Origin of the sequence: Gordonia soli NBRC 108243 (assembly GCF_000334455.1) — a bacterium.
GTDB classification, from domain to species: Bacteria; Actinomycetota; Actinomycetes; order Mycobacteriales; family Mycobacteriaceae; genus Gordonia; species Gordonia soli.
This window is the reverse complement of the sequence record NZ_BANX01000025.1, coordinates 1-57,671: the sequence shown is the minus strand read 5'-3', so window position 1 is coordinate 57,671 and position 57,671 is coordinate 1. Positions and strand designations below refer to the sequence as shown.

Annotated in this window: 49 protein-coding genes, 1 tRNA gene and 1 other RNA gene (1 of these 51 running past the window's edge); 29 read left to right on the top strand and 22 right to left on the bottom strand. The window is 67.3% G+C overall.

Annotated elements, in window-relative coordinates; all coding sequences use genetic code 11:
* On the bottom strand, positions 1–844 hold the 5' portion of the coding sequence (gene glnA, locus GS4_RS16525) for a type I glutamate--ammonia ligase (RefSeq protein ID WP_040510828.1). Its footprint begins 497 nt before the window's first position; the window shows 844 of its 1,341 coding nt (coding positions 1–844); it begins with the start codon at positions 842–844; its stop codon lies off the left edge, out of view.
* Positions 845–928: 84 nt separating this feature from the next.
* Positions 929–2,623 carry an alpha/beta hydrolase gene (locus GS4_RS16520; protein ID WP_007622587.1) on the bottom strand — a complete coding sequence of 565 codons (1,695 nt, stop codon included), beginning with the start codon at positions 2,621–2,623 and terminating at the stop codon, positions 929–931.
* 141 nt (positions 2,624–2,764) lie between these two features.
* Between GS4_RS16520 and panB the strand changes: the two genes are divergently transcribed.
* The 7 genes from panB to GS4_RS16485 all read left to right on the top strand — a co-directional run bounded on the left by panB (position 2,765) and on the right by GS4_RS16485 (position 11,952).
* Positions 2,765–3,619, top strand: a complete 855-nt coding sequence (gene panB / locus GS4_RS16515) for a 3-methyl-2-oxobutanoate hydroxymethyltransferase (protein WP_007622586.1) — start codon at positions 2,765–2,767, stop codon at positions 3,617–3,619.
* Between the two features lie 228 nt (positions 3,620–3,847).
* Positions 3,848–4,801 (top strand): prolyl aminopeptidase, encoded by a 954-nt coding sequence (pip, locus tag GS4_RS16510; RefSeq protein WP_007622585.1) that lies wholly within the window; start codon positions 3,848–3,850, stop codon positions 4,799–4,801.
* Positions 4,802–4,903: 102 nt separating this feature from the next.
* Positions 4,904–6,400: a CYTH and CHAD domain-containing protein gene (locus GS4_RS16505; protein ID WP_007622584.1), complete on the top strand. Its 1,497-nt coding sequence runs from the start codon at positions 4,904–4,906 to the stop codon at positions 6,398–6,400.
* Positions 6,401–6,568: 168 nt separating this feature from the next.
* Positions 6,569–7,093 carry a TetR/AcrR family transcriptional regulator gene (locus GS4_RS16500; RefSeq protein ID WP_007622578.1) on the top strand — a complete coding sequence of 175 codons (525 nt, stop codon included), beginning with the start codon at positions 6,569–6,571 and terminating at the stop codon, positions 7,091–7,093.
* A gap of 95 nt (positions 7,094–7,188) precedes the next feature.
* Positions 7,189–8,778: a GMC family oxidoreductase gene (locus GS4_RS16495; protein ID WP_040510826.1), complete on the top strand. Its 1,590-nt coding sequence runs from the start codon at positions 7,189–7,191 to the stop codon at positions 8,776–8,778.
* A 315-nt stretch (positions 8,779–9,093) separates the two neighbouring features.
* Complete coding sequence (locus GS4_RS16490) at positions 9,094–10,200, top strand: GDSL-type esterase/lipase family protein (protein WP_245555716.1); 1,107 nt, start codon at positions 9,094–9,096, stop codon at positions 10,198–10,200.
* 1,335 nt (positions 10,201–11,535) lie between these two features.
* Complete coding sequence (locus GS4_RS16485; protein WP_007622573.1) at positions 11,536–11,952, top strand: GlcG/HbpS family heme-binding protein; 417 nt, start codon at positions 11,536–11,538, stop codon at positions 11,950–11,952.
* A gap of 205 nt (positions 11,953–12,157) precedes the next feature.
* Here the strand turns inward: GS4_RS16485 and GS4_RS16480 are convergent, their stop codons facing one another.
* A complete protein-coding gene (locus tag GS4_RS16480; protein WP_007622570.1) occupies positions 12,158–13,453 on the bottom strand; it encodes a cytochrome P450 in 1,296 nt (431 codons plus the stop codon).
* A gap of 9 nt (positions 13,454–13,462) precedes the next feature.
* Positions 13,463–13,828, bottom strand: a complete 366-nt coding sequence (locus GS4_RS16475) for a hypothetical protein (RefSeq protein WP_007622569.1) — start codon at positions 13,826–13,828, stop codon at positions 13,463–13,465.
* Positions 13,829–14,079: 251 nt separating this feature from the next.
* Here GS4_RS16475 and GS4_RS16470 point away from each other — a divergent pair, with 251 nt between their 5' ends.
* Positions 14,080–14,304: a hypothetical protein gene (locus GS4_RS16470; RefSeq protein WP_007622562.1), complete on the top strand. Its 225-nt coding sequence runs from the start codon at positions 14,080–14,082 to the stop codon at positions 14,302–14,304.
* Between the two features lie 70 nt (positions 14,305–14,374).
* Positions 14,375–14,965 (top strand): TetR/AcrR family transcriptional regulator, encoded by a 591-nt coding sequence (locus tag GS4_RS16465; RefSeq protein WP_040510858.1) that lies wholly within the window; start codon positions 14,375–14,377, stop codon positions 14,963–14,965.
* Positions 14,966–15,202: 237 nt separating this feature from the next.
* Here the strand turns inward: GS4_RS16465 and GS4_RS16460 are convergent, their stop codons facing one another.
* Complete coding sequence (locus GS4_RS16460) at positions 15,203–16,630, bottom strand: RNB domain-containing ribonuclease (RefSeq protein ID WP_007622560.1); 1,428 nt, start codon at positions 16,628–16,630, stop codon at positions 15,203–15,205.
* Positions 16,631–16,937: 307 nt separating this feature from the next.
* On the opposite strand from GS4_RS16460, the gene GS4_RS16455 reads away from it, so the two are divergent.
* Complete coding sequence (locus GS4_RS16455; protein ID WP_007622559.1) at positions 16,938–18,560, top strand: MFS transporter; 1,623 nt, start codon at positions 16,938–16,940, stop codon at positions 18,558–18,560.
* 12 nt (positions 18,561–18,572) lie between these two features.
* Here the strand turns inward: GS4_RS16455 and rnpB are convergent.
* The 5 genes from rnpB to cobC form a co-directional block, all read right to left on the bottom strand.
* Positions 18,573–18,993: RNase P RNA component class A (gene rnpB, locus GS4_RS24860), an RNA gene on the bottom strand.
* Positions 18,994–19,093: 100 nt separating this feature from the next.
* Positions 19,094–19,837, bottom strand: a complete 744-nt coding sequence (locus GS4_RS16450) for a histidine phosphatase family protein (protein ID WP_007622558.1) — start codon at positions 19,835–19,837, stop codon at positions 19,094–19,096.
* A complete protein-coding gene (locus tag GS4_RS16445) occupies positions 19,838–20,575 on the bottom strand; it encodes a zinc ribbon domain-containing protein (protein WP_007622557.1) in 738 nt (245 codons plus the stop codon). It abuts the gene before it with no gap.
* Between the two features lie 87 nt (positions 20,576–20,662).
* Positions 20,663–21,793 (bottom strand): Nif3-like dinuclear metal center hexameric protein, encoded by a 1,131-nt coding sequence (locus tag GS4_RS16440; RefSeq protein ID WP_007622556.1) that lies wholly within the window; start codon positions 21,791–21,793, stop codon positions 20,663–20,665.
* On the bottom strand, positions 21,790–22,845 hold the full coding sequence (gene cobC / locus GS4_RS16435; protein WP_007622549.1) for an Rv2231c family histidinol phosphate aminotransferase CobC: 1,056 nt from the start codon (positions 22,843–22,845) through the stop codon (positions 21,790–21,792). Before cobC ends, GS4_RS16440 begins: the two co-directional genes overlap by 4 nt.
* 30 nt (positions 22,846–22,875) lie before the next feature.
* Here cobC and GS4_RS16430 point away from each other — a divergent pair, with 30 nt between their 5' ends.
* On the top strand, positions 22,876–23,562 hold the full coding sequence (locus tag GS4_RS16430; RefSeq protein ID WP_007622548.1) for an HAD hydrolase-like protein: 687 nt from the start codon (positions 22,876–22,878) through the stop codon (positions 23,560–23,562).
* On the top strand, positions 23,555–24,034 hold the full coding sequence (locus tag GS4_RS16425; protein ID WP_007622547.1) for a low molecular weight protein-tyrosine-phosphatase: 480 nt from the start codon (positions 23,555–23,557) through the stop codon (positions 24,032–24,034). The genes GS4_RS16430 and GS4_RS16425 overlap by 8 nt, the downstream gene beginning before the upstream one ends.
* A 39-nt stretch (positions 24,035–24,073) precedes the next feature.
* Here GS4_RS16425 and GS4_RS16420 read toward each other — a convergent pair whose 3' ends face one another.
* Positions 24,074–25,084, bottom strand: a complete 1,011-nt coding sequence (locus tag GS4_RS16420; RefSeq protein WP_040510822.1) for a zinc-binding metallopeptidase family protein — start codon at positions 25,082–25,084, stop codon at positions 24,074–24,076.
* 107 nt (positions 25,085–25,191) lie between these two features.
* Here GS4_RS16420 and GS4_RS16415 point away from each other — a divergent pair, with 107 nt between their 5' ends.
* On the top strand, positions 25,192–26,283 hold the full coding sequence (locus tag GS4_RS16415; RefSeq protein ID WP_007622541.1) for an SURF1 family cytochrome oxidase biogenesis protein: 1,092 nt from the start codon (positions 25,192–25,194) through the stop codon (positions 26,281–26,283).
* Here the strand turns inward: GS4_RS16415 and GS4_RS16410 are convergent.
* The gene (locus GS4_RS16410) at positions 26,271–27,215 is read right to left on the bottom strand and encodes a cobalamin biosynthesis protein (protein WP_007622540.1); all 945 of its coding nucleotides are present in this window, start codon (positions 27,213–27,215) and stop codon (positions 26,271–26,273) included. The two genes, GS4_RS16415 and GS4_RS16410, sit on opposite strands and share 13 nt — an antisense overlap.
* Positions 27,216–27,378: 163 nt before the next feature.
* On the opposite strand from GS4_RS16410, the gene GS4_RS16405 reads away from it, so the two are divergent.
* From GS4_RS16405 to GS4_RS16395, 3 genes are all read left to right on the top strand, one after another.
* The gene (locus GS4_RS16405; protein ID WP_007622539.1) at positions 27,379–28,212 is read left to right on the top strand and encodes a spermidine synthase; all 834 of its coding nucleotides are present in this window, start codon (positions 27,379–27,381) and stop codon (positions 28,210–28,212) included.
* Positions 28,213–28,503: 291 nt separating this feature from the next.
* Positions 28,504–30,546 carry a protein kinase domain-containing protein gene (locus tag GS4_RS16400; protein WP_007622538.1) on the top strand — a complete coding sequence of 681 codons (2,043 nt, stop codon included), beginning with the start codon at positions 28,504–28,506 and terminating at the stop codon, positions 30,544–30,546.
* Positions 30,547–30,876: 330 nt separating this feature from the next.
* Complete coding sequence (locus tag GS4_RS16395; RefSeq protein ID WP_007622537.1) at positions 30,877–32,769, top strand: glycoside hydrolase family 15 protein; 1,893 nt, start codon at positions 30,877–30,879, stop codon at positions 32,767–32,769.
* 62 nt (positions 32,770–32,831) lie between these two features.
* Here the strand turns inward: GS4_RS16395 and GS4_RS16390 are convergent, their stop codons facing one another.
* Together GS4_RS16390 and GS4_RS16385 are read right to left on the bottom strand one after the other, a co-directional pair.
* Positions 32,832–34,202 carry a glucose-6-phosphate dehydrogenase gene (locus GS4_RS16390; RefSeq protein WP_007622536.1) on the bottom strand — a complete coding sequence of 457 codons (1,371 nt, stop codon included), beginning with the start codon at positions 34,200–34,202 and terminating at the stop codon, positions 32,832–32,834.
* 74 nt (positions 34,203–34,276) lie between these two features.
* The gene (locus tag GS4_RS16385) at positions 34,277–34,534 is read right to left on the bottom strand and encodes a hypothetical protein (protein WP_007622534.1); all 258 of its coding nucleotides are present in this window, start codon (positions 34,532–34,534) and stop codon (positions 34,277–34,279) included.
* Between the two features lie 318 nt (positions 34,535–34,852).
* Here GS4_RS16385 and GS4_RS16380 point away from each other — a divergent pair, with 318 nt between their 5' ends.
* Positions 34,853–36,073 carry an EAL domain-containing protein gene (locus GS4_RS16380; RefSeq protein WP_007622532.1) on the top strand — a complete coding sequence of 407 codons (1,221 nt, stop codon included), beginning with the start codon at positions 34,853–34,855 and terminating at the stop codon, positions 36,071–36,073.
* A gap of 271 nt (positions 36,074–36,344) precedes the next feature.
* Complete coding sequence (sigK, locus tag GS4_RS16375; RefSeq protein ID WP_007622530.1) at positions 36,345–37,013, top strand: ECF RNA polymerase sigma factor SigK; 669 nt, start codon at positions 36,345–36,347, stop codon at positions 37,011–37,013.
* A 61-nt stretch (positions 37,014–37,074) separates the two neighbouring features.
* On the opposite strand, the gene GS4_RS16370 is transcribed toward sigK, so the two are convergent.
* Together GS4_RS16370 and GS4_RS16365 are read right to left on the bottom strand one after the other, a co-directional pair.
* Positions 37,075–37,893, bottom strand: a complete 819-nt coding sequence (locus GS4_RS16370) for a maleylpyruvate isomerase family mycothiol-dependent enzyme (RefSeq protein ID WP_007622528.1) — start codon at positions 37,891–37,893, stop codon at positions 37,075–37,077.
* A gap of 31 nt (positions 37,894–37,924) precedes the next feature.
* Positions 37,925–39,262, bottom strand: coding sequence for a family 1 glycosylhydrolase (locus GS4_RS16365; protein WP_245555723.1), 1,338 nt, complete (start codon positions 39,260–39,262; stop codon positions 37,925–37,927).
* Positions 39,263–39,362: 100 nt separating this feature from the next.
* Between GS4_RS16365 and GS4_RS16360 the strand changes: the two genes are divergently transcribed.
* On the top strand, positions 39,363–40,328 hold the full coding sequence (locus GS4_RS16360) for a CE1 family esterase (protein WP_245555714.1): 966 nt from the start codon (positions 39,363–39,365) through the stop codon (positions 40,326–40,328).
* 62 nt (positions 40,329–40,390) lie between these two features.
* Positions 40,391–41,272 (top strand): aldo/keto reductase, encoded by an 882-nt coding sequence (locus tag GS4_RS16355; RefSeq protein ID WP_007622524.1) that lies wholly within the window; start codon positions 40,391–40,393, stop codon positions 41,270–41,272.
* 78 nt (positions 41,273–41,350) lie between these two features.
* Here GS4_RS16355 and GS4_RS16350 read toward each other — a convergent pair whose 3' ends face one another.
* On the bottom strand, positions 41,351–42,082 hold the full coding sequence (locus tag GS4_RS16350; RefSeq protein WP_439644626.1) for an ABC transporter permease: 732 nt from the start codon (positions 42,080–42,082) through the stop codon (positions 41,351–41,353).
* A 180-nt stretch (positions 42,083–42,262) separates the two neighbouring features.
* Positions 42,263–43,255, bottom strand: a complete 993-nt coding sequence (locus tag GS4_RS16345) for an ATP-binding cassette domain-containing protein (RefSeq protein ID WP_007622522.1) — start codon at positions 43,253–43,255, stop codon at positions 42,263–42,265.
* A 230-nt stretch (positions 43,256–43,485) separates the two neighbouring features.
* Here GS4_RS16345 and GS4_RS16340 point away from each other — a divergent pair, with 230 nt between their 5' ends.
* The 3 genes from GS4_RS16340 (at position 43,486) to GS4_RS16330 (ending at position 46,526) form a co-directional block, all read left to right on the top strand.
* Positions 43,486–44,472, top strand: coding sequence for a helix-turn-helix transcriptional regulator (locus tag GS4_RS16340; protein ID WP_040510845.1), 987 nt, complete (start codon positions 43,486–43,488; stop codon positions 44,470–44,472).
* A 134-nt stretch (positions 44,473–44,606) separates the two neighbouring features.
* Entirely contained in the window at positions 44,607–45,695 is a 1,089-nt protein-coding gene (locus tag GS4_RS16335; RefSeq protein WP_040510843.1) for an NAD(P)H-binding protein, read from the top strand.
* Positions 45,696–45,740: 45 nt separating this feature from the next.
* Complete coding sequence (locus GS4_RS16330) at positions 45,741–46,526, top strand: CPBP family intramembrane glutamic endopeptidase (protein ID WP_007622519.1); 786 nt, start codon at positions 45,741–45,743, stop codon at positions 46,524–46,526.
* Between the two features lie 81 nt (positions 46,527–46,607).
* Here GS4_RS16330 and GS4_RS16325 read toward each other — a convergent pair.
* The 4 genes from GS4_RS16325 to GS4_RS16310 all read right to left on the bottom strand — a co-directional run bounded on the left by GS4_RS16325 (position 46,608) and on the right by GS4_RS16310 (position 48,532).
* Positions 46,608–46,682 (bottom strand) — tRNA-Val (locus tag GS4_RS16325).
* 104 nt (positions 46,683–46,786) lie between these two features.
* Complete coding sequence (locus GS4_RS16320; RefSeq protein WP_007622517.1) at positions 46,787–47,281, bottom strand: redoxin domain-containing protein; 495 nt, start codon at positions 47,279–47,281, stop codon at positions 46,787–46,789.
* Entirely contained in the window at positions 47,278–47,715 is a 438-nt protein-coding gene (locus GS4_RS16315) for a DUF3052 domain-containing protein (RefSeq protein WP_007622516.1), read from the bottom strand. The genes GS4_RS16320 and GS4_RS16315 overlap by 4 nt, the downstream gene beginning before the upstream one ends.
* A 190-nt stretch (positions 47,716–47,905) precedes the next feature.
* Entirely contained in the window at positions 47,906–48,532 is a 627-nt protein-coding gene (locus GS4_RS16310) for an Rv2240c family protein (protein WP_007622513.1), read from the bottom strand.
* A gap of 368 nt (positions 48,533–48,900) precedes the next feature.
* Here GS4_RS16310 and aceE point away from each other — a divergent pair, with 368 nt between their 5' ends.
* The 6 genes from aceE (at position 48,901) to GS4_RS16280 (ending at position 57,404) form a co-directional block, all read left to right on the top strand.
* A complete protein-coding gene (gene aceE / locus GS4_RS16305; RefSeq protein ID WP_245555721.1) occupies positions 48,901–51,630 on the top strand; it encodes a pyruvate dehydrogenase (acetyl-transferring), homodimeric type in 2,730 nt (909 codons plus the stop codon).
* A gap of 212 nt (positions 51,631–51,842) precedes the next feature.
* Positions 51,843–53,114 (top strand): PucR family transcriptional regulator, encoded by a 1,272-nt coding sequence (locus GS4_RS16300; RefSeq protein WP_007622511.1) that lies wholly within the window; start codon positions 51,843–51,845, stop codon positions 53,112–53,114.
* Positions 53,115–53,308: 194 nt separating this feature from the next.
* Positions 53,309–54,217 (top strand): ACP S-malonyltransferase, encoded by a 909-nt coding sequence (locus tag GS4_RS16295; RefSeq protein ID WP_040510820.1) that lies wholly within the window; start codon positions 53,309–53,311, stop codon positions 54,215–54,217.
* A 130-nt stretch (positions 54,218–54,347) separates the two neighbouring features.
* The gene (gene acpM / locus GS4_RS16290) at positions 54,348–54,656 is read left to right on the top strand and encodes a meromycolate extension acyl carrier protein AcpM (protein WP_007622508.1); all 309 of its coding nucleotides are present in this window, start codon (positions 54,348–54,350) and stop codon (positions 54,654–54,656) included.
* The gene (locus tag GS4_RS16285; protein WP_007622506.1) at positions 54,653–55,918 is read left to right on the top strand and encodes a KasA/KasB family beta-ketoacyl-ACP synthase; all 1,266 of its coding nucleotides are present in this window, start codon (positions 54,653–54,655) and stop codon (positions 55,916–55,918) included. Before acpM ends, GS4_RS16285 begins: the two co-directional genes overlap by 4 nt.
* Positions 55,919–55,952: 34 nt before the next feature.
* Entirely contained in the window at positions 55,953–57,404 is a 1,452-nt protein-coding gene (locus GS4_RS16280) for an acyl-CoA carboxylase subunit beta (protein WP_007622504.1), read from the top strand.
* The last annotated feature ends 267 nt before the right edge of the window (positions 57,405–57,671 follow it).

The following is a 57,671-nucleotide window of genomic DNA, read 5'->3' as shown; positions in this document are numbered from 1 at the left end:
CGTGATGCAGGATGCCGGCGATGAACTTCTTGCCGGTCGTCGACAGTTGCATCGGGTCGTCGGGGTTGTGGAAGGCGTTGGTGTCACCCTCGAACAGGCTCAGGTGCGTGTGCATCGCCGAGCCGGGGTGTTCGCTGAACGGCTTCGGCATGAAGGTCGCCCAGGTGCCCTCGCCGATCGCGACCTCCTTGATGACGTATCGGAAGGTCATCACGTTGTCGGCCATCAGCAATGCGTCGGCGTACCGGAGGTCGATCTCCTGTTGTCCCGGCGCACCCTCGTGATGCGAGAACTCCACCGAGATGCCCATCGACTCCAGTGCGTCGATGGCGTGGCGACGGAAGTTCGGTGCGGAGTCGTGGACTGCCTGATCGAAGTAGCCGCCCGAGTCGGCGGGCACCGGCACGCTGCCGTCCAGGGGCGCCTCCTTGAGGAGGAAGAACTCGATCTCCGGGTGGACGTAGCAACTGAAGCCTTGGTCGGCGGCCTTGTTCAGCTGGCGGCGCAACACGTGTCGGGAGTCGGCCCAGCTGGGGGTACCGTCCGGCATCGCGATGTCGCAGAACATGCGCGCCGAGTGATGGCGGCCGCTGGAGGTGGTCCAGGGCAGGATCTGGAAGGTCGAGGGATCGGGCTTGGCGACGGTGTCGGCCTCGGACACCCGCGAGAAGCCCTCGATCGCGGAGCCGTCGAAGCCGATGCCCTCGGCGAACGCGCCTTCGAGTTCGGCCGGCGCGATCGCCACGGATTTCAGGTATCCCAAGACGTCGGTGAACCACAATCGAACGAATCGGATGTCGCGCTCTTCGAGGGTCCGCAGCACGAATTCCTTTTGGCGATCCATGTCCCGGACATTAGAAGTAGCCTGTTAAATCCGTGTTACATCTGCAATTCGAACTCGATATGCTGCGGCTTTACAGCGCGAATCTCAGCATGTGAGAGCCGCTGGCGGCAGCGTGAGACGGACGACGTAGTCGTTGACGACCCGGTCGACGCAGGCGTCACCGCGCAGCGACGCGGTGTGCCCGGCCCCCTTGACGGTGACCAGCACCGAGTCGGTGGAGCGGGCCAGGTCACGCCCTGTCGCATAGGGCGTGGCGGGGTCGTCGGTGGTGGCGATCATCAGTCCACGCCCGGCGACGGCACCACCGGCCGGGCCGGCGTTCGACGGGTCATTGCCCGGCGGGGCACTGTTCGACCGGGCAGTGTCCGACGGGGCGCTGCTCGACGGGACCGTTGCCGGCGAGCCGGCGCCGGATTCCGGCCAGAAGGCGCAGATGCTCAGCACTCCGCGGCCGGTCCCCCGACCGTCGTCGCGATACGGCGCCGCCCGACGCAGGTCGCCGTCCAGTCGGTCATAGGCTGCACGGTCCGGCAGCCGCGGGTCGTCGGCGCACCGGATCGCGGTGAAGGCGTCCTGGGAGTTGTCGTACCGACCGTCGTCACCCCGCCCCTCGTATCGGTCGGCCAACGCCAGCAGCAGTGTCCCGTCACCGTCGGCCAGGCGTCTCAGCGCGAGTCGGAGCACCGGCCAGAGCGATCGCTGGTACAGCGCGGCACTGGTGGCGGTCTCCGAGTCCGCCTGTGTCAGCACACGTCCCGCACCTGCCGGAACCGGGCGGGTCACCAGGGGGCGCACGAGGCGGTGGTACGCGGCCAAGGCGCCGGCAGGACGATCCGCCAGTGGACAGTCCGGAGCGGTCGCGCAGTCACGGGCGAACGCATCGAACACGCGCTGGAACGCGGCGGCCTGCGCGGTCGATGCGCCGATCGGGTCGGCGTCGGGATCGACCGGACCGTCGGACACGAGAGCCCGCACGCGATCCGGGTGTCGGCGCTGGTACTCCAGTCCGATCCGACTGCCGTAGGAGAACCCCACGTAGGTCAGCCGCTCGTCACCGAGTGCAGCGCGCAGGACCTCCAGGTCGTCGACCACATGGCTCGTCCCGACCGATGTGAGCAGTGCTGCGGGCGTGTGTTCCCGACAGCCGGCGACGACGTCGCGCAGGTGATCCTCGACCCGTGCGACCCCACCCGGTGATCGATCGCCGTAGTCGGTGGCGCGCTCGGCATCACGTTCGGCATCGGTACGACACCGGACCACCGGCTCCGATCGGCCGACGCCCCGTGGGTCGAAGGCGACGACGTCGAACTCGCCGGCGAATGTCTGTCCGGCGAGGTTCTCGGCGTCGCCGATGAGATGATCCACTCCGGACGCTCCGGGACCGCCGGGATTGATCACGACCGAGCCCCGCCGTGTCGGGCCACCCGCGGCCAGTCGAGCGACCGCGACGGAGAACGTCCCGGCCGACGGATCGGACTGCCGCACAGGCACACTCAGCGTGCCGCACTGCAGTCGTCGGGCAATCGCGGGGTCGTCGACGTCGCCGGTGCCCCCGCACGCCTTCCACTCGATCGGGATCACGGGAGCCGCTGTCTGCCGCTCCGTGATCGACGGGCCCGACGTCGCTGCGGGCGACGAGTCGGGGACGGTGGCGCACCCGGCCACCGCGAGCGCGGTGACGAGCGTCGCGCCCGTCACCGACCAGCGTCGGCGACGGAGGGCGAAGCGGTGTCGGCGCACCGCGGGAGCGGCGCCGGTCGGCGGCGGACACCCGGGCATGACCGAATCCTAGTGATCCTCGTCTGTGACCGAAACCACAGGTCACGCCGGCCTGCCGGTAGCCGACCAGTGCCACAATGGACACGTCCGACACCCACCCGGGTACCCGCCATGCGGGACTCGAGGCAGAAAGAGACGACGATGTCCGATTCCTCGGTCTATGGCGCTCTGCGCCCCTCCGCCGATTCCACCGCAAAGCCTCGCCGCATCACGCGCGTGCACCATCTCGCGCAGATGAAGGCAGAGGGCGAGAAGTGGTCGATGCTCACCGCGTACGACTACTCCAGCGCACGCATCTTCGACGATGCCGAGATACCCGTACTCCTGGTCGGCGACTCGGCGGCCAACGTGGTGTACGGCTACGACACGACCATCCCGGTCAGCGTCGACGAACTCATCCCGCTGGCCCGCGCCGTCGTTCGCGGCGCCCCGCACGCTCTGGTCGTGGCCGACCTGCCGTTCGGCGCCTACGAGGCGGGACCGCAGCAGGCCCTGGAGTCCGCCGTGCGCTTCTTCAAGGAGGCCGGCGTCCACGCGATCAAGATCGAGGGCGGCGAGCGCATCGCCGACCAGATCGCGACCCTCACGGCCGCAGGCATCCCGGTGATGGGCCACATCGGCTTCACCCCGCAGAGTGTCAACGGTCTCGGCGGCTTCCGCGTCCAAGGACGTGGCGACGCAGCCGACCAGCTGATCGCCGATGCCATCGCAGTCCAGGAGGCCGGAGCCTTCTCGGTCGTGATGGAGATGGTGCCCGCCGACGTGGCCGCCCAGATCACCCGCAAGCTCACCATCCCGACGGTCGGTATCGGCGCCGGCAACGAGACCGACGCGCAGGTGCTGGTCTGGCAGGACATGGCCGGGTTCACCCACGGCAAGACCGCCAAGTTCGTCAAGCGCTTCGGTGACGTCGGCGGCGAACTGCGCACGGCCGCCGAGCAGTACGCCGACGAGGTGCGCCGCGGGGTCTTCCCCGGCCCCGAACACAGCTACTGATCTCTGCATCACCTGAATCGACCCGACCGGCCTGTCGAAGGCCGGTCGGGTCGCTTCGTCGGTCCCCATGTCCTGTTCGCCCCGCCGGCACTGCCGGTCCACGCTGCCGGTCCACGCCCGCCCACCCGCGCCCGTCCATCCACCCGCGTCCGTCCGTCCACGCTGCCTGTGCACGCGGGCCAACGGTGTCCCACGCAGTTGCACCGCGGGCCGAATAGGGTTGGGGACATGCGGGAGTTCTATCCGGAGATCGAGCCCTACGACCAGGGCCACCTCGACGTCGGCGACGGCCAGCAGATCTACTGGGAGACCTCGGGAGATCCCGACGGCAAACCCGTCGTCTTCGTCCACGGCGGTCCGGGCGGCGGCACCTCCCCCGATCAGCGCCGGTTCTTCGACCCCACGCGATACCGCATCGTGCTCTTCGACCAGCGGGGTTGCGGTCGCTCCCGACCGCACATCGCCGACGGCGCCGACTTGTCGGTGAACACCACCGATCACCTCATCGCCGACATCGAGGCACTCCGAGGGCACCTGGGCGTCGACCGCTGGCAGGTCTTCGGCGGCTCGTGGGGATCCACCCTCGGACTCGCCTATGCCCAAGCCCATCCCGAACGAGTCACCGAACTCGTCCTCCGTGGCATCTTCCTGCTGCGGCGCAGCGAGATCGACTGGTACTACAACGGCGGCGCCGCGCACATCTACCCCGACCTCTGGGAGTCCTATCTGGAACCGATCCCGGTCGGCGAGCGCGACGGCGACCTGGTGGCGGCCTACCATCGCCTGCTGACCTCGGAGGACCCGGAGGTGGCGCAACGCGCCGCGGCGGCGTGGACGGCATGGGAACACAAAACCAGCTACCTGCTCCCCCGCCCCGACGAGGGCGACGCCGGGAACGCACGGTTCGACCTCGCCTTCGCGAGCATCGAGAACCACTACTTCGTCAACCACGGCTTCATCGCCGACGGGCAACTCCTGGCGAACATCGACCGGATCGCCGACATCCCCGGTGTGATCGTGCAGGGACGCTACGACGTGGTGTGTCCGGCACGTAGCGCGTGGGATCTCCACCGGGCCTGGCCCGGTGCCGACCTGCACATCGTCGACGACGCCGGACACGCCTCCTACGAACCCGGGATCCGTCACCGCCTCATCGAGGCCACCGATCGCTTCGCGGGCTGATCGGCGCAGCATCCCTAGAATTGGTCGACCGGCCGACGTCATCCGGCGTCGGCGCCCCCACCCGGCACGATGTCGGGCGACAGCGTGAAAGGCAGGACTTCGGTGCCGGCATCCGAGCAACTCGAGGTGGAGCTCAAGTTCGACGTCGATGCGGGACATCCCGCGCCCGACCTACGGGTGCTCCCCGGGGTCGTCGCGACCTCGGAGCCCGAGACGTTTGCGCTCGACGCCACCTACTTCGACACCGAGAACCTGGACCTCGCGAGCAACCGGGTCACACTGCGGCGCAGGACCGGTGGCACCGACGAGGGATGGCACCTGAAGCGTCCCGCCGGACCGTCGGGTGCCCGACGCGAGACGCAGATCGGCTTCGACACCGCGTCGGCCGATGGCGACGTCCCCGACGAACTCACCCTGCCGGTGCGTGCCCTCATCCGGACGCGCCATCTCATCCCGGTCGCGGCGATCTCCACCTCGCGCACCGTGACCACTCTGTTCGGCGCCGGTCAGCACCCCATCGCGGTCCTCTGCGAGGACCTCGTCACCGCGCGATCGCTACTGCCGAACGGTCGGCACCAGGAGTGGTCGGAGTGGGAGTTCGAACTGGTCGGCGACACCGACAACACCAAGCTGCTCAAGGCTGCGGGCCGGGCCCTGCAGAAGGCGGGTGCACGCGAGGCGTCGAGCGCGTCGAAGCTGGCCCGTGCAATAGGCACGACGCCGGACGTCGTCGCGCCACACCTCGGCAAGCGGCCCACCGCACTGGATCTGGTGATCACCGACATCGCGATCCACCGCAACTCGCTGATCGCCTACGACCCGCTGGTACGCATCGACGCACCCGATGCGGTGCACCAGATGCGGGTCGCCACCCGCCGCCTGCGCAGCATCCTGACCGGATACCCGGGTGTGCTCGACACCGAGCACACCGCGCACATCAACGACGAGCTGAAGCTGCTCGCCAGAATTCTCGGCGACGCACGCGACTCGGAGGTCCAGATCGAGATCGGGGCCAAGCTCCTGCGTGACGAGCCGGCCTCGCCGGATCTGCACGCGGCGTTGATCGATGCCGAGGAGTCGGCGCATGCGCGTGCGATCCGCGCCGCCCAGGCAGCGATGGAGTCGACGCGGTACTTCGCCCTCCTCGACGCCATCGACGAACTCATCGCCGACCCGCTACCGGGTCCGGAGGCAGAGGTGGCGGCGTCGGAGGCGGTCGACAAGGCCATCGCCAAGAGCCGCAAGAAGATCGCCCAGGATCGGGCCGACCTGTCTCGTCTGCGGGAAGGATCGGCGGAGTGGGAGGAACACCTCCACACGATCCGTAAGCGCGCCAAGCAGATGCGCTATCGCGCCGACGCGGCCGACCCGCTGGACAAGAAGAAGTACCGCACCGTCGCGAAGGCCGCCAAGGAGGTCCAGTCCGCTCTCGGCGACTTCAACGACTCACGGATCAACCGCGCGCGGCTGGCCGAGATAGCTGCGACCGGTTCGCTCGGTCCGCAGGACATGTTCGTGCTCGGTCGGATCGACGCACGCCAGGAGTTCGACGGCGAGCGCGCGATCTCGGCCTACCGCTCGGCGGCGCGTCGCCTCTGACTCGCCCTCGACCGGCTTCTGCGCCTCATCGTCACCTGTTTCGGACTTCGCGGGTCATTGATTCACAGCAATCATTGATTCACAGCAATCGATTTCGATCGGTGCGATGAATGTGCGACGTGGGGTGGTGTGCGGGAGGATAGGTGGGTGCGCTCGCGAAGTAGAATTGTGGCAGCGACTCAGGAGCAGATTGCCGAGGCTGGCTTTGACAGTGTCTCGATTGCGGGTGTGGCACAGCGGGCGGGTGTCTCGCGACAGACGGTGTACTCGATCTTTGGTTGTCGCGAGGACTTGGTGTCGGAGGCGGTCGCGGACCTCACGATCACCATCCTGGGTGATTTGCGCGATCACTTGTCGGCCGCAACCACTCTGTCTGAGTACGTGGTGGAGTTGATCGTCGCCAGCCGAACCCTGACCCGGTCCAACCCGGTGGTGTCTCGGGTGTTCGGCAGCACGCTGTCGAATCCTCTCTTCGACGACGGAATGTGGCACCGTGCTCGCGAGGTCACTCGAACATTGATGGCACCCGCCGCGTCACTGGCGCCATCTGTGGACTCAACGGACGAGATAGCGGAAATGGCTTTGCATCTCGGGCTGGCTGTCGTGGTCTTCGACTCCGACAAGAGCGACGAAGAGTTGCGTGAGTTCCTCACCCGCTGGCTGGAACCCGCGATCGAAACATTGACACAGTAGACACCCAGTGTCTAGTTTGTGATGCGTGGCGATCGCCGCGACAGCAATGAGCTGCATCACATTCAATGACTGAGACGACATCCGGGGGTATCGCTGTGTCGATGTATACGCGGCGTTCGTTTTTGGCTGCCAGTGCCGCAGCGGTGGCGACCGTCGGGGTGGGCACGACCACTTCTTCAGCTCGGTCAGCTCCGCGCCGACGTATCCGCATCACGCGCGAGGATCATCGTGTCGTTGTCATCGGCACCGGTTTCGGTGGCGGTGTGGCCGCGCTGCGGCTCGCCCAGGCTGGTGTCGACGTCACAGTCCTCGAGCGGGGTCGGCGCTGGCAGACCGGACCGAACTCGACGACATTCCCCAATGCCACCAATCCCGACAAGCGGATCTTGTGGCACGGGTCCAACCCGCGCCTATTCGGTCGCACAATGATTTTCGACCCCTACGTGGGCCTGCTCGAAGCTGTCATCGGGGCGAACATGACTGCGCTGTGCGCTGCAGGAGTCGGCGGCGGCTCACTGGTCTATCAGGGGATGACCTTGCAGCCAGACGAGGCGGTTTTCAACGCAAACTTTCCTCAGCGTCTGGACTGGCAGCGGATGAACCGCATCCACTACCCTCGCGTGGCTCGGATGCTCCGACTTTCCACAGCCCCAGACGAATTGATTGATTCAGCACCGTATCGGGCGCCACGCGTGTTCGCGCGTCGCGCCCGCGCGGCCGGACTACCCGTCGCGAAGATCCCGATGCCCATCGATTGGAACTACGCGCTGGCCGAGCTACGCGGAAAAATGGCCCCCTCCTACACCGACGGCTCGGGAGCGCTCGGAGTCAACAACGGCGGAAAACACAGTGTCGATGTCACCTACATCGCCGCCGCCGAAGCTACCGGCCGTGCCACCGTGCATACCTTGCACACGGTAACCGGGATCCGCCGCGGCCTGCGGAACACATGGATAGTCTCTGTTGATCGTACCGACCTGACCGGTCGCGTCCTCGAGCACAAGGAACTGACCACCCAAGCGGTGTTCCTCGGCGCCGGCAGCATCAACACCACCAAATTGCTCCTACGCGCCGACGCCCACGACACCATCCAAGATCTGCCCGACAAGCTAGGGCAAGGATGGGGCACCAACGCCGACCGGATCTACACCTGGACCAGTCCTGACGACGACTTCGGCCTCGTCCAGGGAGGCCCAGTGGTGTACGGGAGCAAGAATTGGTCCAACCCGAGTTCGGCGTTCACCGTGATCCAGGCTTCCATGCCTCCCAACCCGATCGGGCCCAAGACCACGATGCTCGTCGGATACGGCGTCAGCCGACGCCGCGGCCATCTCACCTTCGACTCCCGTCTCAACGACGCTGTCTTGCACTGGCCGCACGAAGGTGACTCCGTCATCCAGAACGCCCAGATCGGCCCTACGGTTCGCAAGATCGCCGGCCCGAGCGGAATCCTCATCGACACCAACGGCATCGAGCCATCCACCTGGCACCCGCTCGGTGGGGCTTCTATGGGCACTGTGTGCGATCTCGAAGGCCGTGTGTACGGCCAGCGCGGACTCTACGTTGTCGATGGCGCGCTGATGCCTGGCAACAGCGCCGCTTGCAACCCTTCGATGACCATCGCCGCGGTCGCTGAGCGAGCGCTCGACAACATCGTCGCCCGCGACCTCGGCACCCACTTCTGACTGCGCTATCAGCGGAGGAAACCACCGGCAATGCCCCGCCAACGGCACGACGCAACCCCAGACCCGCGCAGTCGGGCAACGCCTTCCCGGCGACACTTGATACGCGTGCACACACTCGTTCTAGCAACAGTGAGCGTGATGATCGGGTCGGCAGGCGGTGCAACGCCCAGCGCGACTGCGGCGCCACCCCACCCGTCGTGTGCTGATCGGCACTATGTCGGCTCGTGGGCGGCAAGCCCAACTGACGCGTCAGTTCCCATCGACGCCGCTGCAACTGGCAAACTGCCTATCGTAGTGCGAGATCAAACCTTTCGAATGACGATCACCCCTCACCTGAGTGGCGCCACCACACGCGTGCGGTTGTCGAATCGGTTCGGGCAGACCCCGGTCACGTTCGGGCGGGTCACCGTTGCCGCCCTTGAGCCCACCGGCGGACTCCACCCACCCACCCCGGCGCCATTCGAGGGACGGGCAGAAACGACCGTCGCACCCGGACACGAGGTCCTCAGCGATCCGATCGCCTTCCCCGTGACCTCCATGCGACCACTGGTCGTCACCGTCTACGTCGCCGGCACCGCGACAGGACCGACCAAACACTGGAACGCCAACGCCACCACCCGCTACACCGCCCCCGGCAGTGGCGACCACACTCACGATCGCGGCCGGGCAGCCTTCACCTCCACAACCGGCTCGTGGCCGTTCCTCACCGGACTCGAGGTACTCAGTTCACGAACCACTCGCTCATTGGTCGCCTTCGGCGACTCGATCACCGACGGCTTCGTAGGCGCAAACCCGCTCAGCATCCCGGCAGACAGACGCGTCGCAGACACCGACCAGCGCTACCCGGACTTCCTGCAACGGCGCATCAACGATGCCGCAATTCCGGTGTCAGTCGTGAATGCCGGCATCAGTAGCAATCGGATTCTCACCAGCGGCGAACCACTGATGCTAGGCCCCTCAGGCATCGCTCGCTTCACGCGTGACGCGCTCGACCAACCGGGTGTAGCCGCTGTTCTCGTGCAAGAAGGAATCAACGACCTCGGTCTGCCACCTCAATCCGATGCCGCACGCATCATCGCCGGCTACCGGCAGCTGATCACCATGGCACATGACCGCGGACTCGAGATCTGGCTCGGGACGCTACTTCCAGCGTCTGATGCATTGGTCAACGGTGTGCTGGCACCTGCTGCGGAACGTCAACGACAACAGATCAACGCCTGGATCCGATCTCAGCGCGTCGCCGACCGAGTGGTCGACTTCGATCGGTCGTTGCGCGATCCTGAAGCGCCGTCTCGACTCCGACCCAGCTACTCCAGTCCCGATCGCCTACACCCCAACACGACCGGCTACCAAGCAATGGCCAATACTGTCGCCCTCTCCGAACTGAAGCGCCTCACGGCAACAGCAGGCTGCACAAACTGACTTACGACACCCGACCCGACACACCGGACTCCGACGAGCGCACTGGAACTCACCCTCTGCTGACAACGTAGACCATCATCTGTCCAGTCACGGCGATCAATAGTGGCGTGACAAAGCCACACGAGGAATCCTCGGGTCCACGCAAACCCGTTGCGGCAGTCGCTCCAGACGGCGTTGCACATCTCACAAGAGCCAAAGCCTAACCGGCCCAGAGAAATCCGGCCTGCGGTCCAGGGCTGGACCCAGTAGTATGTGCGGCTTCGATGATCGACGGATTGCATGAATTCTTCACTTGACACATGTGCGACCTGATGTAAAGTTCGGCATGTTCTCAGTTGCGCGCCGCGCTTGCGTACCGATGCGCGCCTGAACCACTGATGGCACCACGATCTACGCCCTGGGCAGGCTGGCGCAAAGCTCGAAGAGCGAGCGTCGGCAAGGGTCGGCGGGATGGAGCAACCAAATGGCACGAGCACTTGAGTTCCTTTTGGAGCAGTTACGCAAGGGCGCGCCCGTCGATCAATGCCCGAGGCGGAACCCAGCACTGCTGCAGGAACCGCATGGCAGCAACTGCACATCCTCAGCCACAGGGTCGCCTGATGACGACTAACGCGCCCTTCAGGCTGCAAGACATCACGCACTTTGCGCTATCTCATCGCTGCCGTGACGAACCCTTGCCTGAAGCAGTCCGGCAGCGGTTTGGGTTGACCATGAAGCAGTTTCGAGTCTTGCTGCGGTATCAGTTGACATGTCCTCTACCTGAGATCGACGACCTGACACTGCGCTGGATGCATCGGGAGTGCGAGAAGAATGCCTGACAGCGACGATGGGACCATGCTCCGCCGCACAGGTGAAGCCTGTGAATCGCAACCCCGGTCACTGAGCAACCGTCCCCTGTCGGCAGCACCTCGAATCGGCAGCACCGTTGTGATTTCGGCAGCTGCTGGAAGTGGAACAGGAGTCATCCTGAAGGACCTCGGTGCGGGTATCGCGGACGCCGGATGCCCACAACCGACTCTCCTACGTCAGCGTCGATATGCGGTTCTCCTGGATGATGGACACGTCGCCTTCTTCGACAATGACGACTTCGACCTTGTCGAGTAACAGGTCGCCCGCCACACGGCTGTGGCCTTGGTGCGCCCCATTCGAGAGCATCACAGTCGGGTGAATCCAGCGTTTGGCGCCTACGCCGTCGTCGAAGACGGTGAAACGGCAAATACCACAACCTTTCAACGGTTGCGGTCAAGTCGATTCCATGAGAGTTTACCAAGCACTTGCTTGGTAAACTCTCATGGAATCAGAAATTGAGATCTGTTGCGACAGAGGGGTACCGACATGACGAAGACTGTTACGCTCTCGCAGGCACAGGAAGTCATCGCGGCCGCGCTACACCGCGCCGACGAGATCGATCAGCCCGTCAACGTGGCAGTAGTCGACGCGGGTGGCAATCTTGTCGCCCACGTCCGTCAGGACGACGCTTGGATCGGCAGTATCGACATCTCGATCGACAAGGCGTGGACCGCTCGCGCTTTTGATATCAGCACCGGCGATCTGGCCGAGTACGCACAACCTGACACCCAGTTCTTTGGGATCCAGAACACCAACCGCGGGCGAGTCACGGTGTTTGCCGGGGGGATTCCCCTACGTGACGACGGCCATGTCATCGGCGCAATAGGGGTCAGCGGCGGGTCTGGCGAGCAAGACCAGACGATCGCACAGGCAGGGCTCGAGGCCCTGTCGGCGCATCGGTAGCCCGGCGACGCGTCGTGGACTGACTGTTGGACATTCGGTTGCGTCGCTGCATCATCGGCGGTCCGCGTGACGCCCAGTCCGAGTGAATGGATCGGCGACCAGGGGTGTCGACATTGGCACCGCCCTTGCGACGGAAAGAGATCGGCCGGTGACGATCAGACACTCGCGCTGCGTCGGAGACGCCAAGCGCAGTGAGTCGGCGCGGTCACCGGCGACGGTATGAAACCTCGAGTTCTTTGATCCCGTTGAGCCATCCCGATCGTATGCGTACGGGTTCGGCGACCTTGCTGATGTCGGGGATGGTGTCGGCGATTGCGTTCATCATGATCTCGATTTCCATCTTCGCCAGGTTGGCGCCAATGCAGTAGTGCGCTCCGCTCCCGCCGAATCCGAGATGAGGGTTGGGGTTCCGGCTGATGTCGAAAGTGAAAGGTTCATCGAAGACGCTGCTGTCGTAATTCGCCGAACCGTAGAACAATCCGACACGTTGACCTTCGGCGATACGGACACCGCTGAGCTCGGTATCGCGGGTTGCGGTGCGCTGGAAACAGTTGACCGGAGTTGCCCATCGGACGATCTCGTCGTAGGTCGTCGACGGTCGATCACGCCGGAACAGCTCCCATTGGTCCGGACGGTCGAGAAAGGCATTCATGCCATGAGTGATCGCGTTGCGCGTGGTCTCGTTACCGGCGACCGCCAGCAAGATGACGAAGAATCCGAACTCGGTCTGATCCATCGACTCACCATCGATATCGGCCTGTACCAGTGTGGTGATGATGTCATCTGCAGGGCACCGTGTGCGCTCGTCAGCCATGTTGTAGGCGTAGCCGAGAATCTCGGCGTTCGCCTCCTCCGCACTGATACTCCCCTGATAGTCGGGGTCATCGGTGTTGATTATGATGTTGGACATCTCGAACAGCCGGGGCCGATCGGCCTCCGGAACTCCGATGAGATCGAAGATCGCGTTCAGGGGCAGGTCGATTGCGATATCCTCGACGAAGTTGCCCCCTGTCTTTTCGGCGGCCCGAGAGACGATGTCGCGAGCTACCACCGTCAGATGGTCGTGAAGTTCGCGCACCGCGCGGGGAGTGAACAGTCGTGAGACGACCTTGCGGAGTCGCGTGTGCTCGGGCGGATCATGGTTGATCAGCAGCGCCTTGGTGAGTTCCAGTTCTTCTTCTCCCACCCCGTCCGGCAATCGCATGATGGCCCCCTTGCGATGGGCTGACCACAGCTCGGAGTTCTTGGACACAGCTCGGATGTCTTCGTGTCTGGACACCACCCAGTAGCCGTGGTCGCCGAAGGGGGTCGCCCCGACTGGTTGCTGATTCCACCACACCGGTGCCGTCTCTCGTAGGTACGCGAACTCCTCTGTGGGCAAGCCTGTAGCGAGTACGTCCGGGTTGGTGAAGTCCCAGTCTGCTCCGAACGGGCAACTGCTCTCGAGGATGGACAAAATCCAGCACCTTTCAGTCGGGGAGCAGTGGCGCTGTCGCGCCACGGAGTTGACTCATTGCGTGTCGGGGTCGCGTCTCCGTGACCACTGGCCGAGGTAGCCGGAGGCGTGGTCCTCCATCCGTGATCCGGTGTAGCGCGAGACACCGTCGAACATGCAGCTACGCAGCCGGTCCTCTCCGAACCGGTGCGGGGCGACCACCCGGTTCTCGCGAGGCATCCACAAGATGTCGGGATGCACGCGAGATGTCATCCGTGACAGCCCGTTGGACCAGCGACCCAGCAACGCGGGATGGACGATGAACCCTCGCGAGTCGAGCCACTCGACCAGTGCCGCCCAGGAGAATTCCCAATCGGCCACCCCGTGCACCAACAAATAGTCGTCCGCGAGATGGGGCTGCGAATCGTCATCCGTCGACATCGTCCCCCTTCTCCGTGTGTTCACCCGTTCGAGGGGATGCGGCGATCAAGGACTCCTCCCTCAGGCCTGACCACCACACCCCAAGCGTTGACTTTACAAGTGGACCATTTAATGTCAACCCAGGGCATTGTTTGACGATGCGATCTGAGCAACCGAGGGCGACCTCGCAGACAAACTACGGATGGACATCCATGCGACCAAATGTCCATGAGCGCGGTGTCACCATGCGCCCGAGGGAGGAGTCATCTCGCATGACCGAGGATGATCAAGCCAAGATCGACTTTGTCTGGCGATGGATGACCTTCGGTGGCGCCGGTGCCGACGACATCTTCACCACCTTCGGTCTCCGGCCTCGAGAGTTCTACACCAGGACAGCGGCGATTGCCGGCCAAGCTGCGCGGAGTGCGAGGGGAGACGAGCCGGTGTTGTGGCGCATCGAACACCACTGCACCGTGAACGCTCGCCACTACCCGTGAGCGCCAGCTCTTTACGGCGTACCGCCAGCTATCATGGACGATCCATACTGTTGTGCAGACGGAGGGCGCAGTGCGTACCCACGGTTGGGCCGGAGCCTTGCCCGCAAACGACGACGACGCTCGGCGGCAGATAGTCGAGACGACGGGCGCGCTGCTGGACGAGGGTGCGGATCTCAGCATGATCCAGGTCGCGCGAGCAGTGGGGATCAGTCGCCAGACGCTGTACCGCTACTACCCCAACATCGATTCCCTCCTCCAGGATGCGGCCGATCGCGCGAGCATACAGCTACTCGACGCACTCACGACCTGCGTTGCCGGACTGCATGATCCGGCGGACGCGGTGGTCGAAGCGCTCGCCTTCGTGGTCGATCAGCTCACCACACGTCCGCGATTCACGGCGCTGTTCGGACATTCGGACGCAGACGTCTTCTCGGCGATCACCTCGGATGCGGCCAACGCACGTGCGCGGGACGTCCTTCGCACCTTCGATGTGGATTGGCGACGACACGGTTGGAGCGATGACGATCTCAGCGCTCTCGGTGAGCACGTACTCCGCACCCTCCAATCGTTCGTGCTTGCCCCCGGCTCGCCCGAACGGACGGCCGCACAGTTGCGCGCATATCTTCGTAGATGGGTGGCGCCGGCGGTGAGGGCACACTGAGCGCCTCGACACGTCAGGCGAACGTGACCATTGCAGCACTGGCAGGGACCACACGTTGACGATGCAAGTTCTGGCCCGTCTTCGCCGAATCCCAGATGTGCGGGTCCTGGAGGGACTCGAACGACGTTGTCAACTGGTCAGCGTCAAGTGGTCGGTGCATGCCGGATGTCGCAGGCTGTAGGTCCCGTCCGCCCCCATCACCCCGATGAGTCAAGCGCGCCTCGCGCCTCGATCGCGTCAGGAATCGGCGAGCCGGAAAGCGACCTTGCCCGCGACGGGGTCGACCGACTCCAGGACCACCGACACCGGGACACCCTGGGGAGGGTTCCCGGCGCAGGGGGCGATGACAGCGGGCTCCCCGAGGAATACCTGCGCATCACGCTTGTCGGTGGCCGGACGGACCACGACGGCATCGAACCGCTCCCCGACGCGATCGGCGAGGATCACCGACTCGGCGAGGTCGACGCTGCGTCGGTCCGCGGTGGCGCCGAGGGAGTCGGCCGAACGCAGCACCGCGGGCAGCGTCGGCACGGCGCGGGTCACCCAGTCCGGCACCGCTGCACCCGAGATCACCGCGAGGCAGACCTCGGTGGCGAAGCGGTCACCCAGGCGTCGCAGCGGAGCGGTCACATGGGCGTACACGCCGCCGATCGCAGCATGTCGTAGGCGGTCGGGATCGTCCGGCATCGGCTGACCGTCGACACCGAGCGCCAGATAGTCGGCGCCGCGCAGCAATGCCCCGGCCGCCGACATCACCGCCAGCGTCGTCGGATCATCGTGCGGCAGCCCCGCGAGGAACACACCGACCCCCTGCTCGGCCGGCCAGGTGATGCCCAACCCCGCGACCACCGCTCGCAGGTCTGCCAGCGCCTGCGACGACGCGGGCGGCAGCGTCCGCAGCACCCCGACGCCGGCGTCGGCCATGATCTGGCCCGCGCTCATCCCGGTCAGCAACGACAACTGGGAGTTCCAGGCGTCGGCGGGGGTACGCGGCGCCTGACGGACCGTCCATGCCCCATCTCGGTCGCGGACCACCTCCTGCTCGGGGAGCTCGAGCTCGACCGCCCCCCGCTCGAGACCGACACGCTCCCGCAGGATCCCGAAGTCCGGCAGTGCCGCGATGGATGGGTGCAGCGTCCCGGCGTCGGCGTCCGCACTGACACCGACGTAGTCGAGCCGGGCCACCGACCGTACCCGCGCACGACGCACCCGGACGTCGGTGGGCAGGCCGTCGGCAGAGACGCGGATGGTCCACAACACTGCGGGTCGGATCTGTTCGGGCAGGAGCGATCCCGCCCCCTCCGAGAGTGCACGTGGATGCAGCGGAACCGATCGGTCCGGGAAGTAGATCGTCGCGCCCCGGCGACGGCTCTCCTGGTCCAAGGGTCCCTCGGGTACCACGAGGGCAGCGACATCGGCGATGGCGTAGTCGACGACGAAACCGTCGCCGTCGGTATCGATCCGCACGGCCTGGTCGAGATCCATGGAGGTGGGTGGATCGATGGTCACGAGCGGGATGTCGGTGTGGTCGGCACGGTCGTCGGCGAAGCGATCGACCGGATGCTCGGCCTCGGCGAGCGCGTCGGCACCGTAGTCCTCGGCGATCCCGAGTTCGGTACGGATGGCGTCGAAGTCGAGCGCGGGCGCCGACAGCTTTCTCTGCACGACTTCGACCCTAGGTCGTCTGCCGAGATTCCGCCTCGAGGAGTCGACGGATCGCGCATGGCGCACCGCCCGTCGCACCGTGTGGGCGGGCGGACGCGCCTGGCAACAGCCGTGACGGCTGTCCATCGCCTGATGTCGCGGGTGGATGCACTGACGCAAAGAACCGCGCCGCGTCCGACAACCGGGCTACCGTGCAGATGCGTGACCCGACGCCGGGCGCGGGCGATGTGGTTTCGGCCGCGAGGAATCCGATGGTCGGCGCGGCCGCGCCGGCCACCACCGCTCATCACGACGAGAGGCCCAACCCGTGACGAACATCGGCGCCGCCGCATCCGACATCGAACGTCGGTCATGGCTGCCGATGGTGAGTCTGTTCTTCGCGCAGGTGCTGATGTCGTTCAACGTCGCCGCTCTGCCCGTGTCGATCGGCGGCATGGTCGACGACTTCGACGTCGCGCCGACCACGGTGGGGACCACGATCGTCGTGTACGGACTCGCCGTGGCGGCGCTGGTGATGCTGGGCGGAAAGCTGGGTCGGCGCGTCGGATGGGTGACCATCTTCCGTGCGGTCGTGATCAGCTTCGGCGCATCCGCCGTGCTGATGATCGTCTCCCCCTCGGTGGGCTGGGCCATCGCCGGGCAGGCCCTGGCCGGTGCGTCGGCCGCAGTCATCGTGCCGTCGCTGGTCGCGCTGATAGCCGAGAACTATCACGGAGACCAGCAGGCCACGGCGATCGGCTCACTCGGCTCGGCCCGAGCCATCTCGGGGGTGAGCGCGTTCTTCCTCGGCGGCTCGCTCGGAACCCTCGTCGGGTGGCGTCCGGTCTTCGGGATAGTGGTGGCGCTGGCGGTGATCGTGTTCGCCTTCAGCTTCACGTTGCGATCGGACCGGGGTGACAGGACCGTCGAGATCGATGTCGTCGCCGCGATTTTCATCGGTGCCGCCATCGTCCTGCTCACCCTGGGGTTCAACAACCTCAATTCGTGGGGCGTGTTCTTCGCCGATCCGAAAGCCCCCTTCGATCTTCTCGGGGTGTCGCCGGCGCCGGTCATGATCCTCGCCGGACTGGTTCTCGGGCAGACCTTCGTGCTGTGGACACGCCAACGGGTTCGCGCGGACAGGGTGCCTCTGGTCGACCTCACCGTGCTGGGCAGCTCACGCGAGCGGGCCGCGGTGTACGCGATGTTCGTCGTCGTGGCTCTCGAGGCGGCGCTGAACTTCACCGTGCCCCTCTATGTGCAGATCGTCCAGGGGCGAACAGCTTTCGACACCGCACTGGCGATGATGCCGTTCAACCTCACCGTCTTCGTCACCGCGATGCTCGTCGTCCGGTTCTACAAGCGATACAGTCCGCGGGTCATCGGCACGTTCTCGTTCGTGCTCACGACCACCGCCTTGACCTGGCTCGCATATGTGGTCAACAACAACTGGGAGACGTTGCCGACCATCCTGGGACTCATCGTGTTCGGCATCGGGCAGGGGGCGCTGGTCACCTTGGTCTTCAACGTCCTCGTCACCGCCGCGCCCACCAGAGCAGCGGGTGATGTCGGCTCGATCCGCGGCACCACACAGAATCTGGCGTCGGCGGTGGGTACAGCCGTCGTCGGAGCGCTGCTGGTCACGATCCTGGGGTTCACGGTCGCGTCGGCGGTGACCGCCCATCCTCGCATTCCCGACTCCCTGATCGACCAGGTCGATCTGGACAACGTCAACTTCGTCAGCAACGATGCCCTGCGGGAAACACTCGCGCGCACCGACGCCAGCCCGGAACAGGTGGACGCCGCAGTCGAGATCAACGAAGACGTACGACTCCGCACCCTGCAGTTCGGGCTGCTGTTCCTCGCAGGTGTCAGCGCGACAGCCATCATCCCGGCGACTCGATTGCCGAACTATCGCCGGAACGAGATCCCGGATCCATCCGAGATCTGATCGGACGTGGGGCGAACGAGCCGGCGTGTAAGCCGGATCCTGTACCGGTCTCAGAGACCGGTGGCGACCATCCATCTGGACACACCGTCACCGGGTGCCTCGAGCGGCCCACCCGCGGGCTCGGACGAGCAGTCCTCGATCACCCGCGCACCCGGACCCGATCCTCGAGGGATCGCGAGTCCGGGCTTTGGCCTTGCTCCGGGTGGGGTTTACCTAGCCGGCCCGGTCACCCGAACCGCTGGTGCGCTCTTACCGCACCGTTTCACCCTTACCGTCGGCGAACCGACGGCGGTCTGTTCTCTGTGGCACTGTCCCGCGGGTCACCCCGGGTTGCCGTTGACAACCACCCTGCTCTACGGAGTCCGGACTTTCCTCGGTCCGCGGCGTACCGGCGACCGGCCGTTCCGCGTACCGCGGCCGCCCGGCCGACTCGTTCGCTCGATCAGGATAGCCGGGGGTCGACGGATTTCGACAAACATCGACGCCCACGGCCGATCGCCGCTGCGCACCCGCCGACCGCCGAGGTCGGCTAGTCAGCGCAGGTGCGAGGTGTCGTTCACGAGGCGAACGACCGAACCACCGTCGGGGTAGAACTCCGCCACCGAGACCGAGGCGAGATCCAGATGCAGCCGGAAGAGGATCTCCGGCCCCGACTGCAGAGCCTCACGAAGCAAGAGTTTGATGGGCGTGACATGCGATACGACCACCACCACCTGGCCCGGATACTGCCGCAGCAGTCTGTGTTTCACACGTTCGACGCGATGTCCGACGTCAGCGAAGCTCTCTCCGTCCGGCGCGGGCACCGTGATGTCGGCCAACCATCGCGGGTGCAGTTGCGGGTCCCGACCGGCAGCCTCGGTGAAGGTCAGGCCCTCCCAGGCACCGAAGTCGGTCTCGGTCAGATCCTCGTCGACCGTGACGGGGACGTCGATCTGCTGGGCGATCGCCTCGGCTGTCGCACGGGCCCGGCTCAGCGGCGAGGACACGATCGCGGAGATCGGGTCCCGGTCGGCTCCGATCTCGGCGAGAACTCGGCGCGCGGCGCCGGCCGCCTGTCCACGCCCGACCTCGGTGAGATCCGGGTTGCCCCGACCGGAGTAGCGCCGGTCGACCGACAGTGGGGTCTGACCGTGTCGGACCAGGATCAGGCGGGTCGGAGCCGCACGCTGTCCCTGCCAGGTCGGTGTCGTCCCGCGCGCAGCCGGGGTCGTCCCGACACCATCGGAAGCACCGGCCGCCGGCCGGTCGCCGGTCACGATCCGCGGGGCGTCGGCCATCTACAGACCCGACTCCGAGGTGCGCACCAGCACAGCACCGCATTCTTCACAGCGGATCACCTCGGACGGGTCCGCCGCCGCGATCCCGGCGATGGTGCCACGGTCCAGTTCCATCCGGCACGCGCCACACCGTCGCGCACGCAGGAGCCCGGCACCGACCTTGCCTGCCGATCGCTGTCGGTCATAGATCGCGAGCAGTTCCGGGTCGACCTCGCTGACGATGCTCGCCCGCCGGGTGTCGGCGACTGCGCGGTCCTCGTCGAGGGTCGCCAACGCAGCGGCCCGCCGCTCCTGGACCGACGCGAGGTCGGTGCCGAGTTGGTCGACGGTGGCCGCCGCCCGCTGCTCCTCGCCTGAGAGCGCCTCCTGCTGTTCCATGATCGACAGCAGTTCGTCCTCGAGGATCCCCCGACGACGGGCGAGCCCGGTGAGCTCGTGTTGCAACTCCGACAGCGCTTTGGCGGCCAAGCCACCGGCGGTCAGCAACTGCGAGTCGCGGGCCTCCCGGGAGCTCATCCCGTTCACCTCGCCCTCGATCCGCTTGTACTCGCGACCCAGGTCCTCGGCAGCGATCTCGGCCCGCACCAGGTCATCTCGGGCAACCTCGACCTTGCGGTCGATCTCGGCGATCTCGGCGTCTTCGGGCAGATGGGTACGGCTGTGATCGAGTCGGGTGATCTGGGCATCGACCTCGGCCAGATCCAGCAGCACGCGCTGCCGTCCCGAATCCACTCTCATCCCTGGCTCCATTCGTCGGATTGCCCCCATACGCTACGCGGCACCCGACCACTGCCTGCGCGCGCCTGATCGGCGATCTCGCATGACTCATGGACGCGCGTGGACGGTGAACGGATCGGTCGGCGCAGCATGGACGTCGACGGTCAGACCCAGGTGATCGGTCAGCAGGGTCGCCGCCTGCCGGCACCACGGGAACTCGGTCGCCCAGTGTCCGGCGTCGACGAGAACCGGTCCCCCCGCACGCCGACTCTCGTCGACCGGGTGGTGCCGGAGATCGCCGGTGAGATAGAGATCGGCGCCGCCTGCGGTGGCGGCATCGATGAGCGAGTCGCCTGCGCCGCCGCACACCGCGACGGTCCGGATCGGCAGATCCGGGTCGCCCGCCGCACGGACTCCCCAGGGGCTCTGCAACTGTTCCTGTGCCAGCTCGGTGAACTCACGGACCGTGGTCGGCGTGTGCAGCGTCCCGATCCGGCCGAGACCCACGTCGCTCGCGATGTCGGCGAGTTCGAGGACGTCGAACGCCGGCTCCTCGTAGGGATGGGCGGCACGCAGTGCGGTCAGCACCGCACTGCGAAGTCGGCGGGCCGCGACCATCTCGACGCGGGATTCGTCCACGCGAGCGCGCACCCCGATCTCCCCGATGGCAGGGTTCGCGGCATCGAGGGCCTCGAACTGCCCGGTCCCGACGACCGACCACGCGCAGTCCCGATACTCCCCGATCGCACCGGCGCCCGCCGCGAACATCGCCTCACTCACCTGCTCGGCGTTGCCCTCCGGCACCATCACGACCCATTTGTCGATCGGCGCGGCGGGGATGGGTGCCAGCGGCGAGGTGTCGGTGATGCCGAGGAGGTCGGCGAGCGCGTCGGAGACGCCCGGTCGCGCACTGTCGGCATTGGTGTGGGCGGTGAACAGCGCTGCACCAGAGCGGATCAGACGATGCAGGATGTGCCCCTTGGGGGTCGACGCGGCCACCGTGTCCACACCGCGCAGGAGCAACGGGTGATGCGCGACCACCAGTTCCGCGCGGGCGGAGATCGCGGCGTCGACAACCTCTTCGGTGACATCGACGCAGACGACCGCGCGGGTCACCGGGTCGGCCGGATCCCCGCAGACCAGGCCCACGGAGTCCCAGGACTCGGCCAGTGCCGGTGGGTAGACCTGGTCGAGCGTGCCGATCACATCGGCGAGCGCAACGGCGGTGGTGTCACTCATCGGACGATCTCCTTCCGAACCTGGGCGAGGGCGTCGAGCAGGTCACCTACGGTGTGGCGGTCCCGCACCGCGAGTCGCAGATGATCGCCGCCGAGTCCGACGAAGTTGGCCGCGCTGCGGACGGCGAAACCGCGGGCGCGCAACCGCTCCCGCACGTGGAGACCGTCGGGTTCCTCGATCAACACGAACGGCGCCGACGGGGCCACCGCGATCCGGATCCCGGCGTCGGTGAGGGCGGCCACCATCGCGGCGCGCTGGTCCGACACGATCTGCGCCTGCGCACGGACATACGACTGCCCGGCGTCGCCGAGGCAGATCTGCAGGGCGACCAGCGCGAGAGTGCCCAGCGGCCAGTGCCGCCGCCCGGCCGACAGCCGGGCGATGACCTCGGACGAGGCCAGCAGATAACCCACCCGGAGTCCGGCGAGCCCGAAGGTCTTGGTGACGCTGCGGATCACGACGACGTCGTCGAGCGGGGTCCCGGCCAACGACTCGGGCTCCGCCGAGCCGGTCCGCGTGTCGACGGTCAGATCCGCGAACGCCTCGTCCACCACGATGATCCGCCCCGGCCTGCGGAGGGCCTCGATGCTCGCCCGCGGATGAAGCACCGACGTCGGGTTGGTCGGGTTGCCGACCACGACGAGGTCGGCGTCCTCGGGGACGGCGGCGGCCTCGAGACGCCACGGCGCATCGAGGACCACCTGCGTGATCGGGACACCCGCTCCGCGGAGTGCGATCTCGGGCTCGGTGAAGGATGGTTGGATCAGCGCAGCGGACTTCGGCGCGAGGCGCGCCAGGAGCTCGAAACCCTCTGCGGCCCCGGCGAGCAGGAGTACCTCGTCGCGACGCCGACCGTGGATGGCCGCGATCGCGTCGACAGCGGCCTCCTCGTCGGCCGCCGCGGGGTACCGATGGAGGTCGGTCAGCCGGGCGGCCAGCGCGTCGACGACGAACGACGGCGGCCGATCGCGCACGTTGACCGCGAAATCGACCATCCCGTCGGCGGCGTCACGGTCACCGTGACGATCCAGCGCGAACAGCCCCGATGTCATACCCCAAGAGCCTACGTGCACGATGGATCCGTGACCCCGACCCCGGATCCGGCTGCCGTCTCGACCACTCTGCTCGTCGATCTCGACGGCACCATCACCGACAGCTTCGCCGGTATCGCCGCCAGCTTCCGGCACGCGCTGGCAGAGGTCGGTGCGCCTGCGCCGGCCGATGACGTGGTCGTCGGCATCGCCGGTCCGCCCATGATCGACACGCTGCGCGCGATCGGCCTGGACCCCGCGACCGCCGACCGCGCGATGGCGGCCTACCGCGAGCGCTACACCTCGGTGGGGTGGCTGGAGAACGCCGTGTTCGACGGCATGGGAGGCGTTCTGGCCGACCTGGCCGCGAGTGGTCGGCGACTGGCCGTCGCGACGTCGAAGAACGAGGCGACGGCGATCCGTATCCTCGAGCACTTCGGGCTCGCCGACCACTTCGAGGTCATCGCCGGAGCGAGTGATGACGGTACCCGCCGTAGAAAATGGCAGGTCATCGACAGTGCGCTCGAGCGGCTCGGCATCGCTGTCGACCCTGAGACCGGCACGCCGGAGGCTCCGGTGGTCATGATCGGTGACCGATCACACGATGTGGAGGGTGCCGCACGCTTCGGTATCCCAGCGATTGTCGTGGGTTGGGGTTACGCTCTCGATGGGGAGGCCGACGCGGCGAATTGGACCGTCGGAAATACTGCACATCTGCGCGAGGTACTCGATGTCTGAGGAACTGAACGTCTGTTTTGTCTGTACCGGAAACATCTGTCGATCACCGATGGCCCAGAACATCTTCCGGGCGGCGATCGACGATGCCGGTCTGAGCGGGGCGGTGGTGGTGTCCAGCTGTGGCACCAGCGGCTGGCATGTCGGCGAACCGGCCGACAACCGGGCTCGCACCGAACTGCTCGCACACGGGTACCCGGACGGGCACGTGGCCGAGCAGTTGTCACCACCACATTTCGATGCCGATCTGCTGGTGGCGATGGATGCCGGGCACGTCAAGGAGCTCGAACGGAAGCGCCTGGGCGACAAGGTGCGCCTGCTGCGCAGCTTCGACCCGCAGGCCGATCCCGACGATCTCGATCTGGTCGACCCGTATTACGGGACACCGAACGACTTCGTCCGGACCCGGGAGCAGATCGAGGCCGCGGTACCCGGACTGCTGGCCTGGGTGCACGCCACGCTCGCCGACGACTGAGTCGCCGAGGCCGGGTCCGCTCGTCCGTAGCCCGTCAGCTCATGTCCGGTCCGCAGGGCGGACCAGATTGTGGACGAAACGGATCTTCTCCAGGACCGCAGCCGGGAGCACGAATGGATAGAGGTCGGGCTGCCCCATGGACCGATTGATCTGGTTGAGCGACCACGTCAGCGGCAGCCACCAGTCGACGAGCTGGTCGAAACCCACGTCGCCGGGCAGATCGCGGTCGAGCGTCGCCCCCGACGGGGCGAGGGCGAACGCCGCGGCGGTGTCGAGAGTGTCTCGGATGTGCAGGTAGTGGGCAAACGTCTCGGCGAAGTCCTCGGCCGGATGCATCGTCGCGTAGGACGATACGAAGCGTTTGCGCCATCCGTCGGGCGCGCCCTCTGAGTAGTGGCGGTCGAGCGCCGCCTGGTAGTCGTCGGCGGGGTCACCGAACAGCTCGACGAAGCCCGGTCGGTGGGCATCGTCGATGAGTGCGAGCTGGTAGTAGTGGCCGATCTCGTGGCGGAAGTGTCCCAGCAGCGTCCGGTACGGCTCCGACAACTCCACCCGCATCTGCTCGCGGTGGACGTCGTCGCCCTCGGCCAGATCCAGGGTGATCAGCCCACTCGCATGACCGGTCACCACGTGCTGCCCCGCCGACGAGAGCAGGTCGAACGCGAGACCGGTCTGCGGATCGGCTTCCCGGTCGACGATGGGCAGGCCCAGTTCGTCGAGCTCGAGGACCAACCTGCGTTTGGCCTTCTCGGCGGCGCCGAACGCCACCAGCGCATCGGTGTCGGAGTCGGCGGGCCGCGTGCGCGTCAGACGGCACGACGCGCACAGCGTCGGCGAACCGGTCCACGAGACCAGCCAGTTGCATTTGGCCACCGATGTGTTGGCGCATCGCTCCAGGAGTTCACCGTCGACGACCACGCGGCCGGCGTCGTCCAGCGAATAGATCGTGCGGGTCGGCAGCCAGAAGCCGAGATCGCTGCGGCAGTGCAGGCAGAGGCTGTTCTCGAAGGAGAGCCGCTGGCCACACGTACGGCAGTGGAAATCTCGCATGGCGCAGACGCTACCGAGTGTCGGAGAGGTCGGCGCGGGCAGCACCGGTCGAGTCGTCTGTGCAGCGTGTCGGCGGTCACCTGTCGACGCCTGGGTACCGTGGAGGGGTGCGCGCGCTACGGACCGTCCTGCGCCCCGGGTGGATCGCCCTGGGGGTCGTGGTCGTGGCGTTCGCTGCGCTCTGCTTCTCCATCCTCGCTCCGTGGCAGTTGGGCAAGAACTCGTCGACCGAGCACCGCAACCAGCTGATCAAGGATGCGGTGGGGACGGCGGCGGTCCCCCTCGACCAGGTCACCCGCACCGGTGCGGCCTTCGACCCGGCGACCGAATGGCGCGAGGTCACGGTGACCGGTCGCTATCTGCCCGACGACCAGGTGCTCGTCCGACTCAGGTCGGTCGAGGACCAACCGGCCGTCGAGGTGCTCGTCCCCTTCGCGGTGAACGGCAGCGACCGGATGGTGCTCGTGGATCGCGGATATGTGCGTCCGCAGCAGGGATCGACGACGCCTGCCGTTCCGACGGCCCCGTCCGACGAGGTGACCATCACCGCGCGCATCCGTGCCGGCGAAGGCACCAGCCCGGGCCGCGGTGCACACAGCGAGGACGGGGTGCGTGCGGTCTACACGATCGACCCCGGCGTGGTCGGGACGATGGTCGGGAGCCGACTCGACCCGTACTACCTCCAACTGGCAGCCGATCAGCCCGGTTCCCTCGGCACCATCGGGCTCCCCCAACTCGACTCCGGGCCCTACCTGTCGTATGGGTTGCAGTGGCTCGCGTTCGGCATCATGGCGCCGCTCGGCGCCTGCTACTTCGTGTACTCCGAGTTCCGGCAACGCCGCCGGCGTGATCCCGTCGATGACCACGGGCTCGCCGCTGGATCAGACGAAGATGGCCCGACTGAATCCGATGGACTGACGGCGTCCGATGAAGCGACGGGGTCCGAGAACACGGAAGGGTCCGAGAAGACTCCGGCGGGAGTCGGGCCGGACGGATCGCGTCGGGCCGGGGCATCGCCTGAACCCGCCACCGCGCACCCGACGACCGCGCTGTCGCGGCGCCGACGCCTACGCAGTGACCTGCAGGCAGCGGGAACCGATTCGAGCGCGCACAGTCGCGGTCAGATCGGCGCCGGACCGGCCACGCAGGGATCGCCGGCGGCGGTCCGCGACAAGCTCAGCAAGCGTTACGGCAACTGAGGTCCACCGCGCCGCAGGGCGATGGCGAGCAGTGCGGCGACCACACCGCCGGCGACCTGCACACGCCGTGACAGGGCGACCGCGGCACGCAGATCCGCAGGACCCGGGGAACCTCCGTCGCCCATCGGCGGACGGTCCTCGACGCCGTGCCGGTAGACCGTCCGACCACCCAACCGGAGCCCGAGCGCGCCCGCGAAGGACGCCTCCACGACGCCGGCGTTGGGACTCGGATGTGCGGGGGCGTCGCGTCGCCACGCAGCCAACGACGCCTGGCTCCGCTCCCCCAGCGTGACGGCCAGGAGGGCGGTCAGCCGAGCCGGCACCACGTTCGCGAGATCGTCGAGTCGCGCCGCGGCCCAGCCGAATCGGCGGTACCGATCGTTGCGGTATCCGACCATCGCGTCGAGTGTGTTGACCGTGCGGTATCCGACCAGTCCCGGCAGGCCGAGGACCGCCCCCCACCACAGCGGTCCGATGGTGGCGTCTGAGGTGTTCTCCGCGATCGACTCGACTGCTGCTCGGCAGATCCCGTCGGCGTCGAGGGAATCGGGATCGCGCCCGCACAGGCTCGGTATGAGTGCCCGGGCAGCATCGACGTCGTCGCGGTCGAGCGTATCGGCGATGGCCAGACCGACCCTCGCGAGGGAGGTTCCGCCGACGACCGACCAGGTGGCGGCCGCGATCGGAATCCACCCGGGTCGGATCAGAGCCGTCGCAGCCGTGGCGATCCCCACCGACGCTGCCGTGTGTGCGACCCCGGCGACGACCGAATCCCGATACCACCGTCGTTCCAGCGCGCCGGCCGCCATGCCGAGACCGGCCACCGGGTGGAGACGGCGAGGATCGGCGAGCAGGCGGTCGGCGAGCAGCCCGAGGAGAAGACCCGACGCGAGTTCGGGAGCCGGGGTTCGTCGACCACCGGTGGGTAGCACCCGAGATCGTCGGGTCCGAGACCGTCGGGGCCCAGGACGTCGCACTCCGGTCTGTCGGGCCCCAGATTGTCGGGCCCCATGGCGTGGCGCCGCAGCACGTCGGGTTCGCACGGTCACGGGCACCGGGTGATCGTATCGGTGCGGCGTTCCTAGACTTGTCTCGATGCCCCGCCAGAACGCCGAGCCCGTCGCCGGCACCTATGAGATCGACACCGGTAGCTGCGAACTCCACCCCGATCCGGTCGCCGGCGGCTGGCTGCTGACCATCAACGGCGCACAGAGTTCGCACATCGATCCCGATCACCCCCTCGACCTCGAGTTCGAGTACATGCGGCAGATGGCTGCCGTCATCGCCGACATCTTCGGCGAGGATGCGCGCCCGCTCGGGACCGATCCACTCGACGCCGACCTCCGAGTACTCCACCTGGGCGCTGCCGCATGCGCGCTGCCGCGGTATCTCGCGCACCGCTTCCCGTCCGCCAGACAGGTCGCGGTCGAGGTCGACTCGGCTCTCGCGACACTGGTCCGGGACTGGTTCGACCTGCCGCGTGCGCCTCGCCTGCGGATTCGGGTCGGCGATGCCCGGGAGGTCGTGGAGTCGCTCACCGACAGTTCACGAGACGTGATCGTGCGTGATGCGTTCGCCGGTTCCTTCACGCCCGACCACCTGACGACGACCGGTTTCGTCCGCGCCGTCCGTCGGGTGCTGCGGTCCGACGGCGTCTACCTGGCGAACTGTGGCGACACGCGTGACCTGCGTCGGGTGCGAGCGGAGGCGGCCACCATCCGCGAGGTCTTCGGCCATCTGTCACTGATCGCGGACCCGTCGATGCTCAAGGGACGGCGCACCGGCAATGTCGTGTTGGTCGGGACCGATCGCGCGTGGGAGCCTTCGGCGGCCCTGGCCCGCACGCTGCTCGGCGATCCGCTGCCCTCGCGTGTCGTCTCCGGACGCGCCGCGGCCGAGTTCGCCTCCGCCGCTCCGATCCTCGACTGACCCGTACCGCGGGACCGGAGTCGGCGACTGCGGGCATCGGGCCGGCCGCCGCGCGTCGGCGACACCGCTGTGTCATACGTTCAGATGACATCAAATTCTGTTGAGTGAATCCCACTCTGCGGACAGCGAAGCAGATTCGTACAGATGTTCGGTCTCCACGGGCCGGCGTCGGACGATCGGACCACGGGGAGGCGACGGGGATCGGACACGTCGAATAGGCTGACCCCATCGTTTCGCCGCGCGACGTGGGCACTCGCAGCGGCGCAGGAGCGCAGAGGATCAGGGGACATCGTGACCGGACAGTCGTCGAGGACCGGAACGACCCTCGGCCCGTACCGCATCGGCGCACTCCTGGGCCGGGGCGGGATGGGGGAGGTCTACGAGGCCTACGACAGCAAGAAGGACCGTACGGTCGCACTGAAGCTGCTCCCCCCGCAGCTATCCGACAACGACGACTTCCGCGAGCGGTTCCTGCGCGAGTCGCGCACCGCCGCCCGTCTGAGCGAACCGCACATCATCCCGATCCACGACTTCGGTGAGATCGACGGTCTGCTCTACATCGACATGCGGATGGTCACCGGTCGAGATCTGCGGGCGGAGTTGGCGAAAGGGCCGCTGGCACCATCGCGAGCCGTCCAGATCCTCACCCAGATCGCCAGCGCGCTCGATTCCGCCCACGCCAGCGGACTGGTGCATCGCGACGTCAAACCCGACAACATCCTGATAGACGAGAACGACTTCGCCTACCTCGTCGACTTCGGGATCGCGCACGGCGCAACCGAGACCCGGCTGACCGTCGCGGGGTCGGCGCTGGGCTCACTCGCCTACATGGCACCCGAGCGATTCGGGGACCAGCCTGCGGGGCCGGTGTCGGACGTCTACTCACTCGCGTGCGTGCTCTACGAGACTCTCACGGGCGCACAGCCGTTCGCGACGACGAGCATGCAGGGCCTGATGACCGCCCACATCACCGCCCCGCCACCGACGACCGGCACCGCATTCGACGCGGTCATCGCCCGCGGCATGGCCAAGGACCCGGCGCATCGGTTCGGGAGCGCTCGCGAGTTCGCGCAGGCGGCCTCTGTCGCACTGTCCACACCCGGTCCCCGACCGAGCCAGTTCCCGCCCGGGCGTCCCGGGTCGGGCGCGCCGGTGCCGCCGCCGTACTCCGGTTCGGGGGCGACGATCGTCGGTCCAGCCGGACATCCCGGACCGAGTTCCTCCGGCCCGACGTCCTCGGGACCGACTCTTCCCTCGCCGGCGGTCGGCCGTTCTCCCGCAGCGGGTTCGGTCTCCGGCCCCACGGTGAGCGGGCCGGCCACATTCGGTCCGACGACGTCGGGCCCCGCAGGCCCGACGGTCTCGGGTCCGGCAGTCGTGCCCTCCGGGCCGGTCGGACCGGGAACCCCGCCGTCCTACGGTCACGGTGGCGGATTCGGCACCCCACCCCCACCTCCCGGCGGACCGTCGGGGCCCCAGGGCCTGTACGGACCGCAGGGCTGGCCGCAGTCGCCGGGCGGTACCGGTCTGCCGCCGCAGCGTTCCGGGCGCGGAAAGATCATCGGGGCGGTGGCCGCGGTGGCGGTCGTCGTCGTGATCCTCGTGGTGGTCGGAGTCGTCGCGCTGGGACGCAGCTCGGGATCGGATGCCGACGGCCCGCCGACGACCTCGGCCGCGTCGTCGTCGGCTGTCGCGGCCGACACGATCGCCTGCACCTATCGCGACCATGACGAGAACGGACCGACCGCGCCTAAACCGGATGGTCAGCAGCCGGATTCGGGCTCGGTGGCCGCGACGTTGGCGACCAGCCAGGGCGACATCGGCCTCACCCTGGACCGGACCGCCGCACCGTGCAACGTCGGCGCGATCGTCTCACTGATCAAGGGCGGCTTCTACGACAACACCACCTGCCATCGACTTACCGCGACGGCCGGATCCTCGTCGCTGATCTGTGGCGACCCGACCGGCACCCAGGCGTCCAGTCCGGGCTGGGCCAGTCCCGACGAGCCGCCCAAGAACCTCACCCCTGCACCCGGCGCCGTCGACGACAAGGGTCGCCAGGGTGTGCTCTACCCGCGTGGCACCATCGCCGTCACGAACATCGACCCGACGCTGCGCAAGAATCCCGAGGACAGTGACGGCGCCAGCACCTTCTTCATGGTGATGAAGCCGATCACGCTGGTGCCGTACTTCACCGTCGTCGGCACCGTGGACACCGCGGGCCTCGACGTCCTCGACAAGATCGCCGCCGCCGGCTACACACCGGCCAAACCGGGAGTGAGTTACGGCCGCCCCAATCAGTCGGTGGTGATCTCGACCGCAACGGTCGAGTGAGAGCCCTGCTCCCGAAATCGAGATCCGATCGCCGCATGCTGATCACGATGCGGTCTCGGCAAGTCTGATCGGACGCATCACCGCAGGTCACGGGCGGGCAGTTGTGTAGCGGTCGGCCGCCGACGCGAGCCGACTCAGGCCGTCGCCCGGCGCGGAACGTACTCGGCCCCAGGCGATCTCACCTCGCCGTGTGGCCACCGCACGGCGCGGGCCGGGTTCGACCGGCGAGACCGACCGCGCAGGTAGCGTCGGGATCGGCCCGTCGACGCACCGCCGTGTCGGCGCGACGTGGTCGATCCACCACGGCGCGGCGCAGGCGGGAGTGATCCGATGACCAACGACGGTGACGGCTCGAGGACAGCGACCTCGTCGCGCGCGGGCGACTACCTGCCGATCGCCGATCACGGCGTCATCGGTGACATGCGGACGGCCGCGGTCGTCGGGGTCGACGGTCGGATCAACTGGTTCTGCAGCCCACGGTTCGACTCCCCCAGCGTGTTCGGGGCATTGCTCGATGCCGAGGGCGGCGGGGCGTGGACCATCGAACAGTTCGACGGCGACATCACCACCCGACAGTTCTATCTGCCCGAGTCCAATGTGCTGGTGACCCGCTTCATGAGCGACGACGGAGTCGCCGAGGTGCAGGATCTGATGCCGGTCGTGAAGGCGCACGACCCAGACCATCGAACCCGCATCGTCCGGCGCATCGCAGCAGTTCGCGGGACGGTGCGCTTCCGGGTGCGGGTGGCACCGCGTTTCGACTACGGCCGTGCCGAACACGAGGTCTCGCTCGACGGCGACCGCGAGGCCGTGTTCGTCAGCCGGGAGCAACGGTTGTACCTGGCCGCCACCACCGACCTGGAGATCGTCGCCGATCGCGACGTCGAGGCATCGGTGACCCTCGGGACCGGAGAATGCGTGACCTTCGTGCTCGCACCCGACGAGATCACCGACCAACTGGCCGAACACGATTGCTCGTCGGCCCTCGTCGCGGAGACCGTCGCCTTCTGGCAGGACTGGATCTCCCGATCCACCTACACCGGTCGGTGGCGGGAGATGATCAACCGTTCCGCGCTGACACTCAAGCTGCTCACCCACGAACCCACCGGCGCGGTGGTCTCGGCGGTCACCGCGGGTCTGCCCGAAGAGATTGGCGGAGAGCGCAACTGGGACTACCGATACGTATGGATCCGCGACACCGCCTTCACGCTGTACGCGCTGCTGCGGCTCGGGTTCACCGACGAAGCCGGCGCGTTCATGAACTGGTTGACGTGCCGGTTCGACCCCGACGGAAAGTCCGGAGCCGATGGCGACCCGAAGAACGACGGCAATCTCGAGAAGGACACCGGCCCCCTGCGGCTGATGTACACGCTCGATGGCGATCCGCCGCCCCCGGAGACCCGGCTCGAGCACTGGGAGGGCTACCGCGGGACCGGGCCGGTGGTGATCGGGAACGCCGCCGCCGACCAGTTGCAACTCGACATCTACGGCGAGCTCATCGATTCGGTGTACCTGTTCAACAAATACGGGCCGGGGATCTCGTTCGGCTCGTGGGAACTGCTCTGCGACGTCGCCGGCTGGCTGGTGGAGAACTGGGACCGGCCGGACCAGAGCATCTGGGAGGTTCGCACCGATCCCGACGACTACGTGTACTCGCGGGTGATGTCGTGGGTCGCGCTGGAACGGATGATCCGTGTCAGCCGCCAGCGCGGGTTGCCCGGTGACGTCGTCGGCTGGATGGCCGCGCGCGACGACATCTTCCACCAGATCATGACGCGCGGGTGGAACGACGATCTCCAGGCGTTCGTGCAGACCCTGGACTCGGATCGCCTCGATGCCTCGCTGCTGCTGATCCCGGCAGTGAAGTTGCTGGCCCCCACCGACAACCGATTCCTCAGCACGCTCGAGCGCATTGAGGAGAGCCTGGTCAGCGACTCACTCGTGTTCCGCTACCAGACCGCCGACGGCGAAGACGGCATCAGCGGCTCAGAGGGCACGTTCTCGCTGTGCTCGTTCTGGTACGTGGAGGCGCTCACCCGCACCGGACGGCTGGCGGATGCGCGTCTCGCCCTGGAGAAGATGTTCACCCACGCCAACCACCTCGGGCTCTATGCGGAGGAGATTGGTCTCACCGGCGAACAACTGGGCAACCTCCCGCAGGCCTTCACCCACCTCGCGCTGATCAGCGCTGCCACCAATCTCGACCGGAGACTGGACTCCTGACCGTCCGACGCGTCGCCGCGAGGGCCTCGCCCGGGCAACGAAGGGCGCGACTGTCGGTCAGGTCAGAGCCAGCCCCCGGGACCCGCCAGGTCGGCCGCCGCGGCCGGGCCACGCGATCCGTCCGGATACGGGTGCACCTCCGGCGGATGCTGTAGCACCGGCGTGGCGACCTCCCATACATGCGCCAGACCGTCGGGCCGGGTGAACAGCGAGCGATCCCCGCGCAGGACGTCGGCGATGAGCCGCGCGTACGGGGGCAGTCCGTCTCCGAGCGTGTCGAGTGGCACCTCCATTCGCGCGACGTCGAGATCGGTACCCGACCCGGGGCGCTTGACCGTGAGGGTGAGCTGAATCGCACCGTCGCCCGCGAGATCGAAGGTGAGGACGGTGCCGTCGGCGGGGAGCTTCGTCAACGGACCATCGGGGCGACGGAAGACGACGCTCAGCCGCTGCGCACTCCGATCGAGCATCTTGCCGGTACGCAACAGGAACGGGACGCCGTGCCACCTGTCGGTGTCGACCCACAGCCTGGCCGCGACGAAGGTCTCGGTGGACGAGTCGTCGGCAATCCCCTCGGTGGCGCGATAACCCTCGTACTGTCCGTAGACCACCTCCGCGGGATCCAGGGGCCGGAACGCCGCGATCACGGCCTGTCGGGCGTCGAGGAGGTCGTCGGCTCCCAGACTGGTCGGCGGCTCCATCGCGACCTCGGCGGCGACCTGGAACAGGTGGGTGACGATCATGTCGAGGAATGCGCCGGTGGCGTCGTAGAACCCGGCCCGATCGGCGATGTCGAGGGTCTCGGGGACGTCGATCTGGATCTCCTCGACATGCTTCGCGTTCCACGCACCCTCGAACAGTCCGTTGGCGAATCGCAACACGTGCAGGTTCTGCGTGCTCTCCTTGCCGAGGAAATGGTCGATCCTGTACACCTGCTCTTCGTCGAGGGCGCGGTGGACCGCTTCGTCCAGCTCGGTGAAGGATTCCGGCGACGTACCGAACGGCTTCTCGTAGACCACCCGGGCGCCCGCTGCGAGATCATGCGCCGCCAGGGCTTCGGTGTAGGCGGCAAAGGTCGTGGGCGGCAACGCGAGGTAATGGACCAGCGTCGCGTCCGCACCGATCTCGGACCGTGCCCGTTCGATGACATCGGGCAACTGCCCGGCATCGTCGACGGCGAAACCGCCACCCGCGTAATGGACCCGGTCGGCGAAGCTCTGCCAATCGGACTCCGACGGTGGGCCGTCGTCGCCGAACTCGACGATCGAGTCGTGGACGTGCGAACGGAACTCGTCGTCCGTGCGATCGCCGCGACCGTTACCGATCAGCGTCCACTCGGACGGAAGGAGTCGTCGGCGGTGCAACTCGTAGAGCGACGGCAACACCATGCGCTTCGCGAGGTCTCCGGTGGATCCGAAGAGGACCACGATCACCGCGTCCTGGGAATCGGTGGCGTCGGGTGTGGTGCCGTTCTGTGCCGCCGCGGCGGTCTGGTCGTCTGTCACACCTACATGGTGCGCGCGCGGACCGCTCCGGTGTCGAGACGCGCCGAACAGATCCGCTCCAGCGATCGCCGGGTCACGTCGTCGATGGCCGAGGGTGCGAGCGATCGGGTCAGGTGGCGCAGCCGGAGGAAGAAGACGCGTTCGGTCACGCCGAACTCGGTGAAGATGTCGTCGGCGCTGCCCCCGCCGAAGGGCACCCACCGCTGCGCGAAGACGAGCATGCGCTGCGAGTCCGGTACCCAGTCCACGAGCTTTGTCATCGGTTCTGCCCCCCCCGGTCGAGTCCACCACCTGACTTTTCGTGATCACAACGTTATGGTCGGCATGCTGCCCTGCCTGCGGCTTCACGTCATTCGTGACGTGACCGCGATGACCGTAACGCTAGGGTCACGGTAGGGTCTCCGATCGATCTCGGTCCTGGGATAGTCACCGGGAAGGCATCAAGCTCAGTCGAGGCCTCCCCCACGGGGACCTGTCGTCGTGCGCGCAGATTGTGGTTAGGTGGCCCAATGGGCCATGTTTCGCGCCGACCGTTGTCGTCGATGATCACCGCGGGTGATGTGCGGGTGGAGGTCGTGATGCAGTTCGCTCCGGTCCGCCGGCTCGACGACGGGTCGCTCGCCGCAGCCGAACTCCAATTACGTGGGCTCGCCGGATCCGCCTTGAACACGCCCGACTCCCTGCGCCGTGCCGCTCGGCTGATGGAACAGAAGCCCGCCTTCGACCGCCAGAAGGTGGAGTTCAGCGGCTCCGCCCCCGCCCGCGCCGTCGCCGACCTTCTGCCTCTGCTCGTCACGCTCGACATGGAGTCGATCCAGACGGATCCGTCCACCGCCGCAGCGTTCTCGGCCACCGACGAGTCGCTGCAGCGACTCGTGCTGTCGGTGTCGCCGGATCGACTCATCGCCGATCCCCAGCGCACCCTCGCGGCCGTCGCCGAAGCACGAGCAGCAGGTCGGATGATCTGCGTGGACGGCATGGGTGTCGACCACCACGCGGTGACGTTGTTGCCACTCGTCGAGCCCGACATCATCATCACCGGGCCGGACCTGCTCACCCGCACGACCGATCCCGACATGGCCGAGGTCGCACATGCGCTCGCCGCTCACGTCGAACGCAGTCATGCGGTCATCGTCGCCGAAGGCGTCGACACCGAAGAGCTGCGCCTGGCCGCCATGACCATCGGCGCCACCTACGGCATCGGCGCCCTGTACCCGCCCGTCGCCGACCCCGCCGATCTGGTCGACGAGACGATCGTCCCGCTGCCGGGCGCACCGGTCTGGTCGACCCCCGATGCACTCGCGGCGACCCCGTACGCGCTGGCCAGCCGGGTGGGCACCCCGCGCCGGGGCACCAAGCGGCTGCTCGTCGAGATGAGCAAGTCGCTGGAGGCCCAGGCCGCTGCGGTGGGACAGGCGATGATCGTCGTCGGGACCTTCCAGCACGCTCAGCACTTCACCGCCCTCACCTCCGAGCGGTGGCACCGCCTCGCCGACATCACCGGCTTCGCCGGGGTCTACGGGGTGGGCCTCTCGCACATGTTGGACGGCAACATCCAGCACGCGCCGCTCGACCCCGAGGACGACCTCGTCAACGAATGGACCGTCGCGGTCCTCGGGCCCCACTTCTCGGCTCTGCTGTCCGCCCGGGACCTGCACGACAACGGTCCCGACCTCGAGCGCACCTTCGACTTCATCCAGTCCTTCGACCGGATGACGGTCACCCAGGCGGTGCACACCATCCTGACCCGCTTCACGTCGGCCGCGACCACCCCCGCAGCCGTCGCCGAACCGGCCTAGCTCGGCCCCTTCGTCGCCGACATCCTCCACTCCAGCGCCGCGCTGTTATCTGGCCGTTACCGGCGTTGCGATCGAATCGCACTTCGCGTTGCGACCCGGGACTGTGACTGATTCACGCATAACGTCGATCTCGGACAGCACACCAGTTGAGTGTGGCGAGGTCGGGACCTGACGGGTCGCGTCGATCGAACCACCGGTGCGAGGAGGTGATCGGCGTGCTCGAGCCCCGTCGGAACGCGTACGGACCCAGCAAGACGCCGGGTACTCACCCATGACTCTCCTCGACGACGCACCCGCGATTCGCGCCACCCACGAAGTCCGTTGGGCCGATGTCGGTCCCGTCGACTCCGCAGCGTCCCGACCATCAACTCCGGAGTCGCTCGTCGTCACCCCGGTTCCGTTGGCCGACCTACTCGTACGAATCGCCGAGCAGGATGCCGAGGCATTCCGGGAGTTCTACGACCGCACCGGCGATCGTGTCTACGGGATGACTCTGCGGGTACTCCGCGATCCCGGATACAGCGAGGAGACCACACAGGAGGTCTATCTCCAGGTCTGGCGGACCGCGAGCGGATTCGATCCCACCGCGGGGTCGGCGTTGTCATGGTTGATCACACTCGCGCACCGCCGCGCTGTCGACCGGGTCCGATCCGAGGTCGCCGCCACCCGCCGCGACCTCGAGTACGGCGTCGGGACGTGGCCGTCGGCATACGAGCACGTCGGCGAGGTCGTCGAGCGGCATGAGATGCGGACGTGGATGCTCGCCGGACTCGCCGGACTCACCGCACTGCAGCGTGAGGCCATCGTGCTCGCCTACTACCACGGTCTGAGCTATCGCGAGGTCGCCGAACGGCTGACCGTCTCGCTGCCCACGGTCAAGTCGCGTATCCGCGACGGACTGCGGCGTTTGCGCGACAACCTCGACCTGCCCGACCACTGAGCGAGATCTGCCGACCACGTCGGTCAGCTCGTCAGCGCCCGCACGCCCTCTGCAAGACGACTCAGATCGTGTAGGCGAGCACCCGCACGATCTGCTCGCCCAGCGCGCGATCGCCGGTGATCTCGACCCGTGACGGGTCCGCGGTCGCACGGCCGCCGATCAACCTGGCGAGATCGATGATGTCGAGGCGCAGCGTCACGTCGGGCTCCACTCCGCCGAAGTCGTCGACCATGGCTGCGCGTCCGTCGACCGCCACGTGCAGGCGTCGTCCTCCCACCCCCGTCACATCGACGAGGACGCGGCTGCCGTCCGGCGCGCCCGCACGCTTACCGATCACGAAAGGCAGCGACGCCGCGATCTCGTCCAGTGCGCGAGCGGCGGTCGTGGGTTCGACAGGCGGGGGCGAATCGATGGTGTCGCGGATGTCGATCTCGTGCATCCAGCAGTCGAACACGCGGATGCGCATGAAGCGTCCGTAGGTGTCCCGTCCCGCGGGCGTCACGGTCTCGGCGTCGAAGTCCTCCTGCGACATCGCAGCCAGCGCAGCCGATCGTGTCTCGACGATCTCCCGGTAGGCTGCCGCAACCTCGTCCCGGGGACGAGTCCGGAAGTGGTCGAGCCAGTTCTCGTTGAACTCCCCGATCGCGTTGTGCACGTGGTCGAGTGCCGCAACGTCGCGACCGGCGGTGACCTCGCGCCCCTCGAGCATGCTCTCGGTTCCGATCACGTGGGCGACCACATCGGCGACCGACCAGCCCGGCAGGATCGACGGCTGCGCCCACTGCGTGTCTGTCAGCGCGGCCGTGAATTCGGCGATCGCGGCCCATTGGGTCGACAACTCGTCGACGATCTCGGCCCGGGGCACGATGGTGCCGCTCATCGACGTCCTCCTGTCATCTGGCGGCGCTCAGTCATCGCACCGGTTGCGTACAGCTGGTCGGGGCATCGACCAGCGAGCAGACCTCGGCGGGTCGTGTGGGTCGGTACCCGCCCGGCACCCCGTTGCCGCGGATCAACGAACGGTACGCGGCGACGGCATCCGTCGGGCGCCGCGTCAACGATCGATCCGATCCGATATCCACCGTATAGAGCCCGAATCGTGTTGTGTAGCTGCCCCACTCGTAGTTGTCGGTGAGACTCCAGTAGTTGTACCCGATCACGTCGAGACCGTCGGCCCGTGCCCGCTGCAGCCAGTACACCTCGTCCCGCAGATGGTCGGCGCGGCGGTAGTGGTCCGGACGGGCGGCACCGTCGCGCGTGGGCATGCCCGCCTCCACCACGTACAGCGGCTTCCCGGGATGTCGGCGACCGAAATAGCGCAGCGCGTAGTACAACCCGTCAGCAGCGACCGGCGCCGCCCACGGCTCGTCCGTTGCCACCCGCCAGGTCTGCGACCGTGCCGGCGAGACCGAGTAGTAGTAATCGATGCCGACGAAGTCCAGCTTGTCCCGCACCCGATCGAGAAATCCGGTGTCCAGCACCGACTCCGCGGCCGGAATGTAGGCGGCATTCGAGGTGACCATGGCGTTCGGCTGCCGACGGTGGATGTGATCGTAGATCGCCCGGTGTACCGCCACCAAACCGTCGAGCATGGCCGGCACCCGCGCCGGGGCGATACCGCCCATCCGCAGCTCCTGCATCACATAGGCGGTCGGTTCGTTGATGGTGACCCACAGCGGGTCGCGATCGGCGAAGTGGTCGACCACGCGACGAGCGTTGCGCAGCCACCATCCCGGCGTACGCGCGTCGGCCCAGCCGCCGCGGTCGGCAACCCAGCCCGGGTAGACCCAGTGGTCGATCGTGATCATCGGCCGCATCCCCTGGGCGCGGATCTCGTCGACCACCGCGTCGTAGTACCGCATCGCGGTCGGATCGACCACACCCGGTCGAGGCTCCAGCCGGGCCCACTCCACACCCACCCGGTAGACCCGAGTACCCAGCCGGGCCGCGAGTCGGATGTCGTCGGCGTAGCGGTGCCGGAAGTCGACCGAGGTGCCGATCGGCTCATGGGTTCGGCCCGCACGGATGTATCGCGTCCAATTGCTGTCCGGGGACGAGCCTTCGGATTGGAAGCCCGACGAGGCGACGCCCCACGAGAAGTCGGCCGGCAACGGGGCGGGTGATGGGGCGGGCGCGGTCCGTGCCTGCGGGACCACCGGGCCACCCACCAGCACTGCAACTGCGCTCGCAATCGTCGCGACGACCGCGACAAGACGTCGCCTCGAACCCGTCCATAGCACCCGATTCAGTGACACGCGCCACATGATCGCAGATCGGGATCGCCCTCACCTCGGGTTCTCACCGGTACGACGTGCACGAGCCTTCCGGTGACCCCTTAGGCTTGTCCGCGTGTCCGGACGTCGTGTGGTGTGGTGCGTGCTGTCGGTGGTGGTCTCGATCCTGGCGAGTGGGCTCGTCTGGGCGACAGGAACGCCGTCGGCGTCCGCCGAACCGTTGACCCCGGTCCCCCAGGCGGCGTGCACCGGCGTCGACGGTTTCGCCGCCGGAACCACGTCGGTCCATCGCACCGAGGTCAACGGCGTCGAGCGCACCTATCGGGTACACGTGCCCGCCGACTTCACCGGCCGTAGTCGCTACCCGCTGATCCTCGCCTACCACGGCCGCGCGGAGAAGAGCACGACCTTCGAGCGCTACACCCGACTGTCGGCGCTGCCGGCGATCGTGGTCTTCCCGGCCGGGCTCCCCGGCACCGACGGTCAGATCGCTTGGCAGGGTGCGCCGTACTCGTCGCCACAAGCCGACGACATCGCCTTCACGCGGACCATCCTGCGTGAGGTCCGCACCATGACCTGCGTCGACCGCACACGCACCTTCGCGGTGGGCCGATCCAACGGCGGCGGGTTCGTGGGCCTGCTCGCTTGCCAGATGACCTCCGACTTCGCGGCCTACGCCGCGATCAGCGGAGCCTTCTACGCGGGCCACGGCGCCGGATGCGCGACCTCACCGCCGGTGTCGGTGCTGGAGTTCCACGGCACGGCCGATCCGATCATCAAGTACAAGGGCGGCGTGCGCTTCGGCGGCCGCTATGCGGCCGTGCAGGGGTGGTTGGACGGATGGATCCGCAAGGCCGGATGCGTGCGTACCCCCATCTCCACCCGCATCACCGCCGACGTCGATCGCCTGGACTGGCCGGTGTGCGGCGCTGCCGGGCATCAGGTCACCCACTATCGGATCAACGGCGGCGGACACCGGTGGCCCGGGTCCACCGGCAACCCGGGCGCCGGTAAGCGCAGCGACACGATCTCAGCGTCCTCGCTGGTCTGGCAGTTCTTCTCCGCCCACCCCAAGGCCTGAGCGGCACGGCCTGCGCGCCCGCCGCGCCACGGCACGGTCGGGGCAACGGTTAGCCTGGGAGCATGAGCACCGATCTCCCGACCGTGGAGCTGAGCTCCGGAACCGTCATCCCGCAACTGGGACTGGGTGTCTGGCAGGCCGAAGACGCCGAGACCGAGCATGCCGTCCGGTATGCCATCGCCGAGGCGGGTTATCGACACATCGACACCGCCGCCGCGTACGGCAACGAGGCCGCGGTCGGACGGGCGATCGCGACGTCGGGTGTCCCCCGCGACGAGGTCTTCGTGACCACCAAACTGTGGAACGCCGACCACGGTCGCGATCGTGCGCTCGCTGCTGTCGACGCCAGTCTGGACCGGTTGGGACTCGATCACGTCGATCTCTACCTGATCCACTGGCCGCTGCAGGACGAGCGGCGGTTGATCGAGACGTGGCAGACCCTGATCGAGATCCGCGATACCGGCAAGGCGCGCGCCATCGGTGTCTCGAACTTCGAGCCGCACCATCTCTCACTGGTGATCGACAATTCCGACGTGGTGCCCGCGGTGAATCAGGTGGAACTCCATCCGCGCCACGCGCAGCGCGGGTTGCGAGCCTTCTGCGCCGACCGGGGCATCGCGGTCGAATCGTGGAGTCCCTTGGGCGGCAGCGGTTCCGGTTGGGGCGCCGACTCGCGACCCAACACACTGCTCGACGAGCCGGTACTCGCCCGGATCGCCGAACGACACGGCGTCACACCGGCTCAGGTGATCATCCGCTGGCATCTGCAGTCCGGCCTGATCGTGATCCCGAAGTCGGTCCACGACGAGCGCATCGCCGCGAACATCGACGTCCTCGACCTCGAGCTGACATCTGACGATCTCGCCGAGATCGCCGCCCTGGACACCGGTGAGCGCACCGGAGCCCACCCCGACGATCTCTCCCTCGGCGCACCGGAGGACTGAGACGGTCGGGATGGGCGGTGGATCGTCGATGCTCGACGGCCCGTCTTCGGAAGCGGACCAGCGGTCAGGGGTCTCGGATCAGCGACGCGACGCGGACGAGACCGCCCGCACGCCGACCCCGATGCCGACCACCGCGACCAGGAACGCGGCGAGGACACCGGCGCCGATCGTGGCCCCGTCGAACTCGCCTGCGAACAACGTCCGTTCGGCGTCGACCACGTAGGCGAGTGGGTTGACGTCCACCAGGACACGCATCCAGGTCGGTGCTCCGTCGAGTGGCAGCATCGTCCCGGACAGGATGAGCATCGGGAACATCATCGTCTGCTGGACTGTCCAGAACACCCAATCCTGCTCCTTGCACGCCAGCGCGAGAGTGTACGAGAACGCACCGAGTCCGATGCCGAAGACACCCAGCAGCACGATGCCGATCGCGGCACCCAACAGGTTGAGGCCGAATCCGAGCGGCAGGCCGATCAGGACGATGACGACGGCCTGTGCGGCGAGGGGCACCATCTCCTTGAGGGCGCGGCCGATCAGCAACGCACTGCGACTCAGCGGCGTCACCAACATCCGTTCGTGACTGCCCTGCTGCATCTCGGCGAGCAGGTTCGACCCCGTCATCGACGTCCCGAAGATGGCGATCATCGCCAGGACCCCGGGGATGAACCAGTTCCAGACGTTGCCGCCCTCGGTGGCCCCGGGGACCCCGTCGAGCAGCGGACCGAAGAGGGCCAGCAGGATCAGCGGCTGCACCAGGCTGAAGATGACGGTGAAAGGATCGCGCACCGTCGGGCGCAGTTCTCGGACCATCACCAATGTGCTGTCGGACGCGATGGCGCGCAGTCGGTTCGGCGGTCGTCCGATCCGATCGCGATGGGTGGTGATCGGCTGGTCGACGATCGTTGCGGTCATGATGAGGCTCCTCGGAGATGGTTCGGGTGTGATCGGTCGGTCATGCTGTGCTTTTCGCGCTCGCTCCGGGTTCCGCGGTCAGGCCGCGGGCGCCGAGCCGGTGGCGGTTGCCGTTCCCGACTCCCGCAGCGAGCGGCCGGTGAGCGCGAGGAAGACGTCGTCGAGGGTCGGACGCATGAGCTCGGCCGCGCGGACGTCCACGCCGGCGTCGGCTGCGCTGCGGAGGACGACCGGCAGTAGCGCGTCTCCGCCCGACGCGCGCAGGGTCACGACATCTCCGTCGACGGCGCCGACGGTCACCCCGCCGAAGCGGGCGGCGATCTCCCCGACCGCCGTCGCTGCCTCGGGATCGGTTGTGCGGAGGATGATCTGGTCACCTGCGAGAGTGTCCTTGAGGTGGCGAGCGGTGTCGTCGGCGATCACCGTGCCGGAGTCGATGACCACCACCCGTTCGGCCATCGCGTCCGCCTCGTCGAGGTAGTGCGTGGTCAGCACGATGGTCGCGCCGGTGCGATCCCGGACGCGCCCGATGTGATCCCACAGATTGGCGCGCGACTGCGGATCCATTCCGGTGGTCGGCTCGTCGAGAAAGATGATCGACGGCCCATGGACGATGCCGAGCGCGATGTCGAGGCGCCTGCGCTGGCCACCCGACAGCGTGCCCACCTTGCGGTCGACGAGAGCCTGCAGATCGAGCGCGTCGATCAGTTCGTCGGCGCGGGACACCGCTTCCGCCTTGGATAGTCGGTAGCACCGCCCCTGGGTGATCAGTTCTTCCCGAACCCGCTGGTTGTGGCCGGCGCCGTTGCCCTGGCCGACGTACCCGATCACCGACCGGACCCGCTCGGGATCGTCGGCGATGGACCAGCCGCCGAGGTGCGCGCTGCCACTGGTCGGACGCAACAGTGTGGTGAGCATCCGCAGCGTGGTCGACTTGCCCGCACCGTTGGGGCCGAGGAGGGCGACGAGTTCGCCGCTCGCGACGGCGAGGTCCACTCCCTTCACCGCCTCAACGGTGTTCTTGCCCTGGCGGAACGTCTTGGTGAGTGCCGACACCTCGATGGCGGGCACTCCGTCCGTCGCCCCTCGGCGCCGCCCCCGATCCTCGCTTCCGGTGCTGCCGTTACCAGTGCCTACGTTGCCGGTGTTCTCGTCACCGGGGCGGGTCGAGAGGTCGCGTGTCGTGGTGATCATGAGCGGGCCGTCCTTTCGTCGTTGGGTCTCGCTGTGGAGTCGGTGAGAACGACGCTAGAAACGATTGCGGACAGATATGGTCCGCAAGGTGCGGCACGATGGTTCTCATGTTGGAGACATCGGCACGACTGCTGCAGTTGCTCACGTTGCTGCAGACCCGACGCGAATGGTCGGGCAACGACCTGGCCGCCCGGTTGCAGATCACCACACGGACGGTGCGACGCGACGTCGACAAGCTGCGTGAACTCGGCTACCCGGTGGATGCGACCGTCGGCGTCGGTGGCGGCTACCGGCTCGGCGCCGGCGCCGAGATGCCACCGCTGCTGCTCGATGACCAGGAGGTCGTGGCAGTCGCGTTGGGCCTCAACGCGATCACCACCGGGTCGGTCACCGACATGGCGGAGGCGTCGGCGGGTGCGCTCACCAAACTGCGTCAGGTGATGCCGTCGCGCTTGCGTCATCGACTCGACGCGTTGTCGATGGACGCGGTCCCGCGCGACTACGGGACGAGTGTGTCGGCGGAGACGTTGACCGACATCGCGACCGCGTGCCACCGACTCGAACGCCTGCGTTTCGACTATCGGCGCCGTGACGGCACCGAGAGTCGCCGCGAGATCGAACCGTATCGCCTGGTCCGCAGCGGGCAGCGCTGGTATGTCGTGGGATGGGACCTGGCTCGCGACGACTGGCGCTCGTTCCGGGTGGACCGGATGGAGCCGAAGACACCGACCGGACCTCGTTTCGTGCCGCGCGAGTTGCCCGAGGGCGGCGCGGCGGGCTACCTGGAGCGCAGCCTGGGTGCCGTCTACCGTGCCGCAACCGCCCGGGTCCGTATCCACGCACCGCTGGCAACGGTCGCGCCGATGGTCCACGAGGACTGGGGCACCGTCGAGGCCGGCGACGAGACCACGTGCGAACTGCGGCTGTTCAGCACCTCGCTGACTTCGATCGCTCGCTGGCTGCGCGCGTTCGACGCCGATTTCACCATCCTGGAGCCCGTTCGACTCCGGGACGAATGTCGTGAGGTGGCCGAGTACCACCTGCGAATGGCCGAGCGGTACCGGCACGCGGCATCTCCGACCGCTGCCGAGTGACGCCGTCCCGTGGACGAACACAGCATCGGCGACGATCGGATGACGATCACCACATGCGCCGCTGACCTGCTCGCATCCACCGGAGATCGTGTGCGGGCGCGCGAGTCCGGCGATGTCTCCCTATGGTGGAGCGCATGCGCCTGCTCGTCACCGGAGCCACCGGATACGTCGGCTCCCGCCTGGTCTGCACGTTGCTCGGCCGCGGACACGAAGTGGTGGTCACCTCCCGCAACGCCGACTCGTTGCGGCGCTTCAGTTGGCACGACCGCGTCACGCCCGTCGCGATGGACGCCCACGACGCCGATTCCGTCGCTGCGGCCCTGCGTACGGCCGGCGATGTCGACGCGCTCTACTACCTCCTACACGGCATCGGCGAGGCCGACTTCCGCGATGCCGACCGAGCCGCGGCGCGAACCGTGGCCGAGGCTTCCCGCGACGCGGGTGTCGGACGGATCATCTATCTCGGTGGCTTCGTCCCGGATGGCGGCGAGAACGGACTGTCGACGCATCTGGCGAGCCGCGCCGAGGTCGGCGATGCGCTGAGTGTTCCCGACGGTCCGGACGTCGTGTGGCTGCGCGCCGCGGTCGTGCTGGGCGCCGGTTCGACCTCGTTCGAGATCATCCGCTACCTCTCCGACCGCCTGCCGGTGATCCCGCTGCCGTCCTGGATCGACAACCCGATGGACCCGATCTCGATCCGGGACGTCCTCTATTACCTCGCCGAGGTCGCCGACCCGGTGGTCACCGCCGGCGCGTACGACATCGCCGGACCCGACCGCGGCAAGTACCGGACGATGATCGAGGAATACCTGCGCGCCATCCCCCACCCACGATTGCGGGTGTGGGCACCGCCGGTGCCCACCCGGCTGGCCGGGGCCGTGGGCGGAGCCGTCATCCCGGTGCCGTTCGCGCTGACCGCCGATCTGGTGACGTCGTTGGACCATCCGATGAACGCGAGCGAGAACCGCATCCGATCGATCGTCCCCGACCCGCCGGGCGGGCTGCTGCCGATCCGGGTCGCCGTGCGCGCCGCGGTGCACAGTCGCTATCCGCGCCCGGTCTGCGAGCTCGCCGACGTCCATCACCTGGCCGAGACCGACCCCGACTGGGCCGGCGGCGATTGGGTTCGCCTCCGCCGCGGGGTGCGCAACGGCGTGCGCGGCGTGATCGACACGGCCACCGCCCCCATCCGGCTGGCGAGTTCGCTCGCCTCCTGGCCCTGATCCGTTCGATTCCCCGACACCCGAATCCGGAGGAACCGATAGTCCATGACCCCTGAGCCCAGCACCACCACCACCGAACCCGTCGCGTCGACCGGCCTGGTCCGCAGCATCGTATCGGCAGTCTTCACCGAGGCGCCCGGCGACATCGACTCTCCCGCGGCGCTACGCCGTAGACGGATCGTGGCGACCGTGTTCCTGGTCGCCGGTGCCGTCACACTGGGGTTCTCGTTGTCGGTGGATCCGGGTGACACCGCGTTCTACCCACTGACCATCGGACTGGCGCTCATCTGGGTGATCGGCGCGTTGGCATCGGGACATGTCTCGATGGGTCGCTTCGGCATCCGGCGTCGGGTCAGCGGTGACATCGCCCCCGCGGGCCGCGTGGCGGAGTATCGGACGACGAGCGGCGCGGTGGCACTGGGCACCGTCGTCGGCGCGGCGGTCGGCGGGGCATTCCTGGTGGGCGCGTTGATCACCCGTGAGATCCCGACGCTGAGCCGGCTCGTCGTCCAGGTACTCGACTTCGCCGACTACGGCAGCATCGTGGTCGTCACGCTGATCACCCTGGGCAACGGGGTGGCCGAGGAGTTGTTCTTCCGCGGAGCCGTCTACTCGGCCGCACACGGATACCGACCGCTGCTCACCTCGACGGTGCTCTACGTCATCGCCACCCTCGCGAGCGGCAACCCGATGCTGGGATTCGCCGCGGTGATCCTCGGTATCGTCTGCGCGATCCTGCGTCGGGCGACCGGTGGTGTGCTCGCCCCGATCTGCACCCACGTGGTCTGGGCGGCGATCGTCCTCTTCGCCCTGCCGCCGATCTTCGGCTGACCCGCCGTTCCTCGCGCGCTCTTGTAGCTCTGACACGCGGATTCCGCACTGTTCGCGCTACGGATTCGGGGCGGGATGTGATGGTGCGCGCAAAGGGATTCGAACCCCTGACCGCTGGTGTGTAAGACCAGAGCTCTACCGCTGAGCTATACGCGCCGGCGTGCCGGGGATGTGCTGCGAGAGATCACGGCGCCCGACGCCAAGAACTGAATGTAACGGAAACGGCGTCCCGTCCAAAACGACGACACCGCACCCTGCTCTCACGGGAGTGCGAGCAGAGCCTTCTCCCACAGCGCGTGCTCGCGTGACTCCCCCGGCCCGACCATGTCAGAGAACAGGATCGTGCCGTCACGGTCGACCAAGAAGGTACCGCGGTTGGCGTAGCCGTTGCGGTCGTTGAAGACGCCGTACGAGCGAGCGACCTCGCCGTGCGGCCAGAAGTCGGCGAGCACCGGGAAGAGGAACCCCTGCGCCGACGACCAGACCTTGTGCGTGGGCGGCGGGCCGACCGATACCGCGACCGTCTGCAGGTCGTCGGAGGCGAACTGGGGCAAGTGGTCTCGGATGTAGCCGAGTTCGCCCTCACACGTGCCGGTGAACGCCAGCGGGAAGAAGACCACGAGAGCCCGCCGCGTCGTCAGGATGTCACGCAGCGAGACCAGTTGATTGTTCTGATCGCGCAGTGCGAAGTCCGGGGCGCTGCTGCCGACCGGGAGTGGGGCGATGGGGACGTTCGGGTCGGCTCCGTCGGTCATGCGCGTTTGCCGGGTCGGGCCTTCGGCTGCACGAGCCGTGAACCCGACCAGTTCCCGAGACTGACCACGGTGGTCTGTGTCAGACCGGCCGTCGGAGCGGCCTCCGCGATCTCGCTCGGGTCCACATGACCGGTCGTGCCGGTCTTGGGCGAGATGACCCAGACGAAACCGTCGTCCGCCAACGGCGCTATCGCGTCCATCAGCGCATCGACGAGATCGCCGTCGTCGTCACGCCACCAGAGGAGCACGACATCGATGACGTCGTCCGCGTCCTCGTCGAGCATGTCTGCGCCGATCGCGTCCTCGATGTCGGCGCGCAGATCGTCGTCGGCGTCCTCATCCCATCCGAGTTCCTGTACCACCAGGCCCGAGGTGAACCCGAGCTTCTGGGCAGCACTGCCCCCGGTGTTGTCCGACTCCGTGGCGGCAACCACCGCGTACGACCTCCTTGCAGATGCGACTCGACTGTCAGCTTAGGGAACAGCCTAGAGCGTCCCAACGCAAGCCGAACAGCCGTGTTCGGTCGAGATCGTCACCGAAACCTGTCCGACGGGGCGGTGGCCCCACCGTCCCCACCGCTCGGGTCGCCGGATGCGGTGCCGCGCCGTACACACCGGCCGCAGGTCAGGGCGGCGGAACTGCGCCGCTCGACGGTGCCGTGCCCTGATCGCTCGGCGTCGCGGGCGGCAGCGGCCGATACTTCCCACACACTGCCAACACCGCGTTCTTCTCGCGTGTCCACCGGTCCGAGATCGGGTTGAGTCCTCCGAGTTCGCGTTTGCCGATCAGCGCGCCCAACTCACCGGTGGTGTTCAGGAACGTACGGGCCGGGTCTCCGACATCGGTCGGTGTCCGGTCGCCGAGGGCGCCGCGGATCTGATCGGCTCCGGCGATCAGACCGGCGCGGGCCTTCTCGTCGGAATCGCCGATCCGGTCGTAGGACTGTGTGGCGTTCAACTGTCGGATGAAGGTGTTGTATCCCTGCACCATCACGACGATCGCCGACGTGCTCGTCGAGCACACGTCGGTCCCCGCCTTCTGTACGGCTTCGGCACGCGAGGCCGTCACCTCGGCTCGGTAGGCCGCCACCTGCCCGGACGCAGCCGTTCCGGACCCGTCGACACTCGAGCAACCACCGACGATCACTGCCCCCGCGACCAGCGCCAGCGCGACACCGCCACGCCGGGACACGGCGCCGCGGCCCCCCACCGGCGCGGTGTCGCGGGCGAGTGCGCAATCCCCCAACTGCATCGTCGCCCTCCCTTACGCGCGAGTCAGTTCCACCAGCAACCTAGCGCAGGTGACGCTCAGACCAGAACTGTGTCGGGCACCGCAGTCCCACCCGATGCCCACAGAGGTCACATGGGGCACGATGAAGGTGGACCAAGACGCCCTATCCACCATCGGGAGCGGCTCGGCCACGCACATCGCATCCCGGGACACCACCGTGACACCGGACGATCGAGGGAGTAGGCAACACAGTGACCGAACAGGCAGTGACGGGACGGACAGGTACCGGGCAGGAAGCGACAGGGAGTCGACCCGACCCCGCTGCGCAAACGTCCGAGGGCGCGAACGGCTCCGGCCCCACGCGCTCCGACGACCAGTCCGGCAATCGCGTGCGGGTGATCCGCGAGGGTGTCGCCTCGTATCTGCCCGACATCGACCCCGACGAGACCAGCGAGTGGCTGCAGTCCTTCGACGGGTTGCTCGATGCGGCCGGTCCCGCCCGTGCGCGCTACCTCGTGCTCCGACTGCTCGAGCGTGCCGGCGAGAAGCGTGTGTCGATCCCCGCGCTCACCTCGACCGACTACGTCAACACCATCCCCACCGAGGGCGAACCGTGGTTCCCCGGTGACGAGGACGTCGAGCGTCGCTTCCGTGCCTTCATCCGATGGAATGCCGCGATCATGGTGCACCGCGCCCAGCGACCGGGTGTCGGTGTGGGCGGGCACATCTCCACCTACGCTTCGTCGGCCGCGCTGTACGAGGTCGGCTTCAACCACTTCTTCCGCGGCCAGGACCACTCCGGCGGCGGCGACCAGATCTTCATCCAGGGCCACGCCTCACCGGGCATCTACGCGCGCGCCTACCTCGAGGGCCGCATCGACGAAGCGCGTATGGACGGTTTCCGCCAGGAGCACAGCCACGCGGGCGAGGGCGGCGGTCTGCCGTCGTACCCGCATCCCCGCCTGCTCCCCGACTTCTGGCAGTTCCCGACGGTCTCGATGGGCCTGGGGCCGATGAACGCCATCTACCAGGCGAGGTTCAACCACTACCTGCACGACCGCGGCATCACCGACACCTCCGACCAGCACGTGTGGGCGTTCCTCGGCGACGGTGAGATGGACGAGCCGGAGTCCCGCGGCCTGGCACACGTCGCCGCGACCGAGGGCCTCGACAACCTGACCTTCGTCATCAACTGCAATCTGCAGCGTCTCGACGGCCCGGTGCGCGGCAACGGCAAGATCATCCAGGAGCTGGAGTCGTTCTTCCGCGGCGCGGGCTGGAACGTGATCAAGGTCGTCTGGGGCCGCGAGTGGGATGCACTCCTGCACGCCGATCGCGACGGCGCGTTGGTCAACCTGATGAACACCACCCCCGACGGCGACTTCCAGACCTACAAGGCCAACGACGGCGCCTTCGTCCGCGAACACTTCTTCGGTCGCGACCCGCGCACCAAGGAACTGGTCAAGAACCTCACCGACGACCAGATCTGGAACTTGAAGCGCGGCGGACACGACTACCGCAAGATCCATGCGGCGTACTCTGCGGCGTTGGCGCACAAGGGCCAGCCGACGGTCATCCTGGCCCACACCATCAAGGGCTACACGCTGGGCAAGCACTTCGAGGGCCGCAATGCGACCCATCAGATGAAGAAGCTGACCCTCGACGACCTGAAGGACTTCCGCGACACCCAGCGGATCCCCATCACGGACGAGCAGTTGGAGAAGGACCCGTACCTGCCGCCGTACTACCACCCGGGAGCCGACGCGCCCGAGATCCAGTACATGCTGGATCGCCGAAAGGCGCTCGGCGGCTTCGTCCCCGAACGTCGGCGCGGCACCAAGGTCCTGCGCCCGGATGTCTCCAAGGCACTCAAGACCGCAGGCAAGGGGTCGGGCAAGCAGCAGGTCGCGACCACCATGGCGCTGGTCCGCATCTTCAAGGACCTGTTGCGCGACAAAGAGATCGGCCACCGCATCGTGCCGATCATCCCCGACGAGGCACGTACGTTCGGTATGGACTCGTGGTTCCCGACACTCAAGATCTACAACCGCAACGGCCAGCTCTACACATCGGTGGACGCCGAGTTGATGCTCGCCTACAAGGAGAGCACCGCGGGGCAGATCCTGCACGAGGGCATCAACGAGGCGGGCTCGGCCGGTTCCTTCGCCGCGGTCGGTACCTCCTACTCGACCCACGACGAGCCGATGATCCCGCTCTACATCTTCTACTCGATGTTCGGGTTCCAGCGGACCGGCGACAGTTTCTGGGCGGCCGCGGATCAGATGGCGCGCGGCTTCTTGGTCGGCGCGACCGCAGGCCGCACCACACTCACCGGTGAAGGGCTCCAGCACGCCGACGGTCACTCGCTGCTGCTGGCCGCCACCAACCCGGCGGTGGCTGCGTATGACCCGGCCTTCGCTTACGAACTCGGCCACATCATCACCGACGGACTCGAGCGCATGTACGGCGAGAAGCAGGAGAACATCCTGTACTACCTCACCGTCTACAACGAGCCGATCGTGCAGCCGCCGGCGCCCGACGACCTCGACGTCGCCGGCATCCTCAAGGGCATATATCGGTTCGCCGATGCCCCCGCGGGCAAGAGTCATCCGGCCAGCATCTTGGTCTCCGGCGTCACGATGAACGACGCACTCGTCGCACAGGAACTCCTGGCCGACGAATGGGATGTCGGCGCAAACGTGTACTCGGTGACGTCGTGGAGCGAGCTCGCCCGCGACGGCGCGCAAGCGGATCGGACGGCTCTGCGCGAACCGTCGTCGACGCCCGCGCGGGCGTACCTGACGGAGGTGCTCGCCGAGGTGCCGGGACCGTTCGTCGCGGCCAGCGACTTCATGCGCGGCGTACAGGAGCAGATCCGGGCCTACGTGCCGGGCACCTACCGCACGCTCGGCACCGACGGTTTCGGCTTCTCCGACACCCGCACCGCGGCTCGACGCTTCTTCAACGTCGATGCGCAGTCCATCGCGGTCGCGGTGCTCGTCGCACTGGCCGACGACGGCCACATCGATCATTCGGTTGCGGCACAGGCCGCCGAGAAGTACCAGATCACCGATGTCGCCGCGGCGCCGGAGGACACCAGCGACCCGGGCGTGGCCTGAACCCATACGCCTGAACCACCCGCCTGACCCCACCCGCAGGCCCCGCTTGCTGAGGTCCACTTGCTGAGGTCCGGCTGCTGATCCGGCTAATAGACGACACACCGCCACCCGACGCCCTCCTGCTCGGGTGGCGGTTGTCGGTCGGGCGGACGGTCGGGTGCCCCCGCGCCGTCCGCGCACCTCGGCAGTGCCCTGGTGGCTAGATTGGATGGGTGTCCGACGCCCGGTTCAACCAGCCGCCACCGCCCTCCGATGTGTTCGGTGAGCGGGGCGCCCATGTGCCGGCGCCCGCCACGGTCCACGACGCACTGCCGGACACCCTCTTACGCCGGGTGAAGCAGTACAGCGGCCGGCTCGCCACCGAGGCCGTGCACTCGATGCAGGACCAACTCCCCTACTTCGGCGATCTCGACGCCGCGCAGCGAGCCAGTGTGCAACTGGTCGTGCAGACCGCGGTGGTCAACTTCGTCGAGTGGATCCAGGACCCCGAGGGCAACGTGAAGTTCACGGTCCAGGCCTTCCAGGTGGTTCCGCAAGACCTGGCACGTCGGATCACACTGCTGCAGACCGTCGAGATGGTCCGCGTCGCGATGGAGTTCTTCGAGAAGTGGCTGCCGCTCCTCGCCCGCAACGACGCCCAGCTGCGTGCGCTGACCGAGTCGGTGCTCCGCTACGGCCGTGAGATCGGGTTCGCGGCCGCCTCCATCTACGCCTCCGCCGCCGAATCCCGCGGCGCGTGGGACTCCCGACTCGAGGCGCTGGTCGTCGATGCGGTGGTCCGTGGCGACACCGGCCCGCAGTTGCTGTCGCGCGCCGCCGCACTCAACTGGGACTCCGACGCCCCGGCGACCGTGATCGTCGGGACGCCACCGCCCGAGCAGAACGTCTCGGTGCCGCTGGCGATCCACAACACGGCCCGCTCCTACGATCGGTCCGCACTCTCGGTGGTGCAGGGCAGCTTCCTGGTCGCGATCATCAGCGGTGAGATCCGCACCACCGACCGCTTCCTCACCGAGTTGCTCGACCACTTCGCCGAGGGGCCGGTGGTCATCGGACCGACCACCCCCAACCTGGGCAGCGCGCACAGCAGCGCCACCGAGGCGATGGCCGGGGTGGCCGCGGTGGTCGGCTGGCCGAGCGCACCCCGGCCCGTCCACAGTCTCGAACTGCTGCCCGAGCGTGCTCTCAACGGTGACTCGTCGGCGGTGACCGCGCTGACCGAGTCACTCGTCCGGCCGTTGCTCAAGGGGGGCGCCACCCTCAGCGGCACTCTGGAGACGTATCTCGATTCGGGCGGATCGGTCGAATCGTGCGCGCGCGAACTGTTCATCCATCCAAATACGGTGAGGTACAGACTGAAGAAAGTGTCAGATATCACGGGTCGGGATCCCACGAACCCGCGCGACGCATACGTCCTACGGGTCGCCGCGACAGTGGGTCGATTGACACACTTCGCCAACGAAACGCCCTCACAAGGCACTTGAGCATCTTGCGTAACATCAATGATCTCTATTTCTGCTGTTGAACGCGCCGCGGACACGTTTCGGTAACGAATCTCGGAGTGATAAAGGGATCAGCACGGGAAGCGACACGTTTGTGGGAACCCCACAAAACTCTGCGGCAAGGTCTATGGGCAGCAACACCCACACGAGAGGCCCTCAGGGTGTTCCCTGGTCACGTGCTTTCGTTGCTTGCGCCCGGACAGGGCTCACAGACTCCGGGGATGTTGATCCCCTGGTTGGAATTGGCCGGTGCGCGTGATCAGCTCGCCACCTGGTCGAAGCTGACCGGGCTCGATCTCGAGCGTCTGGGAACCACTGCGACCGCCGAGGAGATCACCGACACCGCGGTGACCCAGCCACTCGTGGTCGCGTCCGCACTGCTCGCCTTCGACGAACTGTCCAAACGCGGTGAGCTGCCGGCCGACACCATCGTCGCGGGACATTCCGTCGGCGAACTCGCGGCGGCCGCCATCACCGGCGTGCTCAGTTCCGACGAAGCCGTCTCACTCGCGGCGATCCGCGGTGCCGAGATGGCGAAGGCGTGCGCACTCGAGCCGACCATCATGGCCGCGGTCCTCGGTGGCGACGAAGCCACCGTGTTGGCGCGTCTCGACGAACTCGACCTGATCCCCGCGAATCGCAACGCCGTCGGTCAGATCGTCGCCGCGGGTGCGGTCGACAAGATCGACGAGCTGATCGCCGACCCGCCGCAGAAGGCCCGCATCCGCAAGCTCGCGGTCGCCGGGGCCTTCCACACGCGGTTCATGGCACCGGCGCAGGAGGCCGTCGCCAAGGCCGCCGATCGGATCACGCCGAACGACCCGAACCGGACACTGTTGTCCAACTCCGATGGGCAGCCTGTAACGAACGGTGCCGAAGCCCTGACAAAACTAGTGGGTCAGGTGACCCGTCCGGTGCGTTGGGATCTGTGCTCGGCCTACCTGCGCGAGCACGGGACGGACTCGGTGGTCGAACTGCCACCGGCCGGCACATTGGTCGGCATCGCGAAGCGCGAGCTGAAGGGAACGCCCGGACGGGCGCTCAAGACGCCTGAGGACCTCGACGCCCTCACCGAACTTGGATAGCGGTCACGGGCCCATCCGGCCCTGACCCCCGGAAAACCGGAACCCCCGGTTGTCCAAGCACGCGTGGGCTCAGCGTCCACGGTGCTCCGGAACGACACAACGCAGAGCAAGCGAAGAAGGGAGCCACACAGTGGCCGCCACCCAGGAAGAACTCATTGCCGGCATCGCCGAGATCATCGAGGAAGTCACCGGCATCGAGCCGTCCGAGGTGACTCTGGAGAAGTCGTTCGTCGACGACTTGGACATCGACTCGCTGTCGATGGTCGAGATCGCCGTGCAGACCGAGGACAAGTACGGCGTGAAGATCCCGGACGAGGATCTGGCCGGACTGCGTACCGTCGGTGACGCTGTCGGCTACATCCAGAAGCTCGAGTCCGAGAACCCCGAGGCCGCCGCCGCGATCCAGGCGAAGGTCGACGCCGACAAGGCGGATTCGTGACCGATTCCCTCCGCGAGTACTCCACGCTGGGGGGAAATTTCCCCAACGTGGTGGTCACCTCCATGGTGGCCACCACGTCCCTGGGCGAGGATCTCGACACCACGTGGAAGAACCTGGTTGCCGGTGAGTCCGGCATCCGGGAACTGACCGATCCGTGGGTGTCCGAATACGATCTCCCCGTCCGCATCGGCGGCCGGTTGGTCAAGGACCCCACCGACGAGGTCACCCGCGTGGAAGCCCGACGGATGGCATACGTCGAGCGCATGGCTCACGTCATGAGCAAGCGGCTGTGGTCGCAGGCCGGTGAACCCGAGGTCGACCCCGAGCGGTTGGCCGTCGTCATGGGTACCGGTCAGGGCGGCGCAGACGCGATGGTCGACGCCGTGCAGGCCATGGAGTCCACCGGCAACTACCGCAAGGTGTCGCCGTTGGCCGTGCCGATGTCGATGCCCAACGGGCCGGCCGCGGTCATCGGTCTGAACGTCGGCGCCAAGGCAGGCGTCATCACCCCGGTCTCGGCGTGCTCGTCGGGCTCGGAGGCCATCGCCCACGCATGGCGGCACATCGTCATGGGTGACGCGGACATGGTCGTCTGTGGTGGCGTCGAGGGTCACATCGACGCGGTGCCCATCGCGAGTTTCGCGATGATGCGTGCGATGAGCACCCGCAACGACGATCCGGCTGCAGCTTCTCGTCCGTTCGACTCCGATCGTGACGGCTTCGTTTTCGGCGAGGCCGCCGCGCTGATGATCATCGAGCGCGAAGAGCATGCGAAGGCTCGCGGGGCACACATCCACGCCCGGTTGCTGGGTGCGGGTATCACCTCCGACGGCTACCACCTGGTGGCCCCGGATCCCGCGGGAACCGGAGCTGCCCGGGCCATGACCCGGGCACTGCAGTCGGCGGGTCTGCAGAAGTCCGACATCGCCCACGTCAACGCACACGCGACGTCGACCTCGGTCGGCGACACCGCGGAGGCGACGGCGATCAATTCCGCGGTCGGGCAGCACGCGGCCGTCTACGCACCGAAGTCCGCTCTCGGACACTCCATCGGTGCGGTCGGTGCACTCGAATCGGTCATCACGGTGAAGAGCATCGAGGACGGGGTCATCCCGCCCACGCTCAACCTGGAGAACCAGGACCCGGAGTGTGACGTCGATGTCGTCCATGGCGAGGCTCGCTACGGACAGCTCGACTACGCCTTGAACAACTCGTTCGGATTCGGTGGGCACAACGTGGCGCTCGCCTTCGGTCGCTACTGAGCAACATCAACCACCGGGACGCAGGAGACTAGCGATGACTACTTTGGCCCCCATCACCGGCCGTGAGGAAGCAGCAGATCCGCGGGATCCGCTGCTGCGACTCACCAATTTCTTCGACGAAGGAACGGTGTCGCTCCTGCACCCCCGAGACAAATCGGGTGTGCAGGCCGCGGTCGGCCTGGTCAACGGAGTCCGAACTGTGTCCTACTGCACCGATGGCACCGTGATGGGCGGTGCCATGGGTGTGGTGGGTTGTGCTCACATCGTGAACGCGATCGACACCGCCATCACCGAGCAGGCGCCGGTCGTCGGCATCTGGCATTCGGGCGGCGCGCGCCTGGCCGAGGGTGTCGAGGCCCTGCATGCGGTGGGTGGCGTGTTCGAGGCGATGGTCCGAGCTTCCGGATACATCCCGCAGATCTCGGTCGTCGTCGGCTTCGCGGCCGGCGGCGCCGCCTACGGTCCCGCGCTCACCGATGTCGTCATCATGGCGCCGGCCGGCCGGGTGTTCGTCACCGGTCCCGACGTCGTGAAGAGCGTGACCGGTGAGTCGGTCGACATGGAGTCGCTCGGTGGCCCGCTGACGCACGGCAGGAAGTCGGGCGTCAGCCACATCACCGCCGACTCCGAGCCCGACGCCCTGTGGCGTGCACGCCGACTCGTCTCGACGTTCAACCAGCAGGGCCATTTCAACCGCGAGCAGGCCGAGGCGGGCGACACCGACCTCAAGGCCCTGCTCCCCGAGTCCAACCGACGGGCCTACGACGTCCATCCGGTGATCGAGAACCTCCTCGACCGCCAATTCGCGGCCGACGGCGAGACCGAGATCTCCACCTTCGAGGAGATCCAGGCGAAGTGGGCTCCGAACATCGTGGTCGGCTTCGGTCGACTCTCCGGACGCAGCGTCGGCGTCATCGCCAACAATCCGCTGCGGATGGGCGGCTGCCTCAACTCCGAGAGTGCTGAGAAGGCCTCACGATTCGTCCGCCTGTGTGACGCCTTCGGCGTACCGCTGATCGTCCTCACCGACGTCCCGGGTTACCTGCCCGGTGTGGGTCAGGAGTGGAACGGTGTCGTCCGACGCGGCGCGAAACTGCTGCACGCCTTCGCCGAGTGCTCGGTCCCGCGCGTCACGCTGGTGACGCGCAAGATCTACGGCGGCGCCTACATCGCGATGAACTCGCGTGCGCTCGGCGCGACCGCCGTGTTCGCGTGGCCGGGTTCCGAGGTCGCCGTGATGGGTGCCAAGGCCGCGGTCGGCATCCTGCACAAGAAGGCACTGGCCGCCGCGCCCGACGACGAGCGCGAGGCGCTGCACGAGCGTCTTGCCGTGGAGCACGAGGCCATCGCAGGCGGCGTGGGACGCGCGCAGTCCATCGGGGTGGTCGACGAGATCATCGATCCCGCAAAGACGCGCAGCATCATCGCCGAGGCACTCGCGAAGGCGCCGGCACGGCGCGGCCGCCACAAGAACATCCCGCTGTGATCGACTGATCACAGCAGACCAGGGAACAGCCCCGGTGATCGTCGATCACCGGGGCTGTTTCGTATCCGGAACCACACGGGGCCGAAGACGTTCCGTGCAGAGACTCCTTCTACTCGGGAGCTCTCTCGCGAGAGCTCACCTGAGCGAGTCGATTCCGAGCCAGCGCGCCGACGGCCTAGCAGAAACGCACCGAACACCGGAGTCCCGCTTCGGTGTCGCCCGCACGGGGACAGAGGAGCGCTCAGCCGACCCGCTGTTGCAGCCAGG

Bases quoted from the DNA above. Each gene is read 5' to 3' on its own strand.
- GS4_RS16520 (WP_007622587.1), bottom strand. From the start codon at position 2,623: ATGCCCGGGTGTCCGCCGCCGACCGGCGCCGCTCCCGCGGTGCGCCGA.
- panB (WP_007622586.1), top strand. From the start codon at position 2,765: ATGTCCGATTCCTCGGTCTATGGCGCTCTGCGCCCCTCCGCCGATTCC.
- pip (WP_007622585.1), top strand. From the start codon at position 3,848: ATGCGGGAGTTCTATCCGGAGATCGAGCCCTACGACCAGGGCCACCTC.
- GS4_RS16490 (WP_245555716.1), top strand. From the start codon at position 9,094: ATGACGATCACCCCTCACCTGAGTGGCGCCACCACACGCGTGCGGTTG.
- GS4_RS16485 (WP_007622573.1), top strand. From the start codon at position 11,536: ATGACGAAGACTGTTACGCTCTCGCAGGCACAGGAAGTCATCGCGGCC.
- GS4_RS16475 (WP_007622569.1), bottom strand. From the start codon at position 13,828: ATGTCGACGGATGACGATTCGCAGCCCCATCTCGCGGACGACTATTTG.
- GS4_RS16470 (WP_007622562.1), top strand. From the start codon at position 14,080: ATGACCGAGGATGATCAAGCCAAGATCGACTTTGTCTGGCGATGGATG.
- GS4_RS16450 (WP_007622558.1), bottom strand. From the start codon at position 19,837: ATGGCCGACGCCCCGCGGATCGTGACCGGCGACCGGCCGGCGGCCGGT.
- GS4_RS16445 (WP_007622557.1), bottom strand. From the start codon at position 20,575: ATGAGAGTGGATTCGGGACGGCAGCGCGTGCTGCTGGATCTGGCCGAG.
- GS4_RS16440 (WP_007622556.1), bottom strand. From the start codon at position 21,793: ATGAGTGACACCACCGCCGTTGCGCTCGCCGATGTGATCGGCACGCTC.
- cobC (WP_007622549.1), bottom strand. From the start codon at position 22,845: ATGACATCGGGGCTGTTCGCGCTGGATCGTCACGGTGACCGTGACGCC.
- GS4_RS16425 (WP_007622547.1), top strand. From the start codon at position 23,555: ATGTCTGAGGAACTGAACGTCTGTTTTGTCTGTACCGGAAACATCTGT.
- GS4_RS16420 (WP_040510822.1), bottom strand. From the start codon at position 25,084: ATGCGAGATTTCCACTGCCGTACGTGTGGCCAGCGGCTCTCCTTCGAG.
- GS4_RS16405 (WP_007622539.1), top strand. From the start codon at position 27,379: ATGCCCCGCCAGAACGCCGAGCCCGTCGCCGGCACCTATGAGATCGAC.
- GS4_RS16395 (WP_007622537.1), top strand. From the start codon at position 30,877: ATGACCAACGACGGTGACGGCTCGAGGACAGCGACCTCGTCGCGCGCG.
- GS4_RS16385 (WP_007622534.1), bottom strand. From the start codon at position 34,534: ATGACAAAGCTCGTGGACTGGGTACCGGACTCGCAGCGCATGCTCGTC.
- GS4_RS16380 (WP_007622532.1), top strand. From the start codon at position 34,853: ATGCAGTTCGCTCCGGTCCGCCGGCTCGACGACGGGTCGCTCGCCGCA.
- sigK (WP_007622530.1), top strand. From the start codon at position 36,345: ATGACTCTCCTCGACGACGCACCCGCGATTCGCGCCACCCACGAAGTC.
- GS4_RS16370 (WP_007622528.1), bottom strand. From the start codon at position 37,893: ATGAGCGGCACCATCGTGCCCCGGGCCGAGATCGTCGACGAGTTGTCG.
- GS4_RS16355 (WP_007622524.1), top strand. From the start codon at position 40,391: ATGAGCACCGATCTCCCGACCGTGGAGCTGAGCTCCGGAACCGTCATC.
- GS4_RS16350 (WP_439644626.1), bottom strand. From the start codon at position 42,082: ATGGTCCGAGAACTGCGCCCGACGGTGCGCGATCCTTTCACCGTCATC.
- GS4_RS16340 (WP_040510845.1), top strand. From the start codon at position 43,486: ATGTTGGAGACATCGGCACGACTGCTGCAGTTGCTCACGTTGCTGCAG.
- GS4_RS16335 (WP_040510843.1), top strand. From the start codon at position 44,607: ATGCGCCTGCTCGTCACCGGAGCCACCGGATACGTCGGCTCCCGCCTG.
- GS4_RS16330 (WP_007622519.1), top strand. From the start codon at position 45,741: ATGACCCCTGAGCCCAGCACCACCACCACCGAACCCGTCGCGTCGACC.
- GS4_RS16320 (WP_007622517.1), bottom strand. From the start codon at position 47,281: ATGACCGACGGAGCCGACCCGAACGTCCCCATCGCCCCACTCCCGGTC.
- GS4_RS16310 (WP_007622513.1), bottom strand. From the start codon at position 48,532: ATGCAGTTGGGGGATTGCGCACTCGCCCGCGACACCGCGCCGGTGGGG.
- GS4_RS16280 (WP_007622504.1), top strand. From the start codon at position 55,953: ATGACTACTTTGGCCCCCATCACCGGCCGTGAGGAAGCAGCAGATCCG.